This is a genomic window from Pseudoalteromonas sp. CR1 (assembly GCF_019392235.1).
In the GTDB taxonomy this organism is placed as follows: domain Bacteria; phylum Pseudomonadota; class Gammaproteobacteria; order Enterobacterales; family Alteromonadaceae; genus Pseudoalteromonas.
The window spans coordinates 57,672-115,342 of record NZ_JAHXRM010000012.1; the positions used below are offsets into that span (position 1 = coordinate 57,672).

Annotated in this window: 46 protein-coding genes (2 of these 46 cut by a window edge); 32 read left to right on the forward strand and 14 right to left on the reverse strand. The window is 40.1% G+C overall.

Annotated elements, in window-relative coordinates; genetic code table 11:
* From hslU to priA, 4 genes are all read right to left on the reverse strand, one after another.
* Positions 1 to 1,321 carry the 5' portion of an HslU--HslV peptidase ATPase subunit gene (gene hslU / locus KZZ04_RS11815; RefSeq protein WP_058403861.1) on the reverse strand. Its footprint begins 8 nt before the window's first position, so the window shows 1,321 of its 1,329 coding nt (coding positions 1-1,321); the start codon lies at positions 1,319 to 1,321; its stop codon lies off the left edge, out of view.
* An 11-nt stretch (positions 1,322 to 1,332) separates the two neighbouring features.
* Positions 1,333 to 1,851: an ATP-dependent protease subunit HslV gene (gene hslV, locus KZZ04_RS11820; protein ID WP_058403860.1), complete on the reverse strand. Its 519-nt coding sequence runs from the start codon at positions 1,849 to 1,851 to the stop codon at positions 1,333 to 1,335.
* A gap of 79 nt (positions 1,852 to 1,930) precedes the next feature.
* Entirely contained in the window at positions 1,931 to 2,458 is a 528-nt protein-coding gene (locus KZZ04_RS11825; RefSeq protein ID WP_058403859.1) for an SPOR domain-containing protein, read from the reverse strand.
* A gap of 20 nt (positions 2,459 to 2,478) precedes the next feature.
* Complete coding sequence (gene priA / locus KZZ04_RS11830) at positions 2,479 to 4,665, reverse strand: primosomal protein N' (protein ID WP_058403858.1); 2,187 nt, start codon at positions 4,663 to 4,665, stop codon at positions 2,479 to 2,481.
* A 231-nt stretch (positions 4,666 to 4,896) separates the two neighbouring features.
* Between priA and rpmE the strand changes: the two genes are divergently transcribed.
* Together rpmE and KZZ04_RS11840 are read left to right on the forward strand one after the other, a co-directional pair.
* Positions 4,897 to 5,112, forward strand: coding sequence for a 50S ribosomal protein L31 (gene rpmE, locus KZZ04_RS11835; RefSeq protein ID WP_006793092.1), 216 nt, complete (start codon positions 4,897 to 4,899; stop codon positions 5,110 to 5,112).
* Positions 5,113 to 5,731: 619 nt separating this feature from the next.
* Entirely contained in the window at positions 5,732 to 6,973 is a 1,242-nt protein-coding gene (locus KZZ04_RS11840) for a malic enzyme-like NAD(P)-binding protein (protein ID WP_058403857.1), read from the forward strand.
* A 70-nt stretch (positions 6,974 to 7,043) separates the two neighbouring features.
* Here the strand turns inward: KZZ04_RS11840 and metJ are convergent, their stop codons facing one another.
* Positions 7,044 to 7,364 (reverse strand): met regulon transcriptional regulator MetJ, encoded by a 321-nt coding sequence (gene metJ, locus KZZ04_RS11845; protein WP_006793094.1) that lies wholly within the window; start codon positions 7,362 to 7,364, stop codon positions 7,044 to 7,046.
* A gap of 199 nt (positions 7,365 to 7,563) precedes the next feature.
* On the opposite strand from metJ, the gene metB reads away from it, so the two are divergent.
* Positions 7,564 to 8,811, forward strand: coding sequence for a cystathionine gamma-synthase (gene metB / locus KZZ04_RS11850; RefSeq protein WP_058403856.1), 1,248 nt, complete (start codon positions 7,564 to 7,566; stop codon positions 8,809 to 8,811).
* A gap of 168 nt (positions 8,812 to 8,979) precedes the next feature.
* Positions 8,980 to 11,325, forward strand: a complete 2,346-nt coding sequence (metL, locus tag KZZ04_RS11855; RefSeq protein WP_058403855.1) for a bifunctional aspartate kinase/homoserine dehydrogenase II — start codon at positions 8,980 to 8,982, stop codon at positions 11,323 to 11,325.
* A 63-nt stretch (positions 11,326 to 11,388) separates the two neighbouring features.
* Here the strand turns inward: metL and KZZ04_RS11860 are convergent, their stop codons facing one another.
* On the reverse strand, positions 11,389 to 13,890 hold the full coding sequence (locus KZZ04_RS11860; protein ID WP_058550587.1) for a penicillin-binding protein 1A: 2,502 nt from the start codon (positions 13,888 to 13,890) through the stop codon (positions 11,389 to 11,391).
* Between the two features lie 131 nt (positions 13,891 to 14,021).
* Between KZZ04_RS11860 and KZZ04_RS11865 the strand changes: the two genes are divergently transcribed.
* The 9 genes from KZZ04_RS11865 to KZZ04_RS11905 all read left to right on the forward strand — a co-directional run bounded on the left by KZZ04_RS11865 (position 14,022) and on the right by KZZ04_RS11905 (position 22,961).
* The gene (locus tag KZZ04_RS11865) at positions 14,022 to 15,101 is read left to right on the forward strand and encodes a pilus assembly protein PilM (protein ID WP_058403854.1); all 1,080 of its coding nucleotides are present in this window, start codon (positions 14,022 to 14,024) and stop codon (positions 15,099 to 15,101) included.
* Positions 15,089 to 15,661, forward strand: coding sequence for a PilN domain-containing protein (locus KZZ04_RS11870; RefSeq protein WP_058403853.1), 573 nt, complete (start codon positions 15,089 to 15,091; stop codon positions 15,659 to 15,661). The genes KZZ04_RS11865 and KZZ04_RS11870 overlap by 13 nt, the downstream gene beginning before the upstream one ends.
* A complete protein-coding gene (locus KZZ04_RS11875; RefSeq protein ID WP_058403852.1) occupies positions 15,651 to 16,256 on the forward strand; it encodes a type 4a pilus biogenesis protein PilO in 606 nt (201 codons plus the stop codon). The genes KZZ04_RS11870 and KZZ04_RS11875 overlap by 11 nt, the downstream gene beginning before the upstream one ends.
* A complete protein-coding gene (locus KZZ04_RS11880; protein WP_058403851.1) occupies positions 16,253 to 16,792 on the forward strand; it encodes a pilus assembly protein PilP in 540 nt (179 codons plus the stop codon). The genes KZZ04_RS11875 and KZZ04_RS11880 overlap by 4 nt, the downstream gene beginning before the upstream one ends.
* Positions 16,779 to 18,872, forward strand: a complete 2,094-nt coding sequence (locus tag KZZ04_RS11885) for a type IV pilus secretin PilQ (RefSeq protein WP_058403850.1) — start codon at positions 16,779 to 16,781, stop codon at positions 18,870 to 18,872. Before KZZ04_RS11880 ends, KZZ04_RS11885 begins: the two co-directional genes overlap by 14 nt.
* A 184-nt stretch (positions 18,873 to 19,056) precedes the next feature.
* Positions 19,057 to 19,575, forward strand: coding sequence for a shikimate kinase AroK (gene aroK, locus KZZ04_RS11890; protein ID WP_006793103.1), 519 nt, complete (start codon positions 19,057 to 19,059; stop codon positions 19,573 to 19,575).
* 30 nt (positions 19,576 to 19,605) lie between these two features.
* Entirely contained in the window at positions 19,606 to 20,676 is a 1,071-nt protein-coding gene (aroB, locus tag KZZ04_RS11895) for a 3-dehydroquinate synthase (protein ID WP_219422821.1), read from the forward strand.
* On the forward strand, positions 20,677 to 22,038 hold the full coding sequence (locus tag KZZ04_RS11900) for an SPOR domain-containing protein (RefSeq protein ID WP_219422823.1): 1,362 nt from the start codon (positions 20,677 to 20,679) through the stop codon (positions 22,036 to 22,038).
* A gap of 53 nt (positions 22,039 to 22,091) precedes the next feature.
* On the forward strand, positions 22,092 to 22,961 hold the full coding sequence (locus tag KZZ04_RS11905) for a Dam family site-specific DNA-(adenine-N6)-methyltransferase (protein ID WP_219422824.1): 870 nt from the start codon (positions 22,092 to 22,094) through the stop codon (positions 22,959 to 22,961).
* Here the strand turns inward: KZZ04_RS11905 and KZZ04_RS11910 are convergent.
* Together KZZ04_RS11910 and KZZ04_RS11915 are read right to left on the reverse strand one after the other, a co-directional pair.
* Positions 22,906 to 23,091, reverse strand: a complete 186-nt coding sequence (locus tag KZZ04_RS11910; protein WP_058403846.1) for a DUF2970 domain-containing protein — start codon at positions 23,089 to 23,091, stop codon at positions 22,906 to 22,908. The two genes, KZZ04_RS11905 and KZZ04_RS11910, sit on opposite strands and share 56 nt — an antisense overlap.
* A gap of 3 nt (positions 23,092 to 23,094) precedes the next feature.
* A complete protein-coding gene (locus KZZ04_RS11915) occupies positions 23,095 to 23,391 on the reverse strand; it encodes a hypothetical protein (protein ID WP_058403845.1) in 297 nt (98 codons plus the stop codon).
* A 204-nt stretch (positions 23,392 to 23,595) separates the two neighbouring features.
* Between KZZ04_RS11915 and rpe the strand changes: the two genes are divergently transcribed.
* From rpe to trpS, 3 genes are read left to right on the forward strand one after another with little or no spacing between them, the layout of a single operon-like run.
* Positions 23,596 to 24,279 (forward strand): ribulose-phosphate 3-epimerase, encoded by a 684-nt coding sequence (gene rpe, locus KZZ04_RS11920; protein WP_138529511.1) that lies wholly within the window; start codon positions 23,596 to 23,598, stop codon positions 24,277 to 24,279.
* On the forward strand, positions 24,279 to 24,944 hold the full coding sequence (locus KZZ04_RS11925) for a phosphoglycolate phosphatase (RefSeq protein WP_219422825.1): 666 nt from the start codon (positions 24,279 to 24,281) through the stop codon (positions 24,942 to 24,944). Before rpe ends, KZZ04_RS11925 begins: the two co-directional genes overlap by 1 nt.
* 31 nt (positions 24,945 to 24,975) lie before the next feature.
* Entirely contained in the window at positions 24,976 to 25,980 is a 1,005-nt protein-coding gene (trpS, locus tag KZZ04_RS11930) for a tryptophan--tRNA ligase (RefSeq protein ID WP_006793110.1), read from the forward strand.
* Positions 25,981 to 26,096: 116 nt separating this feature from the next.
* Here trpS and KZZ04_RS11935 read toward each other — a convergent pair whose 3' ends face one another.
* Both KZZ04_RS11935 and KZZ04_RS11940 read right to left on the reverse strand, forming a co-directional pair.
* Entirely contained in the window at positions 26,097 to 27,014 is a 918-nt protein-coding gene (locus KZZ04_RS11935) for a TraB/GumN family protein (protein ID WP_058403842.1), read from the reverse strand.
* 36 nt (positions 27,015 to 27,050) lie between these two features.
* Complete coding sequence (locus tag KZZ04_RS11940) at positions 27,051 to 27,416, reverse strand: hypothetical protein (protein WP_219422826.1); 366 nt, start codon at positions 27,414 to 27,416, stop codon at positions 27,051 to 27,053.
* A gap of 281 nt (positions 27,417 to 27,697) precedes the next feature.
* Here KZZ04_RS11940 and KZZ04_RS11945 point away from each other — a divergent pair, with 281 nt between their 5' ends.
* Positions 27,698 to 29,842 (forward strand): helix-turn-helix domain-containing protein, encoded by a 2,145-nt coding sequence (locus KZZ04_RS11945; protein WP_219422827.1) that lies wholly within the window; start codon positions 27,698 to 27,700, stop codon positions 29,840 to 29,842.
* Positions 29,843 to 29,928: 86 nt separating this feature from the next.
* Here the strand turns inward: KZZ04_RS11945 and uvrA are convergent, their stop codons facing one another.
* Complete coding sequence (uvrA, locus tag KZZ04_RS11950; RefSeq protein WP_138529503.1) at positions 29,929 to 32,748, reverse strand: excinuclease ABC subunit UvrA; 2,820 nt, start codon at positions 32,746 to 32,748, stop codon at positions 29,929 to 29,931.
* A 161-nt stretch (positions 32,749 to 32,909) separates the two neighbouring features.
* Between uvrA and KZZ04_RS11955 the strand changes: the two genes are divergently transcribed.
* From KZZ04_RS11955 to KZZ04_RS11965, 3 genes are all read left to right on the forward strand, one after another.
* Complete coding sequence (locus KZZ04_RS11955) at positions 32,910 to 34,277, forward strand: MFS transporter (protein WP_058403838.1); 1,368 nt, start codon at positions 32,910 to 32,912, stop codon at positions 34,275 to 34,277.
* Between the two features lie 20 nt (positions 34,278 to 34,297).
* The gene (ssb, locus tag KZZ04_RS11960; RefSeq protein WP_219422828.1) at positions 34,298 to 35,002 is read left to right on the forward strand and encodes a single-stranded DNA-binding protein; all 705 of its coding nucleotides are present in this window, start codon (positions 34,298 to 34,300) and stop codon (positions 35,000 to 35,002) included.
* Positions 35,003 to 35,352: 350 nt separating this feature from the next.
* Complete coding sequence (locus tag KZZ04_RS11965; RefSeq protein ID WP_257903618.1) at positions 35,353 to 37,038, forward strand: EAL domain-containing protein; 1,686 nt, start codon at positions 35,353 to 35,355, stop codon at positions 37,036 to 37,038.
* Positions 37,039 to 37,096: 58 nt separating this feature from the next.
* Here KZZ04_RS11965 and KZZ04_RS11970 read toward each other — a convergent pair whose 3' ends face one another.
* Positions 37,097 to 38,005, reverse strand: coding sequence for a 1-aminocyclopropane-1-carboxylate deaminase/D-cysteine desulfhydrase (locus KZZ04_RS11970; protein ID WP_058404664.1), 909 nt, complete (start codon positions 38,003 to 38,005; stop codon positions 37,097 to 37,099).
* A 178-nt stretch (positions 38,006 to 38,183) separates the two neighbouring features.
* Between KZZ04_RS11970 and KZZ04_RS11975 the strand changes: the two genes are divergently transcribed.
* From KZZ04_RS11975 to tldD, 10 genes are all read left to right on the forward strand, one after another.
* Positions 38,184 to 38,705, forward strand: coding sequence for a type II secretion system protein (locus KZZ04_RS11975; protein WP_219422829.1), 522 nt, complete (start codon positions 38,184 to 38,186; stop codon positions 38,703 to 38,705).
* A gap of 374 nt (positions 38,706 to 39,079) precedes the next feature.
* Complete coding sequence (locus KZZ04_RS11980) at positions 39,080 to 41,128, forward strand: formylglycine-generating enzyme family protein (protein ID WP_219422830.1); 2,049 nt, start codon at positions 39,080 to 39,082, stop codon at positions 41,126 to 41,128.
* A 132-nt stretch (positions 41,129 to 41,260) separates the two neighbouring features.
* On the forward strand, positions 41,261 to 42,304 hold the full coding sequence (locus KZZ04_RS11985; RefSeq protein ID WP_002958401.1) for a rod shape-determining protein: 1,044 nt from the start codon (positions 41,261 to 41,263) through the stop codon (positions 42,302 to 42,304).
* Positions 42,304 to 43,146 carry a rod shape-determining protein MreC gene (gene mreC / locus KZZ04_RS11990; RefSeq protein ID WP_171034610.1) on the forward strand — a complete coding sequence of 281 codons (843 nt, stop codon included), beginning with the start codon at positions 42,304 to 42,306 and terminating at the stop codon, positions 43,144 to 43,146. The genes KZZ04_RS11985 and mreC overlap by 1 nt, the downstream gene beginning before the upstream one ends.
* A complete protein-coding gene (gene mreD / locus KZZ04_RS11995; RefSeq protein ID WP_010555554.1) occupies positions 43,139 to 43,618 on the forward strand; it encodes a rod shape-determining protein MreD in 480 nt (159 codons plus the stop codon). The genes mreC and mreD overlap by 8 nt, the downstream gene beginning before the upstream one ends.
* Positions 43,618 to 44,187, forward strand: a complete 570-nt coding sequence (locus KZZ04_RS12000; protein WP_058404661.1) for a nucleoside triphosphate pyrophosphatase — start codon at positions 43,618 to 43,620, stop codon at positions 44,185 to 44,187. Before mreD ends, KZZ04_RS12000 begins: the two co-directional genes overlap by 1 nt.
* A 1-nt stretch (position 44,188) precedes the next feature.
* Positions 44,189 to 45,661 (forward strand): ribonuclease G, encoded by a 1,473-nt coding sequence (gene rng, locus KZZ04_RS12005; RefSeq protein ID WP_138529495.1) that lies wholly within the window; start codon positions 44,189 to 44,191, stop codon positions 45,659 to 45,661.
* Positions 45,661 to 49,524 carry a YhdP family protein gene (locus tag KZZ04_RS12010; RefSeq protein WP_219422831.1) on the forward strand — a complete coding sequence of 1,288 codons (3,864 nt, stop codon included), beginning with the start codon at positions 45,661 to 45,663 and terminating at the stop codon, positions 49,522 to 49,524. Before rng ends, KZZ04_RS12010 begins: the two co-directional genes overlap by 1 nt.
* On the forward strand, positions 49,517 to 50,356 hold the full coding sequence (locus KZZ04_RS12015) for a carbon-nitrogen hydrolase family protein (protein WP_219422832.1): 840 nt from the start codon (positions 49,517 to 49,519) through the stop codon (positions 50,354 to 50,356). The genes KZZ04_RS12010 and KZZ04_RS12015 overlap by 8 nt, the downstream gene beginning before the upstream one ends.
* Positions 50,353 to 51,792: a metalloprotease TldD gene (gene tldD, locus KZZ04_RS12020; protein WP_219422833.1), complete on the forward strand. Its 1,440-nt coding sequence runs from the start codon at positions 50,353 to 50,355 to the stop codon at positions 51,790 to 51,792. The genes KZZ04_RS12015 and tldD overlap by 4 nt, the downstream gene beginning before the upstream one ends.
* Positions 51,793 to 51,841: 49 nt before the next feature.
* Here the strand turns inward: tldD and KZZ04_RS12025 are convergent, their stop codons facing one another.
* Both KZZ04_RS12025 and gorA read right to left on the reverse strand, forming a co-directional pair.
* On the reverse strand, positions 51,842 to 52,699 hold the full coding sequence (locus tag KZZ04_RS12025; RefSeq protein WP_058404656.1) for a mechanosensitive ion channel family protein: 858 nt from the start codon (positions 52,697 to 52,699) through the stop codon (positions 51,842 to 51,844).
* A 447-nt stretch (positions 52,700 to 53,146) separates the two neighbouring features.
* Entirely contained in the window at positions 53,147 to 54,508 is a 1,362-nt protein-coding gene (gorA, locus tag KZZ04_RS12030; RefSeq protein ID WP_219422834.1) for a glutathione-disulfide reductase, read from the reverse strand.
* A gap of 330 nt (positions 54,509 to 54,838) precedes the next feature.
* Here gorA and prlC point away from each other — a divergent pair, with 330 nt between their 5' ends.
* The gene (prlC, locus tag KZZ04_RS12035; RefSeq protein ID WP_219422835.1) at positions 54,839 to 56,878 is read left to right on the forward strand and encodes an oligopeptidase A; all 2,040 of its coding nucleotides are present in this window, start codon (positions 54,839 to 54,841) and stop codon (positions 56,876 to 56,878) included.
* A gap of 137 nt (positions 56,879 to 57,015) precedes the next feature.
* On the forward strand, positions 57,016 to 57,671 hold the 5' portion of the coding sequence (locus KZZ04_RS12040) for a PleD family two-component system response regulator (protein ID WP_219422836.1). It continues 523 nt past the right edge of the window; 656 of the gene's 1,179 nt are visible here — the first part of the coding sequence; its start codon is at positions 57,016 to 57,018; the stop codon falls past the right edge of the window.

Below are 57,671 nucleotides of genomic sequence, written 5' to 3' on the forward strand. Positions count from 1 at the left end.
TAAAGCGGCTTAAATCTTCATCTTCAACCAGTGCGCCTAAATGTTTTTCAACATAAGCCGCATCAATTACAACCGATGAGCCAGCTTGCTCAGATGCATCGTATGAAATTTCTTCCATTAGCTTCTCCATCACGGTATGAAGACGACGTGCACCGATGTTTTCGGTTTTCTCGTTAACTTGCCATGCCGCTTTTGCAATGCGCTCGATAGCATCATCACTGTATTGAACATCAACTTGCTCTGTTTTAAGTAGCTCGCGCTGTTGTTCTGTCAGTGAAGCATGAGGCTCTGTAAGTATGCGTTTAAAGTCATTTGCAGTGAGTGCTTCAAGCTCTACGCGAATAGGTAAACGGCCTTGTAGTTCAGGGATCATGTCTGATGGTTTAGCCATTTGGAATGCGCCAGAGGCGATAAATAGCATATGGTCAGTTTTAACCATACCGTGCTTAGTATTGACAGTCGAGCCTTCAATAAGCGGTAGCAAATCTCGTTGTACGCCTTCACGGCTAACATCTGGGCCTGATGAATCACCACGTTTACAAATTTTGTCTATTTCATCAATAAACACAATGCCATTTTGCTCTACAGCAAAAATAGCTTGCTCCTTTAGCTCTTCAGGGTTTACTAATTTACCAGCTTCTTCTTCAGTTAGTAGCTTAAAGGCTTCCTTAATTTTTAGCTTGCGCTTAGTTCGCTTATCGCCACCCATGTTCTGAAACATGCTTTGCAGCTGATTGGTCATATCTTCCATGCCAGGAGGCGCCATAATTTCTACGTTTGGCTGTACTTGTGCTAAATCGATTTCAATTTCTTTATCGTCTAGTTGGCCTTCACGTAGCTTTTTACGGAATGTTTGGCGTGTAGATGAGTTTTCATCACGCTGAGTTTCACCGTATTGATCTTTAACGGGTGGTAAAAGCGCATCTAAAATACGATCTTCGGCCGCTTCTTCTGCACGGTGCTTAAACTTTTTAGTTTGTTGTTCACGTGTCATTTTGATAGACACTTCAACTAAGTCACGAATAATGGTTTCAACTTCTTTACCAACATATCCAACTTCGGTGAACTTAGTTGCTTCTACTTTGATAAAAGGGGCATTAGCAAGCTTAGCTAGGCGACGTGCAATTTCTGTTTTGCCGACACCTGTAGGACCAATCATTAAAATATTTTTTGGTGTTACTTCTGCACGTAAATCATCGTTTAATTGCATGCGGCGCCAGCGATTACGAAGGGCAATAGCAACGGCTTTTTTTGCGTTAGCTTGGCCAATAATATGTTGGTCTAACTCGTGAACAATTTCTCTTGGGGTCATAGCAGACATAGCGGTTCCTATTATAATTCTTCGATAGTTTGGAAGTTGTTGGTAAATACGCAGATATCACCTGCAATAGTTAGGCTTTTTTCTACTATTTCACGAGCGCTTAAATCGGTGTTTTCTAATAACGCGGTTGCTGCCGATTGGGCAAAGTTACCACCACTGCCAATTGCGATTAAGTCATTTTCAGGTTGAACTACGTCACCGTTACCGGTAATGATTAAAGAGGCCGTTTCGTCGGCTACAGCTAAAAGGGCTTCTAACTTTCTCAGTGCACGGTCACTTCGCCAATCCTTTGCCATTTCAACGGCGGCTTTGGTGAGGTTACCTTGGTGCATTTCTAGTTTGCTTTCAAAACGTTCGAAAAGTGTGAAGGCATCAGCAGTACCGCCGGCAAAGCCTGCGATTACTTTGCCATTATAAAGACGTCGAACTTTACGGGCATTGCCCTTCATTACGGTATTACCCAATGAAACTTGGCCGTCGCCACCGATCACAACTTTGTCGTCGCGGCGTACACTTACAATAGTGGTCATGTTATTCCTCATCATCGAGTTGCAGGGGCAACTCGTTAAAAACGATTATGATGAGGTTATATGGGTGAATGGTTTATTTTCAAGTCCAGCCCCAAATTCCGCAGCCGACGACTTTTACACGCTTGAGTTTATTTTTATCACTTTCTGCTTGGCGCTTTGTTTTATAAGGCCCTAAACGTACTTTATACCAAATACCCGTTTCGCCTTTGGTTTCTCTTATTTCAGATATAAGCCCAGCAAACGCTATTTTCGCTTTTAACGATTCAGCTTGCTGATAAGTCCTGAACGAGCCACATTGCATGACGTAAGGGCCTTTTTGTTCAATTTCTTTTACTTCAACTTGTACTTCATGGTTTCTTATTTCTTTTATAAATTCAGGCGCACGAGGAACGACCACTTCTACTTTTTCTTTTGCGGCTGGGTTAGTTTGTTTTTCAACAAGCTTGGGGTCGGCGTTATTTTTAATAAACCATAATCCATAGGCAAAACCGCCTACGAGCAAAGCTGCAACAATTACCAAAAGATAAGGAAATGGCTTTTTAGCGGGTTCTTTTTTGGTGTTTTTTCTATTTTTGGGTTTTTTGTTAATGTAATCGTGCTGTGCCATAGCGTTATTTTGGCCTTAACCTAAATCATATCTATAGGGTCTACATCTAAACTCCAGCGAACTTTTTGTGCAAGTTTGCTCGTGCTTAAATAATCAACCATTTGCGCAAGATACTGATGTAATATGCGGCGATCTTGCGCTTGAATGTGCAATTGAAACCGATACATACCCGCTATTCTCTCTAAAGGGGCAGGGATCGGACCGAGCAATTGTATACCAGATACACCGTTAACTGGAACCAAATCTGTCAAAAAGTCGACGACTAGTTTAATACTAAGCCCTTGTGCACGGACTATGGCCATATGAGTAATAGGCGGTAAGTCAGCGTCATCACGCTCGCTTAACGCAAAGCGTGCAAAATCTTGGTAACCATTATTGACTAAATCTTGTAATAGTGGATGTTCAGGGAAATGTGTTTGCAATAACACTTGGCCTGGCTCTCCCGAGCGGCCAGCTCGCCCTGCCACTTGAGTTACCAACTGCGCCAAATGTTCAGTTGCTCTGAAGTCGCAGGAGTAGAGGCCGCTATCGACATCTAAAATAATCACTAAGCTTACATCGGCGAAGTGATGACCTTTAGCAAGCATTTGCGTGCCCACTAATATGCGCGCACCGCCTAAGTTAATTTCGTCGAGGGCTTTTTCTAAACTACCTTTACGGCGGGTGGAATCTCGATCAATACGGGTTACAGGCGTCTCAGGAAACTCGTTTGTTAAAAACTCTTCTATTTGTTCGGTACCTTTCCCATTAGGGAATATTTGTGTACTACCACAATCAGGGCATTGATGAGGTACCTGATGTTGGTCACCACAATGGTGGCAAATCATTTGACCAATCGCCTTGTGGAACGTGGCACTGGTACTGCAACGGTTACATTCACTCAACCAACCACATTCATGGCAAATAAGCGTAGGCGAAAAGCCGCGACGATTTAAAAACACCATAACCTGTTTGCCACGATTTAAGTGTTGGCGCATGGTAGCAAGGCTTGCGTGAGCTATACCGGCCTGATCGGGCTGGCCTTTCATGTCGAGTAATTTAAACTGGTTATCGGTTGAAGTTTGAGCGCGCTCTGTCAGGCTTAAAAGTTGGTACTTATTATTAATGGCTTTATGCAAGGTTTCGAGCGCAGGAGTTGCACTGCCCAGTATAAGTGGAATTTTATGCTGGAATGCACGATAAGCTGCTAAATCTCGTGCATGGTAACGAAGGGTGTCTTGTTGTTTAAATGATGAGTCGTGTTCTTCGTCAACGACAATCATACCGAGCTTTAAAAAAGGTAAGAAAATACTTGAGCGCGTACCTATTACAATCGCGCAACTCCCTTTTTCGCAAAAGCGCCAGGTTTGTAGGCGTTCGTTATCGGTAAGTGCAGAATGCCATAACATGATGGGAGTATCTGGAAAGCGCCGACGAAAACGGTTTACCGTTTGAGGGGTAAGGCCTATTTCGGGTACGAGTACTAAGGCTTGCTCACCTCGCTTTAACACTTCTTCAAGGCATTGAAGATAGACTTCGGTTTTACCACTACCGGTAACCCCTTCTAATAAAAATGTGTTAAAGCCATTACTTTGATTAATTGCAGTGCAAGCTACGGCTTGCTCTTTATTTAATGTAGGCTTGCTACCCACTGTTGGGGCTGTACTTTGCCACTGATTATCATGTTCTATGGTTTGTGTAATCAATGCTTTTGCAATAAGGCTATCGATAGTTTTTTTACTAAAGCCTAATGCTTTAAGCTCGGTTAATGATGATTTACCAGACTGCGCAAGTTGCTTTAATAAGTTAAGTTGAGTTTTTGCTTTGAGTGACGGAAGTTTTGCCCCTTTTTCTGTCAGCATAACCATGTTGATACTGGTTTTATCCGGTGATTCACCTTGGCGTAGCGCACTAGGTAGCGCTATATGAATTGTTTCGCCAAGTGGGTAACAGTAATAGCGGGATGTAAAACTCAAAAGCGCAATGTGCTCAGATGATAAAATAGGCGCATCATCGATGACTTCAATGATAGGTTTTACTTTGTTTTCGGGCACATCGGTCTTGCTTTTAATAGCTAAAATAACGGCTACTTTTTGTTGGTTACCAAAAGGCACCAACACACGCATTCCTGGTTCTAGTGGTGATGTCATACCATCAAGTTGCTTATCTACTTTGTAATCAAAGGTGCGCGGTAAGGGAACTTTTATAGCGACTTCAACAAAATGCATAGCAACTCAACTCATAAAATTAATGATGTAATGTACTAAAAATAACGTTAAAAACCTACTAGCAAATGTTGCTTGCTTGAGTGCCTGGCTACTTTTTTAGCAAAACAGTTAATAATAGCTTGTGTGTTTGATGGTAGTTGGATAAAATCCGCGACCAACAAATTTGTTTTAACGACGTATGGTGCCAGACTTCGGGTTTGGAGAGCGATGCGGCCTTAACTAGAGGTTTCTATGAAAGAAGGTATTCACCCTAAGTACGAAGTAATTTCTGCAACTTGTTCATGCGGCAATAAATTCGAAACAAGCTCTACTTTATGTAAAGACATTCACCTTGACGTATGTTCAGCGTGTCACCCTTTTTACACTGGTAAGCAAAAAGTTTTAGACACTGGCGGACGTGTTGATCGTTTCAACAAGCGTTTCGGTGCACTTGGTAGCAAGAAGTAATTTTTGCTGTCTCGTTAAATTAAGCACCTTAGGGTGCTTTTTTTATGCTTTTAATTTAGTTGTGGCAATTTGCGAGCGATACCGTCTCAATTTGAATAATTAAATTTTACGCGAGCTGCGTTAAAATTTTTTAATGTAGAACAACTAAGTAACAAATTTTTAGCTTATCACTCGATTTTCTTATTTCTCTGCAATGCATAACTATTTCCTGTTCTTATTCTGAATATGCATAAACCCTTACAGACAAATCGCAAATTATTCTCTATATTTTTAATTAGTTCATTTTTTAACTAAGTGGTTAAATGCAGCTAACGTGAAGTTATATGTTTTTAAAGTATTTGAATAAGTCTATTTTTGCTTATTTTAATAAGACTTTATTAAGATGTTTTATAAAAAATAATGAAAGAATAAATGTGCCTTTAAACCCCGTTATTGGATGAATTTTTATTTATAAAGTGTCGATATAATTTACTAAAGTTATTGAAAAACCTCTTAAAATTAATCGAACTAGCATATAACAGGATAGACCTGATATTGCTTGGAATTTAAAAATAATAAGGGTATCGTAGCCTAAACTTCACCTCTCACTTTTACTTTAATTGCAGGATACAATCGCGTTATGTCAGACTTTCGTGAACAAGCACTACACTATCATTCGCACCCCGTTCCAGGAAAAATTAGCATTGAGCTAACCAAGCCTGCTGAAACGGTTAAAGATCTCGCATTAGCATATAGCCCAGGAGTTGCAGAACCAGTACGCGAAATAGCTGCTGACCCTGCAAACGCTTATAAATACACCGGCAAAGGGAATATGGTTGCGGTTATCACTAATGGTACTGCAATTTTAGGCCTGGGCAATTTAGGCCCACTTGCTTCAAAACCTGTAATGGAAGGTAAGGCGTTACTGTTTAAGCGATTTGCTGGCCTTGATTCTATTGATATTGAAGTTAAACATCGCACCACGGAAGATTTTATTAATACAGTGGCTAATATTGCCGACACATTTGGCGGTATTAACCTCGAAGATATAAAGGCGCCAGAGTGCTTTGAAATAGAAAAAGCGTTGATTGAACGCTGCAGTATTCCTATATTTCATGATGATCAGCACGGTACAGCTATTGTAACCGCTGCGGGTATGTTGAACGCGCTTGAGGTGCAGGGCAAGTCTATCGAAAATGCCACTATTGTGTGTTTGGGGGCGGGTGCTGCTGCGGTTGCTTGTATGGAGCTTTTAATTAAGTGTGGCGCTTTGCGTGAGCACATATACATGCTTGACCGTAAAGGTGTTATTCATACTCGTCGTGATGACTTAAATGAATACAAAAAACTTTTTGCAAACAATACAGACAAGCGCACGTTGCAAGATGTGATTGAAGACGCAGATGTATTTGTTGGTGTATCGGGTCCTAATCTATTAGCCGCCGACGATTTAAAGTTAATGGCAGAAAAGCCAGTTGTGTTTGCCTGTTCTAACCCCGATCCTGAAATTGATCCTGCATTGGCCCACTCTGCTCGAAACGATCTAATTATGGCAACGGGTCGTTCAGATTACCCTAACCAAGTTAATAATGTACTGTGTTTTCCGTTTATATTCCGCGGTGCTCTTGATGTACGCGCCAGTGCAATTAATGATGAAATGAAAATAGCTGCCGTAGAAGCAATTAGAAGTATTGCTAAAGAGCCTGTACCTGCTGAAGTACTGACGGCTGCGGGTGTTGATAAGCTGGAGTTTGGTGATAAGTATATTATTCCAAAACCAATGGATCCTCGTTTACTACCACGCATTGCAAAAGCGGTTGCAATGGCTGCGGTAGAGTCAGGTGTTGCACAAATTGATTTACCTGAAAATTACATGGAATAAGTGTTAGGTTGTAATTTTAGACACAAAAAAACCTCAATTAATTGAGGTTTTTTTGTGTCTAAAATTACGTTTAGTCTTCGTTTAACACAGGCACTTCTAGCCCCATTTCTTGCATTATTTTTTTCACTTCTTCAGGGACTTTTTCGGCGTTATCCTTACGTAAGTCGTCATCGTTAGGCAAAGGTTGGCCGGTAAATGCATGTAAAAACGCTTCACAAAGTAGTTCACTGTTTGTTGCATGACGTAGGTTATTAATTTGACGACGCGTGCGCTCGTCCGTTAATACCTTTAATACATTTAGTGGGATCGAAACGGTAATTTTTTTTACTTGTTCTGATTTTTTCCCGTGTTCTGCGTATGGGTGAATATACTCACCATTCCATTTAGCCATAAGATGTATCGTCGCCTCAGATTAATAATTGCTCACATGCGCTACAATGCATATGAATATGCGTGAAATTCTATCGATTTAAAAAAGATAGTCAAATACTAGTTATTTAGCCATCTAGAGCTTTAAATGTTTTGACATCTTTAATGAGATAAATTACTCTTTTAGACGTCTAAACATCCAAATTGAGCAGGTGACGAATATGAGCGAAAAAAATAAAGCAACCATTGCAGTGAGAAGTGGTGTTGAAGCCGACAAACATCATGGCGCAGTTGTCGCACCTATTTATTTATCGACAACTTATTCGTTTGCCGACTTTGATACAAAACGCCAATATGATTACGGACGAAGTGGTAACCCTAATCGTGATATTTTAGCTGAAACGTTAGCCGAACTAGAGGGCGGAGCAAGGGGCATTATTACTGCTACGGGCATGTCTGCCGTTCATTTGGCTACGCAAATTTTGAATCATGATGATACGTTGGTGATCCCTCATGATTGTTACGGCGGCAGCTATCGTTTATTTACTTCACTGCAAAAGCGCGGTTTGCTTAAGCTGGAAGTCTTAGATTTAACTCAAGCACAAAGCTTGGACAAAATTTTAGCAATTAAACCTAAGCTAATTTGGATAGAAACACCCAGTAACCCATTACTACGCTTAACTGATATTAAAGCAATAACCGATATTGCTAAGCAGTGCGGTGCTTTAGTTGCTGCTGATAACACATTTTTATCACCGGCATTACAAAACCCCATTAAATTTGGTGTTGATATAGTGGTGCACTCGACCACCAAATACATCAACGGCCATTCAGATGTAGTAGGCGGTGCGGTGATTGCAGCTTCACAAGCGCTGGGCGATGAATTGGCATGGTGGGCAAATAATATAGGTATTACAGGTGCGCCATTTGATAGTTATTTAACATTGCGTGGCTTGCGAACACTCAATGTGCGTTTAAAGCAGCATCAAGAAAACGCATTATCGATTGCTAAATATTTAGATGAGTCTGAATTTGTTCGTCAAGTGTATTACCCAGGCCTTGAATCGCACCCACAGCATGAATTAGCTAAAGCTCAGCAACTGGGCTTTGGTGGCATGGTGAGTTTTGATATTAAAGGCGACATAAACGATGCTGCGGCGTTTTTAACAAGCTTACGTGATTTCAGCTTGGCAGAGTCTTTGGGCGGAGTTGAGAGCTTAATATGCCATCCTGCAACGATGACACACGCTGGAATGGAACCTAAAGCACGGCTTGAAGCAGGGGTTGGCGACACGCTTATTCGAGTTTCAGTCGGTATAGAAGATATAAACGACTTATTAGCTGATTTAGAGCGCGTGTTTCAGCTTGTAAAGCCTGGGCAAAATAAAAACATTGGCCGTGTTGGTAAAGGGGCTGGCTCGCCTGAAGGCAATGTGAAATTAAGTGCAGCCCGTCCAGCGCTTTGGTAAGTAATACCAATCCGCAATAATACCTAATCAATTTGAGGGATTAACCGGCGCTAACTTCGTTAAAAATTTTTCATATAGAACAAATAAATAACGAAATTTTTGCCTTGTTATCGACACGGTTTTCTTATCCTCAAAATAGACAATCTAATTAAGCGAATTGGTATAAATATGGTCAATTGTGTACATAAATTTGGTGGTTCAAGTTTAAGCTCTAGTGAGCGCTATCAAAGCGTAGCTAAAATAATTATTGGCCACTCACAACCGGGTGACTGTGTTGTGGTATCTGCTGCCGGTAAAACCACGGATACCCTTGTGTCGTTGTGGCAAAGTTATCAGCAGCAAGACACACAAGCTGTCGCTGATATTTTACTGCAGTTAAATAACCATCAAAGCGATTTAATTGAGCAATTATTACAAGCTGATTTAAAGCGCAGCGCACTTAAAACATTACTCGAAGAGCTAAATATAATTGCAAGCTTAGCGCAAAGTGAGCAACTCAAAGAAGCGCAGTTACTTGCTCATGGTGAGGTATGGTCTGCGCGATTATTAGCTGCATATTTACAACAGTTAAACGTACATGCCTGCGCACACGATGCTCGCCTACTTTTTACCTTAAATGATGGCGAATTACGCCATGCTCAAAATAAGCTGCAATGTAACAGTGTTATTGATGCCAATAAAGTGAATATAGTAACCGGGTTTATAGCGGCAAATACATTTGGCGATACCGTAACGCTTGGGCGTAATGGTAGCGATTACAGCGCAACACTACTTGCCAGCTATTGTGATGCTAAGCAAGTATGTATTTGGACTGACACGCAAGGTGTATTTAGTACCGATCCGCGTAAAGTAAAAAAGGCAATTAAGTACGCTAAAGTGTGCCGCACTCAGGCCAATTTACTAGCGCGATTAGGTAACCCCGTTCTGCATGCTAAAACGTTATCGCCTTTAAAAAATACCAATATAAAGCTAGCTGTACGCAGTAGTTTTGATGTTCAAGCAAGTCCAACTCATATTGTTAAAGAAGGTCTAGCTAAGAAAAAGCGTTTTATTACGACGCTACAAAGTGTTGATTTATTAACAGTAGAAGGCTTGAGTGAAGGTGAGGTTGCAAATGTTAGCCAGCTTATTCAGCATAGTCTTCATCACTTTAACCATAATGGCGAAGTGTATTTAGTCGTACCGGCTGCACAAACATACCAAGTTATTAATTACTTTGCTGGTAGAGCTAATATTAGTGAGTCGAATTTAAACGGCTGTGCAGTTGTTGCCCCAGAGCAAGACATCAGCACACTTAAACTGCAAGCTTTAGAAGTATTAGCTGAGCAAACTATAAAACCGCGTTTTGTGCATCAAGATAATGGTTATGTTTTATTACTAACTGATCAATTTATTGATAGCGATGTGCAAAGCACATTGCACGATAAGCTAGTCAACAAAGGTCAAGAAATTGCGATTATAGTTGCAGGGTTAGGTAATGTAGGTGAAGTGTTTATACACCAACTGGCGGATCAATTTGAGCGCCTAAGCGGTGACTTTAGTATTAAATTAGTTGCTTTGGTTCGCTCTCAAGAGATGCTGTTTAATCCAAGTGGAGTTAACCCTCAAACATGGCAAAAACAATGGCAGCTTGAGGCCAAAAAATACCAAAGTAGTGATTTATTAAATTCAATTAACGAGCTTGATTACGAGCATAAAGTAGTCATTGATATTACTGCTAGTGAGCAATTTAGCCAGCTTTATGCTGACTTTGTGCAAAGCGATTGCCATTTAATTAGTGCAAATAAATATGCCGGCACAGCGCCTACACATTGGTATCAAACACTTAGGCATAATTTGGCAGAGCGCAACTTACATTGGCGTTATAACACAAGTGTAGGAGCAGGCTTACCTATAAACTTTGCTTTAGCTGATTTACAAAATAGTGGCGATAAAATCACGCGAATAGAAGGTGTGTTTTCTGGCACGCTATCGTGGTTATGCAGTAAATATGATGGCAGTGTTGCGTTTTCAGAGTTGGTGCTTGAAGCGCAAAAAATGGGTTTTACAGAGCCAGATCCACGTGAAGACTTATCTGGGCGTGATATGCAGCGTAAGCTACTTATTTTAGCCCGAGAGCTAGGTGTAGAGCTTGAGCTTGGCGATATAAGTCTCTCGGCACTTATGCCAGTTGAACTTGCTCGGGGTAGCTGGGACGATTTTATAGATAAAAAAACGAAGCTTGATACGTTTATTGAAGAACACGCTGCAGCAGCGCAAGCTAAAAATGCAGTGCTTAGATACACAGGGTTGTTAGAAATTGCATGCGATAAAGTCGTTGCAAAAGTAGGCATTGCATACGTGCCAAACGGTGATGCGCTAGCAAACTTAACACCTGGCGATAATATTTTTGTGATAAACAGTAAATGGTACAGCGACAATGCATTAGTTATTCAAGGCCCAGGGGCGGGTAGTGAGGTAACTGCGGCGGGTGTTCATTCAGATTTATATTGGCTTGTGCAAAACTTGAAATAAGCTTGTATATTGATATAAAAACGGCGGCTTAAATTAAGCCGCCGTTTTTTGTTTATAAATGCTTTAAAATAGCTCTTCTTCTGTTTTTGTATCTTCTTCAAATATATCGTTAGGCTGAGATAGCACATATTTAGTAGGTGCGGTTCCTTTGTCAAAATACTCAAAGCGACTGGTGTAATCGTTTTTGTGACTCAATAAACCGGTTTCTAAATCAATCCTAATAGACACTAAGCCTTCAGGCGGCTCGATGGGGGCCTCAGGTTTACCTTCAAGCGCGACTTTCATAAACTCAACCCAAGCAGGTTGTGCTGTTTTAGCGCCAGATTCAGCCCCTGATATTTGACTGCTATCAAGGTTGTTATTGTAAGAAGTCCGGCCCAATGGGTTGCCTGGGTTATCAAACCCAACCCAAACTGAAGTCATCACATTTCGGTTAAAGCCACTAAACCATGTATCTACAGAATCATTAGTTGTACCTGTTTTTCCTGATAGATCACGACGGCCTAATGCTTGAGCGCGCCAACCTGTTCCTGACCAACCCGTTTTACGTGACCAGTTACCACCACCCCAAACAGCGCTATGCATTGCTTGAGCTATTAAAAATGCATTTTGTTTGGATATGACCTGTGGCGCACATTTTATCTCTGGCATGTCAGAGTTTTGTGACTGAAATAATTCGGAGTTTATTACTGGCGTTAGCGATTCCGCAGAGTTGTCTTCACATACTTTTGTCGGGTTAGCTTTAAATAAGCTATTGCCAAACGCGTCTTGAATTTCAGCGATAAAGTACGGCTCAATTAAATGCCCGCCATTGGCAAATGCGCTCATACCACGCGCAAGTTCAATAGGGGTAATTGAAGCACTACCCAGTGCCAATGATTCACTACGGTTTATGTCTGAATTTTTAAAGCCAAATTTTAATAAGTGATCTGCTGTTCGTTGTAAACCAACACCTCTGAGCAAACGAACTGAAATTACGTTTTTAGATTGCGCTAATGCGCGGCGAATTCTGATCGGGCCATTGTAAACAGCCGGACTATTTTTAGGCCGCCATGCTACACCTTGGCTTTTATCCCACTGATTAATTGGCGCATCATTTAAAATAGAGGCGAGCGTATAGCCGTTTTCAAGCGCGGCAGAATAAATAAACGGCTTTATGTTTGATCCCACTTGGCGTTTTGCTTGAATAGCTCGGTTGTATTGGCTTTGCTCAAAGCTATAGCCACCAACAATGGCTTTTATACGGCCATCTTGCGGGTCAAGTGAAACAATCGCACTTGAAGCTTCAGGTAGTTGGCTTAGTTCATACTCGTTTTTGCTGTTTTTACGCACCCAAATTTGCATTCCTGGGGTTAATATTTCAGTAGCGGTTGTTGGAGCAAAGCCTTGTCGGTAACGCGTTATGTATTTACGTGCCCATTTTAAATTGTCCCACGATAGGGTTATTTGCTCTGCATTTTTAAGCATTACCGTGGCATTGAGTTCATCCACATTTAAAACAGCCGCCGCTTTTAATGTACCTATTTCTTTAGCTTCATTAAGTTTGGTCAGTATTTTTTCTTCGCTAAGAGCTGGTTGCTGCTCAGGGTCCCATAAAATAGCGTTGGGTCCTCTAAAACCATGACGCATATCGTAGTCATGAAGATTATTAACTAACGCGGTTTGCGCCGCTTTTTGTACTTTAGACTCAACAGAGGTGAATATTTTAAAGCCTGAGTTGTATGCTTTGTCTATTCCGTAGCGTGCAACCATTTCTGCACGCACCATCTCAGAAATATACGGCGCGTATAAATCTATTTCGGCGCCATGAAAATACGCAGTAATAGGTTGGCTTGTTGCATCATCATATACTTCTTGAGTTATGTAGTTTTCAGTTAATAGGCGACCCAGTACAACATTACGGCGTGCTTTTGCACGGGTGGGGTTACGAATAGGGTTTAACGCAGAAGGAGCTTTAGGCAAGCCTGCAATCATCGCCATTTGAGCAAGCGTTAAGTCTTTTAACTCTTTTCCGTAATAAACTTGAGCTGCAGCCCCAATACCAAAGGCACGGTTACCTAGCTCTATTTTATTGAGATAAAGTTCTAATATTTCGTCTTTGGTAAGAACATTTTCAATATGCAGTGCAATGAATATCTCTTTTATTTTACGAATATACGCTTTTTCTCGGGTTAAGAAAAAATTACGCGCAAGCTGCATAGTAATGGTACTTGCCCCTTGCTTTTTTTCGCCGGTAGAAATAAGCACAATTGCAGAGCGAACTATACCAATAGGGTCTATACCTATATGATCATAAAAGCGATTATCTTCAGTTGCTAAAAATGCATCAATGAGTGGTTGTGGGATTTCGTTAATAGTAACCGGAATACGACGTTTTTCACCAAATTGATTGATTAAGAGGCCATCTTTGGTGAATACTTGCATAGGAGTTTGTAATTGCACGTCTTTTAAAACTTGCACACTGGGGATATCAGGTTTAACGTAGTAATAAAGACTGACCAAAGTTATCAGACCGATTAACGTACAAATGATAAAAAATTGTAAAGTTCGTTTTAATAAAATCACTTATATTTCCCTAAATGGACTCCCAATTGCGAGTTTGGACTGATAGTATATATTGATTAAAAAATGAATAATATTTTTTCAGAAAAAAATTATAACTTGTTTATTATTAAAACAAAGGCCAAGTTGCAAACATGCTAAGTCAACTATTTCAAAAGCCGTCACCGATGATGGTAGGAATTGATATCGGATCGCACTCGATTAAAGCGGTGCTTCTGAGAGAAATTGAAACTGGATTTCGATTAGAAGCGCTAGCAATTGAGCCAATGCCTAAAGGCGCTATGAGTGAACGAACGATTCAAGATATTGAAGCGATTGGTAATGTAATAACAAAATTAAAAAGAAAATTACCAAAATCACTTAAAAATGCAGCTGTGGCCGTCTCGGGGCAAACGGTTATAACTAAAGTGATTTTTATGGACGTGTCGTTAAGCGATGCAGAGCTTGAGTCTCAAATTGAAATTGAGGCCGACAGTTTAATACCTTACCCACTTGACGAAGTGAGCCTAGACTTCGAAAAGCTTTCAACCAATGAAGCTGATCCGAGCAAAATGAACGTGTTACTTTCTGCTGCGCGAACTGAAAGTGTAGAAGCGCGTGTTGGCGCACTAGAAGATGCAAACCTAGATACCAAAATTGTAGACGTAGAAAGTTATGCACTTAGTCGTGCTATGGATGTTTATTACCAACAGCTGCCAAGTGATGCCTTCAACAAATGTGTGGCGGTAGTTGATATAGGGGCTGTATTAATGCTTGTGAGTGTTGTGCAAGCCGGTGAAACTATTTATACCCGTGACCAGGTTTTCGGTGGCGATCAATATACAAACAGTATTGTTAACTACTACAACAAAGGGTTTGATGAGGCTGAAATAGGTAAAACATCTGGCGACTTACCTCCTAATTATACTTTTGAGGTGTTGGCGCCGTTTCAAACAGCGTTATTACAGCAAGTACGTAGAGCGGTACAAATGTTCTTAACCACCAGTGGTAAAGAGCAAATCGATTACATTGTACTGACAGGCGGCACATCTATGATCAAAGGAATAGATCGCTTGTTAATAGAGGAACTAGGTATCCATAGTGTTGTTGCAGAGCCTTTTGCAAATATGGAAATTTCGCCCAAAGTAGATCGTAATGTAATGCAACGCCATAGAACACAATTTGCGATTGCGACAGGCTTGGCATTAAGGAGTTTTTCATCATGCCACATATAAATCTACTGCCTTGGCGAGAGCGACAACGCGAAGAGTCTAAAAAGAAATTTGTAACCATATTGGTTGGAATTGTGCTGGCGTGTTTTTTAAGTATGTACTTGTTAAGTATGTTTTATGGCGCCTTAAAAGATGGGCAAAACCTAAAAAACAATTATTTAAGTTCAGAAATCAGTATGCTTGATCGAAAGATAAGTGATATCAGAGAGCTAGACAAACGAAAAGAAAACCTACAGCAACGTATGCGACTAATTGAAGAGCTGCAAAGTAGTCGTAACCTTGGCACGCAAATTATGGATGAAGTAACAAAAATAGTGCCTCAAGGTATTTATTTAACAAAGCTTGAGCGCAGAGGTAGCCAAATTTATGTGCTTGGGCGCAGTGAATCAAATAACCGTTTATCCACTATGATACGTCAAGTACAAGGTTCTTATTTATTAGAGCGCTTAACAATGCAAGATATTGTTGCAGGCGATCAGTCTTCGCGTTTACTCAGTGACTTTAGTATGGAGTTTTACGTAAAACCATTTGATGAGATTGGTGAGGTGCGTGATGAACCTTGATTTTAAAGCGCTTGGCGAAATAGATTGGAATGAAATTGAATTAGATAACATTGGTGATTGGCCTGCGGCTGTAAAAGTGATTTGTTGTGCATTTGTGGCTGGCCTTATTTTGTTTTTTAGTTATAGCTTATTGGTTTCTGACGAAATTGACAGTTACCACAATGCAGTTTCCAAAGAGGTTGATTTAAGAAGTACATACCGAACAAAGTATGCAGTGGCAAGTAAGTTGGATATTTATCGTCAGCAAATGATAGAAATGGAAGATAAGTTTTCTCAATTACTTAAACGTCTACCTACTTCAAATGAAATTCCGGGCTTACTTGATGATTTATCGTATGTTGGCACAACAAGTGGGCTCACCTTTTTAAAAATTGGCTGGTTACCTGAGGTTCAAAAAGAATTTTATACCGAACTGCCCATTAAAATCGAAGTCGTAGGCACGTATCACGAATTTGGTGAATTTGTTGGAAAAGTGGCTCAGTTGCCACGAATAGTTAGTTTACATGACTTTTCTATTACGTCTTCTGGTGAAAAACAGCTAACATTTAGTGTTGTAGCAAAAACTTACCGCTATGAAGAAGGAGCTAAAAAATGAGGCTCCTTCATTTAATCCCGGTTTTGGCTGTTGTTGCGTTAGTAGGTTGTAATGATGATACATCGGAACAAAAAGAGTTTATTGATCAGGTAAAAGCAAGCACTACGCCTAAAGTTGAGTCAATTCCTGAACTTACTCAATTTGAAATTTTTGAATATAGTGCAGGTGATTTGCGAAGCCCATTTGTGGCACCCCAACCTGAAATAATTCAGAACAAATTGACACAAATAAAAAACTGTTTACACCCAGATCCAGACAGACGCCGTGAGCCACTAGAAAAATACCCGTTAGATAATCTAGCAATGAAAGGTACAATTGGCTCAAGTGGTCAAGTTTGGGCACTTATAACCGCGGCAGATGAAACGTTACACCGTGTAACGATTGGTAATTATTTGGGTAGTTACGATGGCAAGGTAAAAGCTGTGAGTAATGATTTCATAGAGTTAGTTGAGTTAATCCCTGATGGGTCTGGTTGTTGGAAAGAGCGCCTGACTAAACTGGAAATGTTAGAGGCGGCAACTGATGGCGCAAATTAATAATAAAAAAGGTAAAAATAACATGCATAAGGATGTTCTTTGGTTTAATCGCATTGCGAAAAGTTTACTTGCAACAGCCGCTTTGGTTTGTGCTAGTAATGCTTTGGCAGGACCATTGCTTTACGATGTACGTTATAATCCATTACTTAAAGGTGAAACCGAACTACAGCTTGTTTTCGACGAAGAGATAACGCTAGAGCCGCAAATTCAAGTGTTTAACAGCCCAGCGCGTATTGAAATGTTTTTTGACACCGCAGAGTTAGAATTAGGGTTAAATGACGTTGAAGTTAATCAAGCAGGTATTAGTAGCGTCACTAATGTTTTATCTGAGCAAGGTTTAAAGGTAACGGTTAACCTAGACAGATTAAAAATGTATGAAACAGAAGTTAACAATAACCTAGTTTCAATACGTGTATCAGATAATCCATTAACCGGTTCAGTGACCGAAGATGAAGCTTTACTAACAGGTGATGTGAGTGGAAACTACATCAACCGAATTCAGTCGATTGATTTTAGACGTGGTGAAAAAGGTGAGGCGAAGGTGCTTGTATTTTTACAAGATACTCAAGCTGCAATAGAAGTGCATGAAAGTGGCGGCAAAATTTACGCAGATTTTCACCATACTGACATTCTTGACGATTTACTCTATGAGTTAGATGTTTTAGATTTTGGTACCATTGTTAGTACCATCGAAACATTCAAAGAAGAAGGGCGTAGCCGCGTTGTTATTGAACCAAATGCCGAATTTACGTTCACGTATCAGCAAATAGACAATATTCTTACTCTTACGGTTGAAAAAGATGAGACTCAAAATGCCTATTTAGATGGTGGTAAAGAGTATCAAGGTCGACCAATGACCTTAAACTTTCAAGATATTTCGGTCCGTGCCGCATTACAAATTATCGCAGGTTATAACGACTTTAACTTAGTAACGAGTGACTCTGTTACGGGAAATATTACGCTGCGTCTAGACGGTGTGCCTTGGGATCAGGCTCTTGATGTAGTATTACGCATCAAAGGGTTGGACAAGCGTATGGATGGCTCTATATTGATGGTAGCGCCAGCTGAAGAACTTGCCGCCCGTGAAGCTAAAGATTTAAAAGCAAAGCAACAAGTTGAAGATTTAGAGCCGCTTTACAGCGAATATATGCGTTTAAATTATGCCAAAGCTGAAGACTTTGCTGATTTATTAAAAACTGATATTAATAGCATCATTACTCCACGCGGAAGCGTGTCGGTTGATCAGCGTACTAATACGCTACTCGTTAAAGATACTGTTAAAAGTATAGAAAATATTAGACGCATGATTGAAACCTTAGACATACCGGTTCAACAGGTTGTCATTGAATCTCGTATGGTAACAGTGCGTGATAATGTAACTGAGGACCTGGGCGTGCGTTGGGGTTTTAGCGATCAGCAAGGTAGTGATGGCATATCAGGTTCTTTGGAAGGCGCTGAAACAATTTCAAACGGGGTAATACCTGACTTAACAGACAGATTAAACGTAAACCTACCTATTACAAACCCAGCGGCAAGTATTGGCCTGCACATAGCAAAGCTCGCCAACGGTACATTAATCGATTTAGAGTTAAGTGCACTTGAAGAAGAAAATAAGGGTGAGATTATTGCAAGCCCGCGTATTATTGCTGCTAACCAGCAAAAGGCGCGTATTGAGCAAGGTACTGAAATACCTTATACAGAATCAGCTTCTAGCGGTGCAACAACGGTTAGCTTTAAAAAAGCAGTACTGAGTCTAGAGGTTACGCCGCATATAACGCCTGATAACAAAGTAATATTAGACTTAATTATCACGCAAGATACACGCGGTGATACTGTACAAACGGGCACTGGTGAGGCTGTATCAATTGATACGCAAGAAATTCAAACACAAGTGCTAGTAGAAAATGGGCAAACTATTGTACTCGGTGGTATTTTCCAACAACAAATAATCAACACCACAAATAAAGTGCCGGTATTAGGTGATATTCCTTATGTTGGTAGGTTATTTAAAAGCACTAGTGAATTTAATGAAAAGCGCGAACTGCTTATATTTGTGACACCGAAAATACAAATAGATTAAAATAAGGTACTTTTTTGTTAATTGACGGGTGATTATTTAGTTTAATTGCTCGTTATGTGGCTTTTTATTCTAATTGACTTGAAATACCCCTGCAATTACTGAGATAATCCCCTCCTTAATTTTGGGGCCAGGTCGTTAGGCGGGGTTTTATTTCAAATTTTAGAGTTCGTTTGTACTAAAAGATATGGCTGAGAAACGTAATATATTTCTAATTGGCCCCATGGGGGCTGGAAAAAGCACAATTGGTCGTCACATTGCCGATCAGTTACACCTTGAATTTGTTGATTCTGATCAAGAAATCGAACGCCGCACGGGTGCAGATATTGCCTGGGTATTCGATCTTGAAGGTGAAGAAGGCTTTAGACTTCGTGAAGAATCTGTTATTGGCGACTTAACTGAAATGCAAGGTATTGTACTTGCTACAGGTGGTGGTTCAGTAATGAGTAAAGAAGTTCGAAACAAGCTTTCGGCTCGTGGTATCGTTGTATACCTAGAGACACCTATTGAAAAGCAAGTTGCACGCACACAACGCGACAAGCGTCGCCCGTTACTGCAAACCGAAGAAGCACCTCGTGATGTACTAGAGCGCTTAGCAGAAGAACGCGAACCGTTATATAAAGAAGTGGCTGATTTTGTTGTACGCACTGATGAGCAAAGCGCTAAAGTTGTTGCAAATCAAATCATTGAGAAACTAGATTTTTAAAACCAATAAATAATAAAGGATTAGCTGAGCATGCTTAAATTAACTGTTAATTTGGACGAGCGAAGTTATCCTATTTATATTGGGCAATCTGCACTTCAAGATAATGGCCGTCTAATTCATCATATTGGTGATTGTCGGCCTATCATCATTACTAATGACACAATTGAACCTTTATACTTACAAGGCTTGCTTGATTCATTAGCTGAATTAAACCCTCTTTCCTTTATCATACCTGATGGTGAGCAATACAAGTCGCTTGATTGGTTTGAGAAAATATCTGCATTTTTACTGCAAAATAACTGTGGTCGCGATACTTGCTTAATTGCACTAGGTGGCGGCGTAGTTGGCGATTTAACAGGATTTGTAGCTGCATGTTACCAGCGCGGTGTGCCGTTTATTCAAATACCGACAACACTTTTATCGCAAGTAGACTCATCTGTTGGTGGAAAAACAGCAGTGAACCATCCGTTAGGGAAAAACATGATTGGGGCGTTTTATCAGCCACAAGCTGTTTTTATTGATACTCAGTCTTTGCATACACTACCAAAAAGAGAGTTTGCGGCAGGAATGGCTGAAGTTATCAAGTATGGTTTAATATACGATACCGAGCTATTTGCTTATTTAGAACAAAATGTTGAAAACTTACAGCTGCTAAATGAAACATGCCTACAGCATATTATTTACAGGTGCTGTGAGATTAAAGCGTTAATTGTTGCTGAAGATGAAAAAGAGCAAGGCCTTAGAGCACTACTAAACTTGGGGCATACCTTCGGTCACGCAATTGAGGCCCAAATGGGCTATGGTAAGTGGCTCCATGGTGAAGCTGTTGCTACAGGTATGGTATTAGCTTCTCGGTTGGCTAGTATACGAGGTGACTTAACGCAGCAAAATGTAGAGCGTATAATAGCTGTTATTAAACAGTATAACCTGCCAACTGAAGTGCCTGCTGATATGACGAGCGAGCAATTTTTATTGCATATGCGTAAAGATAAAAAAAATAAAAAAGGGACTATCCGTTTTATTTTACCCACTCAATTTGGTCAATGTGCACTTGTAGATGATGTATCTGACGATCAAGTCCGAGCATTAATCGAGCACTAAATGCAGTCACAAATTTTACCAAGCCGTGCGGCTTTGGTGGATAGAATCGCACTGCAATTTGAATATGGCCAAAACCTCATTGTTTTACTGGGCACATCAGGCTTAGGTAAGAGCTATCTGCTTGAAACCTTTATTACCGATAAATACAACGACTTTAATAAGGCATTTGTACAATCAAGTGCAAAATTAACGGACGCTCAGTTAATGAGCGACCTATTAGAGCAGAGCTTTAACAACCCGTTAGTTGATCATAATTTGAGTTTGTCTGAAAATTTTTATCAGTTACTTAATCAACAACAACCGGGCTCATGTTTGTGGGTTATTGACGGTGGTAGGCACTTATCAGAAGAGTTTTTGATTGAGCTTGAGTTGCTAGCTAAAAATAGTCCAATCACTCTTTATATTATGATTGCCTCAGCTGCAAAACTGCCAGTTGAACATGCAGTTGAAATTCATCTTGAACGGCTCCCCATTCATGAAAGCAAGCAGTTAATGGGGTGGTATTTTGAAAAACTTCCTCATGATGAAGACCCTGTTTTCCAAGCTTTTTTAGCTGAAGCTAACGGTAACCCTAGTTTATTGCTTGCTTGGCAACAAGATGAGTATATTGCTGATATTAAAGTCAAAGATAAAGTATCATGGCGTGTACATTTACTGGTACTGATGTTGCTCATTATGCTTTTAATTATAGGCTTGTTGTATAAATCAGACATGAGTGACTGGTGGCAAAAACATTATGAACAAGGCACCATTGAGGTTGATAGCACTGCTATTCCAGTGAGTCAGGTCACAGCACCATCTAATTTTGAAGACAATACAGCAAGTATGACTGATGTATCAGCCGACACAGAAACAAGCACCAAGCAGAGTGAGCCACCAAAAGTTGAGCTGCAAAGTACAAACGATATACCTGCAATAATGCAAAGCTTAAGTGCTGGAAGTCAGGACAATAATTCAACTAAGTCAAATAGCCCTATAGAGGATGAGCCAGTTGAAGAGTTTCTAGAGGAGAGGCAAACAAGCACTGAAGCAGGTGAATCACCAATGCCGCAGCCTATTGACGGAGCCAGCGTGTGGTACTCTCAGCAAAATGATTCAAATACAGTTATTCAGTTACTTGCAGTCACACAAAAACAAGTTGTAGATGATTTTATAGAAGAATATGCACTTCAATTAACAGCGTACACCTATCAAACACAAAGAAACGGTAAAACATGGTGGGTGGTTACAACAGGCAGTTTTACAAGCATAAGTGATGCGCAGCAAGGTATGAAAAACTTACCTGCTAGTATCTTAAAAAATAAACCGTTTTATAAAAAAATTAGTAAAATAAAACAAGAAATTGCACTACTTGATCAGTAATATAAATCGCTTTAGTGTAAAATCGCGCAACACCAGATTGAAGTAAAGAACCAATGCAGCAAAAGAGTAGAGCCTTCCTTAAATGGGCTGGCGGAAAATACAGTCTCGTTGATGATATTAACGCGCGATTAAACCAAGCAAGTTCGCATGCTGATACCTTGGTTGAACCTTTTGTTGGTGCCGGTTCAGTTTTTTTAAATAGCAATTTTAAGCATTATGTTCTTAACGATATTAATGCTGATTTAATCAACTTGTATAAAGAATTAAGAAATTCACCCGATGAGTTTATTAGTGACGCAAAAAAACTATTCGTTGATTTAAATAACCACCCCGACGCTTACTACGAATACCGAGTTCAATTTAATCAAAGTCGCGATGTATACGAACGGTCAATGCTGTTTTTATACATGAATCGTTTTGGTTACAACGGATTATGCCGTTATAACTTAAAAGGTATTTTTAATGTACCATTTGGTAAATATAAAAAGCCTTATTTTCCTGAAAAAGAAATGTATTTTTTTGCTGAAAAAGCACAGCAAGCGACGTTTACGTGCTTAGGCTACGATGACGTATTTAAATTGGTTCCCAATAACGCGGTTATATACTGCGATCCCCCGTATGTCCCTTTGAGTAAAACGGCTTCGTTTACTTCTTATGCTAAGGGCGGGTTTAATTTAGATGATCAGGCAAATCTAGCTAACTTGGCAGAGAAAGCTGCGTTTGAAAATAACACGCCAGTGCTTATTTCAAATCACGATACTGTATGGACACGAAAAATATATAGCCAAGCGTCTCTTGATCAAATTCAAGTTAAGAGAACGATAAGCCCTAAGGGGGGAACTCGTAACAAAGTCGGTGAGTTAATGGCTATGTACTTACCACTAAAGCAACCACAGCGTAAATTGAAAGCGCAAAAGCGATAAAAAGTATTACCGCAATAGCAATAATTGATGAGATCGAGTGTTCTTGAAAATCGGCACGGCGTTTTTGTTCTGATTGAACACCAAAAAATGCGGCTAGCACACTTTGCAACGCGCTAATAAAGTGCCGCATTGTTTAGAATAAAGGCTTTAAAGAAGGTGTTTTCTTGCTGTCGTCTGAGCTTGTTAATAACTCTAATAAATCTAGGTAATGAAACTGAGCACTGCGGCTATCGCCTGTGATCCAAGAAAACCACGAAGAATCTTCTTCAAGTACATGTAAACAGGGTTTACTTGTCTCTATTTCGTGTGTTGCTTGCGAAGCAAAAGTATTAACCGAGCTTAATTCTTGCCCTGAACTTGGCGTAAAATTGACTACCCCAATCACTAATAATGCTGATGCAATTAATATCCCAATTTTAAAAGCGCGCATGGTTTAAACCTAATATTTTGTTACTTTTTTAAGCATAACAAAAACTGTTCAAATAACAAACTTGTTTCTAATAAAGACGATTAATTAAATTTAAAAATAGCCACTTAACCACTTTAAAAACAGCAGGTTTACGCCTTAGTTGCTTGGGTAACGTCATCAATTGAGTTACATTAACGTAATATTTGACTCATTGGTGAATCTGCTATGTTTAGCCCAGAACAAAAATACTTAATTGCCCCATCAATTCTTTCAGCTGATTTTGCAAAACTTGGTGAAGATGTTGATAACGTTTTAGCCGCCGGCGCAGATGTAGTTCATTTTGATGTAATGGATAATCACTATGTACCAAACTTAACAATTGGGCCGATGGTGTGTAAAGCACTTAGAGATTACGGTATCACCGCGCCAATTGACGTGCATTTAATGGTTAAGCCTGTCGATAGTATCATTCCACAATTTGCTGAGGCGGGGGCATCCATTATTACGTTTCATCCCGAAGCGAGCGAGCATATTGATCGCACTATTCAGTTAATAAAAGATCAGGGCTGTAAAGCGGGTTTAGTATTTAACCCAGCAACAAGTCTTAGTTATTTAGATCATGTGATTGATAAGCTAGATACCATTTTGCTTATGTCAGTAAACCCTGGGTTTGGTGGGCAAAGTTTTATTCCTCACACACTTGAAAAACTAGCGCAGGCAAAGCAGCGTATTGTTGAGTCAGGCCGAAATATTCGACTTGAAGTGGACGGTGGTATCAAGGTAGACAATATTGCTGCAGCAGCTCAAGCAGGTGCAGATATGTTTGTAGCAGGCTCAGCTATTTTCAATCAACCAGACTACAAAGTGGTTATTGATCAAATGCGTAAGCAACTTGAGAGTGTAAAATAATGCAGTATGATGCCGCATTTTTTGATTTAGATGGCACGTTAGTCGATAGTGTATACGACCTCTATATTTCGATTAATTTAACTTTGAGCGATTTAGCATTTCCTATTGTAAGCCAACGCTTGGTCGAAAGCTGGGTTGGTAATGGTATAGACATGCTGGTAAAGCGAGCACTGAGTGGTGATATGCAAGTTAGTGAGCATTTAGATGAATCGCTAACGAATAAAGCCATAGCGCAGTTTCATAAGCATTATGAAGAACAAGTAGGTCAATACAGCGTGCCATACCAACATGTTGAAACAGGACTTGCAGCTCTACGTGGTATGCAAAAAGCATTGATAACTAATAAGTCTCGAATTTTCACAGAAAAGTTACTCGATAAGCTAGCCCTTACCAATCATTTTGAGCTGATTATTTGTGGTGATGATATGGCAAAAAAACCGTCACCTGAGCCATTATTATTTGCGTGTAAAAAGTTAAATATTGAGCCTGCTAAAGCAATAATGATTGGCGATTCTAAAAGCGATATACTTGCTGCAAAAGCGGCGGGTATTGATGTAATAGCAGTAGGCTATGGTTATAATCAAGGTGAAAACCTTGCTGATTATAATCCACAGTACCTATGCGATAACTTCTTAGATATAATACCTGTTCTAACGCAGCGTTAAATATTAATAATTAAGTAAATAAAGGAAAATCATGAGTAAACCAGTAGTTTTAAGCGGCATTCAGCCAACCGGTGGTATGACAATAGGCAACTATGTTGGCGCTATTAACCAGTGGCTAAAGTTACAGGAAGATCACGAAAGTTTCTTTATGTTGGTTGACTTGCATGCTATCACCGTTCGCCAAGAGCCTGAATTATTACGCTCTCGTGTACTAGATGGTGTTGCGTTGTATGCTGCGTGCGGTATCGACCCTGAAAAGTCAGCGTTATTTGTTCAGTCTCAAGTGCCAGAGCATGCGCAGTTAGCGTGGGTGCTTAATTGTTATGCGCAAATGGGTGAACTTAACCGCATGACACAGTTTAAAGATAAGTCGTCAAAGCATGCTAACAATGTAAACGTGGGCTTATTTTCGTACCCAGTATTACAAGCAGCTGATATCTTACTTTATCAAGCCGATCAGGTGCCGGTAGGCGAAGATCAAAAACAACACTTAGAGCTAACGCGTGACATAGCGACGCGCTTTAATAACTTATACGGTGACGTTTTTAAGCTGCCTGAGCCATATATTCCAGAATTTGGCGCACGTGTAATGAGCTTGCAAGATCCACTCAAAAAAATGTCTAAGTCTGATGAAAATCCAAATGGCTACATTATGTTGTTAGATGAGCCTAAAAAGATTGAGAAAAAGCTTAAAAAAGCAGTAACCGATTCAGATGAGCAAGCACGTATTTACTTTGACCGAACTGAAAAGCCAGGCGTATCAAACTTACTTACTTTATTAAGCGTGGCGACTAAGCGCTCAATAGAAGACTTAGTACCAGAGTTTGAAGGTAAAATGTATGGTCACCTTAAAAAAGATACAGCCGATGCAGTAGTAAGCATGATTGAACCAATTCAAGCACGGTTTAAAGAAATTCGTGAAGATCAAAACTTACTTGATAACATAATGAAATCGGGTGCTGAAAAAGCAAGCGTACGTGCAGAGAAAACGCTAAAATCGGTATACGATGCGTTAGGGTTTATTCCACGCGGATAGGTTTATTGAAATAAAAATGCCGCTTATTAGCGGCATTTTTCATATGGCACATATCAACATGATAGACCCAAATAAAAACAGTAGTGATACTGCTAATTTGTCTGTTTTATCCATTATTAGGCTCCTTTTGCAGTAATTTCTTGTGCGTTATTAATGCTCACTAAAGAAACGTTGTAGCCTTTATTTTCAAGTAATGTAAGCAAGCTATCTTGGCCTACAAGGTGTCCAGCCCCAACTAGTACAAACTCACTGCTATCGTTATTAAACATTGCCTCTATTTTTGGTAACCAATTATTATTTCTATCTTTAAGTAGCTGCTTGTAGCTTTCTGGGTCATTTTTCTGAATATTTTCAACCGCTACCTTGTTTAGTGCGTCGGTATCACCTTCTCGCCATGCAGCTAATAACCCTTTAAACATATCATTAAAATTATTTAGGTCTGCTAGGTTACGCTTAATAAAGTCATTTTCGTTACCTTGACCCATTGTTTTAAATAACTCTAACTGAAACTCCATTGTTTCTAAGTAGTTTTTTGTTTTGTTGTCTTTAGTCGCTTTTTTCGTATAGTAAGCATCAACACCTTCACCCAGTAAGTTTTGTTTTTGCAGTTCCATCGACATTAAAACGATACCCACCATGGCTGGGCGAAAACCATCTAACTTATCGAGGTTAGCGCCAAACTCACTCAGTTTATTTTCAAGTGAAGCTTTAACCTCAGGCTCTAACTTTTCGCTTAACGTTTCATTATTTGTATATGAAAGCGCGCCAAGCATTTGCATTTGAGCATTAGTATCAGCTGGGTCTGGTACTGGCGCTTCAAAAACAATTGTATCGGCTTGTTCATAAGCATGATTAAACTCAACAGGTAATGGCATCTCAGCTTTAGGCAAAATATGTACAGTACCGCCAATAAATAACGAGTCATTCCCTTTGCTTACTTGCCATACAGAGCTTTGTGCATGTGCTGTATTTGCTACCAAGCTACAACCAAGTAAAACGCTGGCAGACACTAATTTTTTTGTAAAATTTTTCATGATGATTCCTTAATGTAATTTCTAAATTTATTGTTTTTAGTTAGATAAAATATTGCTGAAATAAGCAGTGATTGACGATGTTACTTTTGAAAGGTTTTTGTCAATTTCTGTGTTTATTTTGCTCATTGAAGAATCAAGTTCAGCTGCTATTTTTTCATCTATTGAAGAAAGCAGTGTTTGCGTATCGACATGAGTTTTTAAAGACTCAGTTGCATTTACTGTGTTAGTTTTTTGCTGCTTTTTGTTAGTTGGTTTGTTTGTTTCTGTATGTTCACCAATTACACACTGCTCAACGCTTTTTTTAAATATGTGTTGTTTAGTATCAACTGCGAAGGCTGATGTAGTATTAAAAGCAGTTACTAGTAGTAGAGTAGATAGACCTTTTTTCATTGTGCTGTTCATAATTAAACCTTTTATATTTTTAATTGCAGCTAATTTAGAATCGCAAATGATTTTTAGTAAGCTGCTTGTTGATGACGGTTTAAAGAATATCGCTGAATTTACTGAGAGTCGCTTATCTAGTTATGAGCAATTAATAGATAAGCTTTTATTGTAAATTAATCCTTTTAATTTAATTGGTTAGAGTTAAACCTTATATTGTTAATATAAGGTTTTAAATGCTTTTTATACAAAATAATGGATACATGTGATACGGTTTATAAAAATAAAAACATGTAAAGACTATGAATTATCAAATCGGACCTTGGCAATTTATTAGTAATCGCTGTGTGATTACTTCAAACAACTTAGAAAGGGAATTAGATCCACTCTTAGTAAAGTTATTACTGCACTTTATAAGTAAGCCTCAACAAATAGTTTCCCGCCAAGCGCTTATTGAAAGTGTATGGCAACAAACTTTCGTAGACGATAATGCGATTAACCGAGCTATCTCAGAGCTAAGAAAACAGCTTGCCCATCCAATTGAAAAAGCACCTCTTTTAAAAACGCACTATCGAAAAGGCTATAGCCTAACGATTATTCCAGAGCATTTATCGCAAGCTAATGACGCTGACAACTACGTACAAGTATTGAATGAGTCATCTGTTTTAAGTTCAAAAAATGTGGATGCTGCAGAAACAACCTCCACTCAACCTTTTAAAAAAAGTAGTTTAAAAAAGCCTATCTTTTATTCTTTATTAGCCATTGTCTGTTTATGTTTTTTTGCATGGTTGGTGTGGCTGTTTGTTAGCACTCCTTCTAAAGATGAAGTTAAACAGATCACGGTAAATAAGGTGGCGAGTACATGGAATATAGGGAGTGAGGTTCATCCTGAGCTATCTTCAGATAAGCAATATTTAGCTTATACCAATGTTGAACCTGAACAGGATTTTAATCGTGCATTTGTTAAACGTCTTTCTGATCAACGAGAAGTGGAAATTACATACCCTGGTTTTCAGGTATCTATTTTGTCGTGGCAGCTAAACCAACAGGCTGTGCTACTACAAGCTACAAACTTAAAGCAGCAGCAATGCGAAATGGTATTGGTTGATTTAAGCCAGTTTCCACTTGTTGGGAATGCTAAACGAATAAAAAAATGTGATCTAAGGTACACAGGTTATGCGCAATTAGATCAAAATGGTGAGTATATATATTATACCGAGTACAAAAATGAACAAGATGGCTCAGGTTTATATAAATTTGACTTAGATTTACAAAAAGAGTCGATTGTTATTCCTCCGCCAGGTGTAATGTATGGCGTAATAATGCCACGCTTATCTCATTCGGGTAATAAAATAGCGTACATATTGAGCCAAAAAGGCCAACCATTTTATGTATTTAGTTACGACTTTACTTCGCGTGAAACTAAGCGATTATTTAAAGCAAAGAGAAGAACAATTAGTTTCGCGTTCGATTGGCTTTCAAATGATAAAGGCGTCATTGTGTTTGAAGATTCAGACCTTTCAACCATTACGTTTGATAAAAATAATATAATTAAACATACACAGACGATTACCCCTGCAATTTCACCTTATTATATTACAGTTCAATCTGCTAATAGCCTGTTTTACTCAGCAAATAAAACACAAGCATTTTCATTAATTAAAGCAACAGATACCTTTGGCGATAATCCAGTTTATGAATCTTTGTATAAAAGTGATAATGATGACTACAGCATTGTTGAAGTAATAAATAAAGCAGGACCAGCGCATGTTTTTGTATCAGAGCGTTCTGGTAGTAGCCAATTATGGATTGCTCAAAATGGACTAACTAAGCAACTTAGTTTTTTTAATTACGATGACGTCTCATCTGCCTATAGGTTAAGAGGGTTAAAAGTATCTCCTAATAAGGAACGTATATTATTAATAAAAAATAAGCGCTTTTCACTTTATGACGTAAATACTCAAAAATTCTATCCGTTGGAAATGTTGAGTGGGCGTAAAATAGAGAGTTATATTTGGTCAAAAAACAACGAAAGTATTATTTATATTGAGCAGCTTGATTCAAAAAATAGAGTTGTTGAGCTGAACTTGCTAACCCGTGATACCCGCGTAATAGAAGACATTAAAGCTAATAAACTCATTTCAGATAGTGAAGGTAACCCCTACGCAATTAGCCTTGATCAGTTGATTCGTTTCGCGGATAAGCAAAGCTGGGCATTACCTAAAAATGCTAGAAAGGCGAATGTATATGGAATTAGTAAAGACTATTTCTATTATTCAGACTCTATTTCAAGAATCGCTAGGTTAAATTTAAAAGATGACAGCGTGCAAGATACTCACGTTGATTTTCGGCCTATCGCTTTTGAAGTAAGCTCAGATAACGAAATTTTATTTACGGGTGCAAAGTACAAAGATATGCAAATTATACAAATTAGTTGGGATGAATAGCGAAGTTTATAAAGGACTAACAGTCGGGCGCTAAATATAAAAAAGCACCAAACAGTTAAACTGCTTGGTGCTTTTTATAATCTATATTAAAGCAATGGCTTTAGGTAATGCCCGGTGTGCGAGCGCTCACATTCAGCTACGTCTTCAGGCGTACCTGCAATAAGTATTTCACCGCCGCCAGCGCCTCCCTCAGGACCTAAATCAACCACCCAGTCTGCGGTTTTAACCACATCTAAGTTATGCTCAATAACTACGATGGTATTACCATGATCGCGCAGGCGATGTAGTACAACAAGTAGCTGTTCAATATCGGCAAAGTGAAGGCCGGTTGTTGGCTCATCAAGTATGTACAGTGTTTTACCTGTATCGCGTTTAGAAAGCTCGCGGGCAAGTTTTACACGCTGAGCTTCACCACCTGAGAGTGTGGTAGCGGCTTGTCCTAAACGCACATACGATAAACCAACATCCATTAGCGTTTTAAGTTTACGTGCTATTGCAGGTATTTTATCAAAGTAGTCATGCGCGTCTTCAACAGTCATTTCTAGTACTTGGTGAATGTTTTTACCCTTGTATTGTACTTCTAGGGTTTCGCGGTTGTAGCGCTGCCCTTTACACACATCACATGGTACATATACATCAGGTAAAAAGTGCATTTCTACCTTAATTACGCCATCACCTTGGCAGGCTTCACAGCGTCCACCTTTAACGTTAAAGCTAAAGCGACCCACTTTGTACCCGCGAGAGCGTGACTCTTGTGTACCGGCAAATAGCTCACGAATGCCTGTAAAAATACCGGTGTACGTCGCAGGGTTTGAACGCGGCGTACGTCCAATTGGGCTTTGGTCAATATCAATTACTTTATCAAAATGATCAAGGCCACTAATTGATTTATACGGTGCTGCTTCTGCTGTAGTTGCGCCGTTTAATTCAGTATGCGCAAGTTTAAATAACGTATCGTTTATAAGTGTTGATTTACCAGAGCCCGATACACCGGTAATACACGTCATTAACCCAAATGGAATTTTCAAATCGACATTTTTAAGGTTGTTACCGGTCGCGCCAAATAGCTCAAGCCATTTATCGCCGGTTGGATTACGCTCTTTTGGTACTTCTATTTTGCGCACGCCAGATAAAAACTGGCCAGTTACCGAGTCTTTAGTGGCTAGAATATCGTCGCGTGTACCTTGTGCAATAATATGCCCACCGTGAACACCTGCACCTGGGCCAATATCAATAATATGATCGGCGGCACGAATAGCATCTTCATCATGTTCAACAACAATAACGGTGTTTCCTAGGTCGCGCAAATGCACTAATGTTTGCAGTAGGCGGTCGTTATCGCGTTGGTGTAAACCAATTGATGGTTCATCCAATACGTACATTACCCCTACAAGGCCTGCACCAATCTGACTGGCTAAACGAATACGCTGCGCTTCACCACCAGAAAGGGTATCGGCACTGCGCTCAAGCGATAAGTAATTAAGACCAACATTGATTAAAAACGATAAACGGTCGCGAATTTCTTTTAAGATTTTTTCTGCTATTTGGGCTCTTTGGCCACTTAACGATAGGCTTTCAAAAAAGTCCATCGCTTCGCCAATGCTCATAGTAGTAATAGCAGGCAGGTTTGTTTGACCTATAAATACGTGACGTGCTTCTTGGCGTAAACGCGAACCATGACAACTAGGGCACGCTTGGCTAGTTTGATATTTAGCGAGCTCTTCGCGTACAGAGTTTGACTCAGTTTCGCGATAGCGACGGTTCATGTTGTTTAACACGCCTTCAAACTCGTGGTTGCGTGTTATTAAATCGCCTCTGTCGTTACGGTAATTAAAAGCAATTTTAGTTTGCCCTGAGCCCTCTAAAATAATTTTCTGAGAGTCTATAGCTAGCTTTTCAAACGGTACATCTAAATCAAATTTATAATGCTCGGCGACCGCTTGAAGCATTTGAAAGTAGTAAAAACTGCGCTTATCCCATCCTTTTATAGCACCACCGGCCAAGCTTAGCTCAGGGTTATGTACTACGCGGTTAGGATCAAAATATTGACGTACGCCTAAACCGTCACAGCTTTGACACGCACCGGCAGGGTTATTAAACGAAAATAAACGAGGTTCTAATTCAGTCATTGCATAGCCACAGGTAGGGCAGGCAAAGTTGGCTGAAAACAGCATTTCCTCTATCGTGCTATCGTCCATGTAAGCTACATTTGCCACACCACCCGACATTTCGAGCGCTGTTTCAAATGACTCGGCTAAACGCTGTTGTTGGCCATCTTTTACTTTAAAGCGGTCAACTACTACTTCAATAGTGTGCTTTTTGTGAAGTTCAAGTGTTGGCGGATCTGATAGGTCGCATACTTCGCCATCTATTCGTGCTCGTATATAACCTTGACTTGCTAGTTGCTCAAGCAGCTTAACATGCTCACCTTTACGCTCTTTTACTACCGGTGCCAAAAGCATTAGCTTAGTGCCTTCAGGCAGTGCTAAAACGGTATCAACCATTTGGCTAATTGTTTGTGCGGCTAAAGGTAAATCATGTGTAGGACAACGAGGTTCGCCCACGCGAGCAAACATTAAACGTAAGTAATCGTATATTTCGGTAATGGTACCCACGGTAGAGCGTGGATTATGTGAGGTTGATTTTTGCTCAATAGAAATGGCAGGAGATAGGCCTTCAATATGATCAACATCGGGCTTTTCCATCAAGGATAAAAACTGTCTTGCATACGCAGAAAGTGATTCAACATACCGGCGTTGCCCTTCAGCGTACAAAGTATCAAATGCAAGTGATGACTTTCCCGAACCAGATAGGCCTGTGATAACAATTAATTTATCACGTGGGATGGTTAGGCTGATGTCTTTTAAATTGTGCGTACGGGCGCCTCGGACTTCAATGTTTTCCATGCTATCTCGTTAATTACCAAAATTATTTACTGAGTATCTCATAATACGCTGCAATATTAATCCTTGATCATGAAAAATCCTTAGCTTTAAGCGATTAATTATTGCCAAGCTTGTGATAGAATCCTTGCCTAATTTTTTCACATCGTAAGATTTTGCTGATAATGACTGCATCTTCACTTAATTCACGAGAAAAGCGCGCCGCTGTATCGCTAGCGAGTGTGTTTGCATTTAGAATGCTCGGCTTATTTATGCTGATGCCGGTATTAGCGATTTATGGCCAGTCGCTTGACGGCTTTTCACCGATTTGGATTGGTTTTGCTATTGGTGCGTATGGCTTAACACAGGCGGTATTGCAAATACCTATGGGTCGTTTGTCAGACAAAATAGGCCGTAAAAAAGTTATTATTGGTGGTTTAGTTGTGTTTGCTATCGGCTCAGTCATAGCCGCATTGGCTGAATCTATCCAAATGGTCACTGTAGGGCGTGCCTTACAAGGTATGGGCGCTATTGCTAGTGCATTACTGGCTTTTGCCAGCGACTTAAGTCGCGACGAACAACGCCCTAAAGTAATGGCTGTAATTGGTATGAGCATAGGCATGAGCTTTGCCTTTGCGATGTTATTAGGCCCAATTGTTGCCGCTTCGTGGGGTGTAGCTGGGGTATTTTGGTTAACAGCAATACTTGCCGTGCTCGGTATTGGTATTATTTTATTTTTAGTGCCAAACGCAGTAAATAAAGCGCCCAAAGGGGATACCTTGGCAAGCTTTAGCGATATTAAAAAACTGATTAAACATCCAGAGTTATCACGTTTAAATGCAGGCGTATTATTACTGCATTTAACATTAACCACTATTTTTGTGGTACTACCAAGCCAGCTGATAAAAGAAGGTTTGGCGGCAGAGCAACATTGGTATTTGTATATTCCGGTCTTGTTTTTGGCATTTTTATTAATGGTACCTATTATGATTGTGGCCATTAAAAAAGAAAAAGAAAAGCAAGCGTTTATCGGTTCTGTAGCGCTGTTAACAGTCAGTATGCTGGCCATGTCAGTATGGATTAATAGTGTGGTAGGTATTGCTATATGTATGTTGCTTTATTTTGTCGCATTTAACTTTTTAGAAGCCACAATGCCAGCGCTTGTATCGCGTATAGCCCCTGCTAACCAAAAAGGATCAGCCATGGGGGGATACTCGTCTAGCCAGTTTTTAGGTGCCTTTTTGGGCGGGGTGTTAGGTGGTTATATTGCTCAAACTACAACAACGCAAGCTGTGTTTGCGGCAGCAGCACTTGTTGGGTTAATATGGCTTGTTGTTGCGTGGAAAATGCAAGTACCACCCAAAAGTAAAGTTATTAGTTTAATGACCAAATTAAGTTCTGAGGAGCATGCCCAAACATTGGCTTCTCAGTTAGTTGCTTTACCAGGTGTAATAGAAGCAACAGTAGTGCGCGATGAAAGCCGTAGCTACTTAAAGATTAATGATAAAGAATTTGACCTAGATCAAGCACGTAAAGTAGCTGGTTTAATCTAACGTTTATAGGAGATGGTTCCATGGCACGCGGTGTGAACAAAGTAATTTTGGTTGGTAATTTAGGACAAGATCCTGAAGTTCGTTACATGCCTAATGGCAATGGTGTAGCAAATATTACCTTAGCAACGTCAGACAGCTATAAAGATAAAAACACTGGCCAAATGGTTGATAAAACTGAATGGCACCGTGTTGTGTTTTTTGGAAAGCTGGCTGAAATTGTTGGTGAGTATTGTCGTAAAGGCTCACAAATTTACGTTGAAGGTAAACTTCAAACACGTAAATGGACCGACCAACAAGGCCAAGAAAAATACACCACAGAAATTGTTGTTGATGGCTTCACGGGTCAAATGCAAATGCTAGGCGCTCGCGGTGGCGATCAGCAAGGTGGTGGTGGCTATCAAGGTAATCAAGGCGGCCAACAAGGTGGCGGTTACCAAAATAATCAGCAAGGCGGTGGCTATGGTCAAAACAATCAAGGTCAAAACAGCCAGCAAGGTGGATATGCACCACAACAGCAAGCTGCACCTGCTGCACAGCCTCAATCAGCACCGGCTCCACAGCAAAGTAATCAGTATCAGCCACAAAATGGCGGTTTTGCTCCACAGCAAAATAGTGCGCCACAGCAGCAAGGTGGTTTTGCACCTAAGCCGCAAAATGCACCACAGGGCGGCGCATCAAATCCAATGGAACCAACTATAGATTTTGATGACGACATTCCGTTCTAATTCAAGACAAAATTTAGAATGTTGAAAAACTATTGAAGACCGCTACTTAGCGGTCTTTTTGTTCTATAGGGTTATTATACCAATCCGCAATAATACCTAATCATTTTGTGTGGCTAAACATGTTGCTACTTGCGTTAAAAATTTGTTATTTAGAATAGCTAAATACCAAAATGCTTGTCTTGTTATCGACAATGTTTTACTGCCTATAAATAGAACACTCAAGTAAGCGAATTGGTTTAAAAGTAGCGATTAGCTTACTTACGATTTTATATTTAAAGTTGATTAGCTACCTTGTACTTATGGCTTTTTTGAACAACACTTCAGTTATTAATATAACGTTTGGGTGAGCTATGTTTAAGGGGCGCTATTGGTTATCAAATCATTTAAAACCTGTATGTTTGGCCTTGCTTATTATCTTGCTGATTGGTTTTAATTTTATATTAAGTAATGCATTACATTTAAAAATATATAGAGCTGGGCACCAGCTTGTAAAGCAAGTGTATGAATTGCAATTAAATGCGCCATTAGATCAAAAAACTTTAGCTGTTTTAGTTAAAAGCAATGGATTTACGCTTTCAGCGGAGCCGTCTTCTGGGCATTTTAAAAACCTTGTAAAGCCAGAGCTTAAAGTGTTTTCGTATAAAACGTTAAATTTAGGCCTTTATCACCCTCCTGTCTGGATAATGGAAAGCTACCTCTTCATTTTACTCAACCTTATTGTTTTAGGAGCTGCAAGCTCGCTTTATCGCTGGGGAAACGCAGTTAATTTAAAACAATTGAAACAACTCAATAGTCAGCCTAAGGAGTTAAAATTACCAAGTGACACGTGCGATAGGGTAGATATAGTTAAAACCGTTAAAAGCGATGAACTAGGGTCGCTCTATGCAGCGGCTGAGCAGTATCATAGTTTATTTATTTTAGTGAGTTGGGATTGCGAGTTTGATAAAAATACTGACTTAGAAACAAGCTTTAAAGTATTAATACTTAAAAGCGTTCCTGAAATAAAAAAAATTGCTGTGAAAGTCATTAATCCTGAACAACTAACCATTACACTCTACAATGTGCCTATCGCTGAGCTTGATCGTTATACTGAACGTCTATACAAAATTATTTTTAATGTGTGTCAAAGCCATCAGAAAAATACGACTCGTAAACATGTTAAGTTAGGTGCATGTAACTTTCGCTTAGGTGCCGATCAATCCAAGGTATTGCAAATAGCAAAAGCGGCTTTAACGCTTTCTCAAAATAGTATGTTATTGCACCGTCATCGATTAGCACTGAGCAAAAGCCAAGAAGTGTTATTTTGTAATGAGCAGGTTATTAACAATATTAAAAAGAATAAGTTTATGCTTTCTTTTCAGCCTGTGTTCGATTTGATTAGTGGCGATATTATTCAGCATGAGGCATTAATAAGAGTAAGGCACGACATGCATGGTTTGCTGGCGGCTCAGTATTTCATTAATCAAGTTGAGAGTAAAAATGACGCGCTAATACTCGATAAAGCGGTGTTATCGCAAATACTCACTCTGGTAATGGCTGAAAAGTCACCATTAAGCGTTAGCATTAATATGCACCCTAACAATTGGCTTAACGAAGAGTTTTGGAGCTGGTTAAGCACACAAATGGATAGGCTGAATTTAAGCTGCCAATTACAGTTTGAAATGAGTGAAGCTTTTTTTTGCAACAACAAAGATGCGTTAGCAAATACGTTAAATATAATAAAAAAACACAGATCTAATATTATTATTGATAATGTAAAAACGAGTGAAAACATTCCTCTGCTTATTCACTGTGAAGAGGTAATAGGCTTAAAGCTAAGTTACGATCTAGTGCACTTAGTCAATGAAAAATCGCATAATCAAAAATGCATCAAAAACATTGTTAATGCAGGAAAAATGTTAAACCTTCCTGTTTATGCGGTAGGAGTAGAAACTCAAAAAGAACTTATTATGCTTACACAACTAGGTGTCGCGGGCGCGCAAGGCTTTTATTTTTCGGAACCTTTACAAGAGCTAACTCAGGCTGTTTTTCATTGATGTACTTTAGCTTTTTAATTAAACCCTACGCATTGGGTGCTCGACTGAAAAAGTATGCTTAAATAAGTTTTCTGTACTTAAGCCCTTCTAATCCTTGTAAGCCGCCGGTATGAACTGCAATTATTTTACTGCCAAAAGGAAAGTAATCTTGCTCTATTAACTGCCACAGAGCGTACAGCATTTTACCACTATAAATAGGCTCTAGCGGTAGATTGTGTGTAGTGCTCATATGTTGGCAAAACGCCCATAACTCAGGAGTGAATTTACCATAGCCACCGCCATGAAAATCGCAAAGCAATTGCCAGTTAGTTTGTGACCTTGCTTTAGCGCTTAGCTTACGGACTTCCTCTATTAAATATTGTGCTTGCTTTAAAACTGCAATTCCTATTATTTGTGTTGTTACATTACTGCCCTCAATAAGGCCCGCAAGCGTTCCACCACTACCTGTAGGGCATACTAAGTAATCGTGTTTTGGTAAACTTTGTGCAAGCTCTGCGCAGCCTGGTATTGCATAGGTATTTGTGCCACCTTCAGCAAGAAAATACGCATTGGGGAATTTTGTTCTAAGGTCTGCGAGGTATTGCGCATCGTTTCGCAACTTATATTCAATACGGTTAACAACATGAAGCTGCATGCCACACTGCTGTGCAAATTGGATGGTTGGGTTGCTTTGATCTAAATTAGGCCCGCGAATAATCCCATGCGTTGTTAAACCAAACATTTTTCCCGCTGCAGCGCACGCATGTATATGATTTGAAAATGCGCCACCAAATGTAAGCAACTCGGTTTTATTCTGGGACTGCATTTGTATTAAATTATATTTTAGTTTTCGCCACTTATTCCCGTTTATTAAAGGGTGGAGCAGATCATCTCGCTTTACTAATAGCTCAATGCCTTTACCTTTTAACCACGGATCATCGATTTTTTGCGTAATAGTGGTTTCATTTATTTCGAAAGATGCAGGCATTTTTTCTCAATTAAAAGGATAAATAATAAAATACACGGCTAATTTTATAGCTTATAAATAGAAGGGGCTATACAAAATTACGATGGATTGTTTTGTGTAACAGTGCATTGATTAAATTTTGAGTAGCTAGATTGGTTAACATGTTTTAAAGTTAACCAATTGTAAAGGGAGTTTAGTTATGAAAAAACAATTTAAGAAAACAATACTTATAAAAAAACAGATTGGCTTTTCGTTACTGCAGCTAATAATTGTTATTGTCACTTTTGGGGCGTTAGCTGTTTATTTTGCCCCGCGCTTTTTAAACCTTCAAGGGGAAGCACACGCATCCATCCTTGAAACACTGCAAGTATCAATTCAAGCTGAAATAAGCGTTGTACATGGAAAAGCCATTATTAAAAACCTCCATAATAAAGCAAATGCCAGTATCGAGCTTGATTCAGGAAAAATGGTTGATATTGTTTATGGCTATCCTGCTGCAACTGAGGCCGCTTTTAGGGTGTTTTTAGATACTAAATTTGCAACTGAACACACTGGGGATTTTAATATTACGAATAGCCCACAAGCTGCTAAAGCTATTATTTACCCCAACAGTTATTCTGCAGTGGATAATTGCCGTATTGAATATGTTGAAGCTAAAAACAACACGAAACAAAATGTAATTACTGCGCCCGCTTTAAGCGTATTTATGTCTGAGTGTTAGTGCAAAAAATAAGTGTTTATAAGTTTGCTAGTTTATTTGATAACGTAATTTTTAATGGTTAACGATTAAATAACGCAAATACGCTAGGTTTAATACAAAGTGATACTCAACGGTGATGAATAACCTAAAATAAAATAGTTTCACTGTTAAGTATAAGTTTATGAATTTAAGTAAGATCTAAGCCGTGTTTTACAATTTATTGGCTTTAGAGTAAATGATCAGGTTATTTACTAGCGTGAAACGGGCGAATAGTTGTAAACTAAGATAATAATTGAACAAAGCTTGTGTTTTGCGCTGCAAGTACATAGCATAAGACTTTAATTATAAAAAAATAATAACGACCAAATAATTGCCGCTTTTTGGGACTGGAATATATGCGAATTACTCCTTTATCTCTGTTAATTACAGCTAGTTTGTTAGCAAGTAGTGCATTTGCACAAGACACAGCTACCGTAACTGGAATTGAGTCAGAGATTAGTGTTAAACAGACAGAATACGATAACTCGACAAGAATACTTGATAAACATTTAAAAGAAGAAAGTCAGTTACAAAATCAATTAGAGCTACTTCGTTCTCGTTCAACTGAGCTAGACAAAGAAAAAAACCAAGCGCTCGACGCGATGAACGAAATGTATCGCCGTTTAATTGATGATCCATCAATAAACATTACAAGCGCTCAATCTCGCTATCAACAGGCGGTAGTTGATCACAAGCAAAATAAAGATGATATCTCTATGCAGTTGGCGGCAATTGCATCCCACCGAAAAGATATTGAGCAAATTAGAGTTGCTAAGCACACTTTACTAAATACTTTAGAAAGCCTGAAAGAGCAGTTAACAACGGCTCGTGTAGAGCGCTTGCGTAACGAGTTTACGCGTGAAGGTACGCTTGAGGTTAACCATACAATAAATTGTAAGCGCACAGAAACACTTGCGGCGTGTGAGCAACGTGGTCAGCAAATGGGGTTACAAAAAGCAACCAAACGCTTTGTAGACCAAATTTTTGCAAACTTAACAGAAGAACGCATCGTTGAACCAAAACGCAATTTAGCTGGTGCGCAAGTACAAATTTTAAGTAGCCATGTAGTGAGTAGTGCATTTAGCGGCCAAGGTAATTATAACGTTAACTTAAGCGTTTCAATGCGCGGTGAAGTTAATAGCAGCCGTTTATGTAACTTATTAAGTATAGATAACCGCTATTGTTCAGAATACGGTTCACCCCTTAATACCGCTTACCAGCCAACTTATGGCACAACGTATACGGATAGTCAGTTAACATTCAGCAATAGCGCGGATAATAACAGTGCAGTTTCGGTATCGCGCTTAAACAATCAGCCTGTACGCGATTATTCTGTTAAGCAGCCAGTACAATCTAAACCTGATTACACGGTTGTTGAACAAAAAAAAGATCAGTCGGTAGAGCTAACACTTCGCTCTAACGTTTACGACGATGAAGTGTTTATTAATGGTGTGAGCTTTGGTTCTACACGCTTAATTACGCGTTTACCAAAAGGTGTGCACGAAATTGAAATTCGTAAGTTAGGCTACAAGCCTTACCAAGCACGTGTAAACCTAAATAAAGCGCAAACAATTAATGCTAACTTAGTAAAAAAGCCTAAGTCGATTGCTGCACCGACCTATACTCGCGAGCAACCAGAAACACAAACACGTAGAGTAAGCAAAAATGTTAACGTTTTAAACGCAAATGTAGAAACACCTGTTGTGGTAATTCCTGCTGGCAAATTTAAAATGGGTGATATTAATGGTAACGGATTGGCTAATGAGCGCCCAGTTATTGAAAAAGCCATTGCTAACTCATTTGCTATGCAAAGCAAGGAAGTAACAGTAGGCGACTATGAAAAGTTTGTTGCTAATACAGCGTATAAAACAGAAGCAGAAATAAATAAAGGCTGTGCATATTATTTAAATGGCGAGCCAGTATGGGAGGCTGCTTTAAATTGGCGCAATCCTGGTTTTGAACAAGGCAGTGATTTTCCGGCTGTATGTTTAACTTACAACGATGCAAAAGCATATGCTGAGTGGTTATCGGGCCAGACAGGTCAGCAGTTTCGTTTACCTAGCGAAGTTGAATGGGAATATGCAGCTCGTGCAGGTACAGAAACTGAGTACCCTTGGGGTAACGAAATTGGTAAAAACTTAGCTAACTGTGGTTGGTGTGGTAGTGAATGGTCAAATAAGCGTGCTGCACCCGTGGGGTCTTTTTCTCCAAACGCGTTTGGACTTTACGATACGGTAGGTAACGTATGGGAATGGACCAATAAAAAATCAGGTCAATCGGATGTTGCCGTAAGAGGTGGGGCATGGAACTTTGCACCAAGTCTTGCGCGTGTATCAACACGACTAATCTTAGCGCCTGATTTTAGATCAAACTACATTGGTTTTCGCTTAGTTCGCGAGAGATAAACTTTATAAGGAAGCATTGCTTCCTTTTTTAACAAATTCACAAAGGCACCACACTTTATATTGCTCATCAAAATAGGCATGTTAAAGTGAGGCAGCTAATATAAGAACGTATTTCAAAGGTCATCCAGCCTCATGTTTAAAAAACTCCGTGGTATTTTTTCTAACGATCTATCGATCGACTTGGGTACAGCCAATACCCTAATTTATGTAAAAGAAGAAGGTATTGTTCTAAACGAACCTTCAGTTGTTGCTATCCGCCAAGAGCGTGCTGGTGGCCCTAAAAGTGTTGCATCGGTAGGTACCGAAGCAAAACAAATGCTAGGTCGTACGCCGGGTAATATTAAAGCAATCCGCCCAATGAAAGACGGCGTAATTGCTGACTTTTATGTAACAGAAAAAATGTTACAACACTTTATCAAGCAAGTGCATAACAATAACTTTATGCGCCCAAGTCCGCGCGTGCTTATTTGTGTACCGTGCGGTGCAACGCAAGTAGAAAAACGTGCAATCCGCGAATCGGCAATGGGCGCTGGCGCCCGTGAAGTTTACTTAATTGAAGAACCAATGGCTGCGGCAATTGGTGCAGGTTTACCAGTATCAGAAGCAACAGGCTCCATGGTTGTTGATATTGGTGGTGGTACAACTGAAGTTGCCATTATTTCACTAAATGGTGTGGTTTACTCATCATCAGTACGTATTGGTGGCGATAAATTTGACGAAGCGATTATTAACTATGTGCGCCGTAATTTTGGTAGCTTAATTGGTGAAGCAACCGCTGAAAATATTAAGCACCAAATTGGGTCTGCGTTTAAAACAGACGAGCCAATTGAAATTGAAGTACGTGGCCGTAATCTAGCTGAAGGTGTTCCACGTTCATTTACGCTTAACTCACACGAAATTTTAGAAGCCCTTCAAGAGCCACTAATGGGAATTGTAAGCGCAGTGATGGTTGCCCTTGAACAGTCGCCACCAGAGCTTGCGTCAGATATTTCTGCACACGGTATGGTACTTACTGGCGGTGGTGCACTATTAAAAGATTTAGATCGTTTACTAATGGAAGAAACAGGTATCCCTGTTGTTGTAGCCGATGACCCACTAACGTGTGTAGCACGTGGCGGCGGTAAAGCATTAGAAATGATTGATGTTCACGGTGGTGACGTTTTTAGTTACGACTAATGAAATTAATGTTCGGGCGCACTGTCTCTTTGCAACTGCGACTTTTTGTCGCAGTGCTTTTGAGTATCGTACTCATAGCTGGAGACCGTTACACAGAAGGTGGAACCGTTGTGCGCACCAGTTTAAATACGTTGGTTAGCCCGCTTATTTATGTTGCCAACTTACCTTATGAGTTATTTAGCATTGGCGCTAAAAGCTTACACACTCGCGATCAACTTCTCACTGAAAATGAAGCACTGAAAAAAAAGCAAATGCTACAAAGTGAGCAGTTGCAACAGTATCAGTTTTTAGCCAGAGAAAACCAAAAGTTGCGCGCATTACTTGGCTCATCAGCAAAACAATCTAACCGTAAAATTATTGCGCAAGTACTTTCTGTTCACTCAAACCCCTACAGTCATCAAGTTGTTATTAACCGTGGCACCACCGACGGCCTTAGTGAAGGCCAAGCTGTAATAGATGAAATGGGAGTGGTAGGGCAGCTGACAAAAGTAGGCTCCACTACATCGCGCGTACTACTGATGACCGACACAACTCATGCAACACCGGTGCGTATACTTAGAAACGACGTGCGAACCGTCGTTGAAGGCATTGGTAAAATTAATGTAGTTAAGCTTTCGCATGTGCCTCATAGTTTAGATGTACGTATTGGTGATGTATTGGTGACTTCTGGGTTAGGTGGCACATTTCCTGAGGGGTATCCGGTGGCGATAGTCACAGAAATTAACCGCGATGAAGGCCGCCCATTTGCACAAGTATTTGCAGAGCCAATCGCGCTGCTCGACCGAATTCGCTTGCTGGTTATTTTATGGCGCAACCAACAGGAGCAAATAAACGATGATTAACCGTTATTCATTGTTAATTGCGCTGAGCATATTTTTTGCCTTAATAATGGCGCTAATGCCGCTGCCATTCTCGTTTGAACCATTCAGACCGGATTGGGTCTTATTAGTACTTATGTATTGGTCATTAGCCGTGCCACATCGGTTAAATATTGGTACTGCTTGGGTTGTAGGTTTACTCATTGATTTAGCGTCAGGCTCACCTTTAGGTGTTAACTCGCTGACATTTTCGGTTTGTATATTTATTACCGCAAGCAACTTTCAAAAAATTCGTAACTTCTCGCTTTGGCAGCAAAGTTTGTTAATTGGTTTGTTTTTAACGCTTTATCATTTAATGCAGTTTTGGCTAAACCATTTTTTGCTTGGTGTTTACTTTAACCCACAATATTTATGGCCAGTATTTACTGGCATGGTAAGTTGGTTTTGGGTGTTTTTATTACTTCGTAAGTACCGCAGACATTTTAGGATCAGATAATGAATACTGCCGTATATCTGGCATCAGCTTCTCCTCGTCGAAAAGAGCTACTTGCCCAATTGGGTATTGAATTTTCTCAATTTAGCGTTGATGCAGACGAAAGTCAGCTTCCCAATGAACTCCCTCATGATTACGTAGAGCGTTTAGCACGCCTTAAAGCGCGTTCAGGTGTTGAACTTGGTTACACAGACCGGCCAGTGCTTGGTAGTGATACGGTTGTTGTTATTGGTAATGAATCATTATGTAAGCCATGCGATGAAGCCGATTTTACTCATACACTAAAGCGCTTGTCTGGAAATACACATCAGGTACTAACTGCGATTGCTTTTGCAACCAAAGATAAAGTACTTAGCCAAGTTGTCAGTACCGACGTCACATTTAAAAAACTGAGCGATGAAGAGATCAAAGCCTATTGGCAAAGTGGTGAGCCACAAGATAAAGCGGGTGGTTATGGCATTCAGGGGTTAGGTGGTCGCTTTGTTACACATATTTCAGGTAGCTATTTTAGTGTTGTCGGCTTACCTTTATATGAGACTGAACAATTATTACACGCATTTTTGAGAGGGTAGCATGAGTACAGAATTACTGATCAACGTAACGCCGAGTGAAAGCCGTGTTGCCCTAATCGAAAACGGTGTGCTTCAAGAGATTCAATTAGAGCGCATTGGTAACCTAGGTATTGTTGGCAATATTTACTTAGGTAAAATAAGCCGTGTTCTACCGGGAATGCAGGCAGCATTTGTTGATATTGGCTTAGAGAAAGCCGCATTTTTACATGCATCAGACATAGTAAACAGTGCCTCCATTGTTGAAGGCGTAGACGATGTACCAATAAAAAAAGTGCAAGACATACGCGAACTGGTTCGCCAAGGCCAATATATTATGGTGCAAGTGGTGAAAGATCCATTAGGCACAAAAGGTGCAAGGCTAACGACCGACATCACTATTCCTTCTCGTTACTTAGTATTTATGCCTGACGCAACGCATGTTGGTGTGAGCCAGAGAATAGAAACAGAAGAAGAGCGTTCTCGCCTTAAAAAAATTGTTGCAGAATATGGCGATGAAAATGGCAGCTTTATAGTTCGCACAGCGGCCGAAGGCGCAAGCGAAGAAGAGTTAAGACACGATGCTGGTTTTTTAAGGAAGCTGTGGGAAAAAATAACCGCACGTCGTAAAAAAACTAACAAAGCAACCATATTGCATGAAGACCTAACACTTGCCTTTAGAACACTGCGTGATTACGTGGGTGAAGACATGGAGCGTATTCGTGTTGACTCAAAGCTTACCTATCAAGAGCTAAAAATATTTACCGAAGAATTTGTACCGCAACTTTCACAAGTACTCGAGTACTATCCGGGTGAGCGCCCTATATTCGACTTATTCGATGTAGAAAACGAAGTGCAAAAAGCGCTGCATCGTAAAGTAACGTTAAAGTCCGGCGGATACATTATTATTGATCAAACAGAAGCTATGACTACGGTTGATGTAAACACAGGTGCGTTTGTAGGGCATCGTAATTTAGAAGAGACTATTTTTAATACTAATGTTGAGGCAACGTCTGCCATTGCGCGCCAGTTAAGGCTTCGTAATTTAGGTGGAATAATTATTATCGACTTTATCGATATGGTCAGTGAAGAGCATAAAAGCCGTGTATTACACTCGCTTGAATCGGCGCTTGCTAAAGATCGCACTAAAACAAATATTAATGGTTTGTCAGCGCTTGGGTTAGTTGAAATGACCCGAAAACGTACCCGAGAGAGCTTAGAGCATATTTTATGTGATGTATGTCCTGCCTGTTCAGGACGTGGCTCACAAAAAACAGTCGAAACGGTATGCTACGAAATTTTGCGTGAAATTGTACGCGTAAACCGCGCCTACGCAGCCGATAAGTTTATGGTTTATGCAGCACCAGCTGTAAGTGAAGCCTTACTTAATGATGAGTACCACAATTTGGCAGAGCTTGAATTATTTATAGGTAAGCAAGTACACATACAAACAGAAAGCTTATACAGCCAAGAGCAGTTTGATGTGGTAATGATGTAATGAAAGCAAAAGCGGTCTGTTTTTTTTGTTTTAGAAAGTTATGGCAAACCTGCGCCATAATTTTGGTATTACTGGCCGTTATTGTTTCAATATTAAAATACACACTCCCTTACGCAAACGATTATAAAGGTGACATAGAAACCTACCTAGATGAAAAATTTGCTATTAGTTTATCTATTGGTGCTATTTCAGCAAGTTGGCAGGGAAATGGTCCTGCTCTTGTGCTTGAAGACTTGTCGTTTAAAGATAATGAAACTGCACCTATTTCGCTAACCATTGCAAAAACTAGCCTAGAGCTTAACTTATGGGAAAGCATAAAAACACTGCAATTAAAGTCTAATTACTTTGTTATAAATGGCTTTCATACCACAGTAAATGTGACAGACTTGTTTGAGAGTAGTACTCAAGATGATGTTTCGTTTGAGCAAAAAGAGCTTATAGAAGGGCTGTTTTTAGGTAATACAGGTCATTTTGCAATAGAAAACTCCAGTATTAATTTTGTTTTAGACGACAACAAAGAGCGTAAACTCCTGCTTGAAAATATCATTTGGCAAAATGAAGAGTCACAACATTTAGGCAGTGGAACATTAGCTTTACCTGGTATTTCGGTTGGCACCTTTGACGCGCGTATTGCTCTGAAAGGGGAAAGCTTAGAAGAAGTTGCGGGCAACATGTATGTCCAAGCCAATAAGGTAGATGTGTCTAATTGGTTGGCGCAATATATAAATACTGAAAAACAAAAGTTAACTAGCGATATCAATTTACAGGCTTGGTTAAAAATTGAAAAAGGCCTGATTGACGATATAAAAATGCAGTGGCTGCCAAGCTCCGTTACTTGGTTTAATGAAGCGCAAAGCCAACAAGTTAGTTTAAGTGAAGGTGGCTTTCACCTTTATCCTGAGCAAGGTAATTGGCATTTAAAAAGCACCGGTTTAGCGTTTAATAACAACAATACGACATGGCCAAGCTTAGAGTTTGAGGCTCAACTAGGTGAAAATAATCAAATTTGGTTAAATCAAGTAGATATAGCGCTGCTGGCTAACTTGGCAGCATTGACTAATTTTGACTCTCTCGATGCTTTTTTAAAGCGTAAACCAAGTGGGCAAATACAGCAGGCATACGCTAATTATGAAAGTAACCAGCAGTGGCAAGTATGGTTTAACGCCAATAACATTGGCTGGCAAGAGCTTAACTCAGTACCTGCAGCGCAAGGTTTGCGCGTAAACGGGTTAGTAAACCAAAATAAAGGTCGTATCAGCCTATTTGGCGAAAACGGCACCTTAATAACTGGCGACAGCTTTAGTGACAACATTAAGTATAACCAGCTAAACATAGAATTAGATCTCGCAAAGCAAAATAATAATTGGCGTATTAGCAGTGACAATATTTGGTTTGATAACAATGAGGTCACACTCGCTGCTGAGATGCAGCTTAGCTTTGGTGATTCACCGCGCCTTGATTTATACGCAGAGGCGTTTGCAGAGGATGCCAGTATTGCGGGTCATTATTTCCCGTTAAAAGCAATGAGCCCAGAACTCGTTAGTTATCTTAACGGGGCTATTAAAGGCGGTGAAATATCAAAAGCTCAAGTTTTATTTGCCGGGCCATTATCTGGGTTTCCGTTTAAAGATGGCTCAGGGCAATTTGATGTACTTGCCCAAATTGATGACGCCACGTACCAGTTTGATCCGCAGTGGCCAGCTGTAACAGATGCAAAGGTAAAACTACATTTTGCTAATGAGCGCATGGATATTTACAGCCAACAAGGCACCTTGGTTAATTTAAATGTGGGTAATAGCGTTAAAGTTAGCATTAATGATTTAATGAATGCCGATGAGCTTGTGGTGCAAATAGATAAAAAAGCGCCGATGGAAAACCTGCACACCTTTTTTAAAGCTACGCCTATTGCGAGCCCGCTAGCTGATATTTTTGAGGTCATACAAGGCCAAGGTGAAGCCGATGCCAGCATTGAGTTACTGGTAGGTTCAAAGTTTGAAGGTGGTGCAAGTGTTAGTGGTACCGTCAAGCTAGATGATTTGCCTGTATTTATTGCCACACCCGGTATTGCATTAAATAACTTAACCGGCGTGCTTAACTTTAAAAACGATAATATCGAACTTAAAAATGCGAGCGCTACATGGCTTGGGATGCCGCTGGCAATTAATTATACTAGTCAAAGTGAAGCGAGTGACTACAAAGCAAACATAAATATTAATGCACAACTTGATGCCAATACCCTAATTGATAGCGGGCAAGGTATTTTAAAAGGCTCACTAGAAGGGCAAAGTGCGGTTGATATAGGGCTTGTGCTTAACTTTACCGAGCAAGGGTTTAATTACCGTGCTCAGGTTAACTCTGACCTTATTGGGTTAACAAGTAAATTACCAGCACCATATAATAAAATCGACACACAACCGTGGGTTCTTAATGCGGTTGTTCAAGGCGATGACATTTCAAACCTTATAACAACACAGGTAAATAAGCAGTTTTATTTTAATGCAATATTAGAAAATGGAAAATCGCAATTTAGCAATGCGCATTTTATTATAGGTAAGCAAGACTTAGGCCTTAACTCACAAGACTTAAGCGTTACGATAAACCTAGAGCAAACAGAGCTTGTTCCTTGGGTTGATCTTATTGATCAAATTATTAGTGCAGCCCAAAACGATGACGATCCTCAATCTCAAGGCATTATGCCACCACTGAATGAAGTAGTCGCCAATATTGGCATGCTCGATATTAGCAGTATGGTATTTAACGACTTTGAAATGCGCTTAGCCCCTGAGCAAAGCAATGTGTATTTAAAGTTAAACGCCAAAGAACTGCGTGCAGGTGTATTTATTCCTACCTCGCAGCGCAGCCAGCCTATTAGAGTTAACGCAGATTATTTACGCGTTAATTTTGCAGAGCAAATTGAAGCCCCCATTACTGAAGCTGCAAAAGCAGAACCCGAAACCGATTTAACGTGGCTGACGAACTTACCTGCTATAGAGTTTGAATGTGCAGATTGTAAAATTACCAACTACCAACTAGATAAAGTAAGCGCATCGTTACTTGGCGATGGTAAGCGATTGGTTATTTCTGAACTCGTTGTTGATAAAGGCGACCATATTTTACGTACTAAAGGGCAATGGCAAAATGGGCTTACCCAGCTAAGTGGCGAAGTTAAAAGCGATGATATAGGGGCCTTGTTTAATGAGTTTGATATTACCACTGCAATTAAGGGCTCTAAAGCGACTATAAACTACAACCTTGCATGGCAAGCTGCACCTTACTCATTTGATGTTCCGAGCCTCAGTGGAGAAATTGATTGGGACTTAGGAGAAGGGCACCTAACCGAAATTAGCGACGGTGGCGCCCGAGTCTTTTCGTTGTTGAGCTTAGATTCGTTGGTGCGTAAATTAAAACTTGATTTTAGAGATGTATTTTCCAAAGGGTTCTTTTACAACAGCATGCAAGGTTCTATGCAATTAGAGAACGGTATCGCTTATACAAAAGACACTAAAATGGATGGTGTTCCGGCTGATTTAACTATCAAAGGGTATGCAAATTTAAATACGCTTGATATTAACTACGATCTTGCTGTTGCGCCGCAGGTTACCTCAAGTATTCCGGTTATTGTGGCATGGATGGTAAACCCTGTAACAGGGCTAGCAGCACTGGCACTAGATAAAGTAATACACTCTGCGCGCGTTATTTCTGAAATTAATTTTAAAGTGACTGGCACTATGAGCGAGCCTGTTGTTCAGGAGCTAGATAGGAAAAGCCGTGAAGTTACCTTACCACAAGCGGCGCAAAACCAGCCCCAAGCATCAGTCGATTTAAAACTTAAAGATGCTGAAGTAACCGCAACTAATGACTAATTTAGCGACGCCTAAAAACCACAATATATTTGCTTTGCAAATGTGCTCTGGCTTAAATGCCGACGACAATATTGCAGAGTTAAAAAAAGCGTTAAGCACACTCCCTGCTAAGCGGCCACTGCTTGTATGCCTACCTGAGGCCTTTTTGGTGTTTAGCAAAAGTGGTCACGATACGCTGTTAATAGCTAAACATATTGAGCAATATAAACGTCAAATAAGCCAGTTGTGTAAACACCATAATATTTGGTTAAACGCAGGGACAATTCCTGAGCCTTACAACAATACTAAATATTATGCCGCCTCACATTTATATAATAATCAGGGTGAGTGCGTTGCAACGTATAATAAAATACACCTATTTGATGTAAACGTAGATGATAAAACGGGGAGTTACCGCGAATCCGATTTTACCCAAGCTGGTAGCGATGTGGTTGTGGTTGAATCTCCCTTTGGTAAACTAGGTCTAACAGTATGTTATGATCTGCGTTTTAGTGGCTTATTTACTGCGCTTGTGCGTAAAGGCGCAGAGGTTATTTTAGTGCCAAGTGCATTTACAATGGTGACAGGCCAAGTACATTGGCAGGCATTATTAGCGGCGCGAGCAATCGAAACCCAATGTTATGTCGTTGCTGCAGCCCAATATGGCACACATGAAAATGGCCGACAAACGTATGGTCACAGTATTATTATTTCACCCTGGGGTAACATTTTAAGTAATTTACCCAGCGGTACAGGTTTTATTAGCGCTAACGCTGATTTAGAGCAGTTAAAAAAAATTAGACGAGATATGCCTGTGCAGTCTCATCAACGATTTAGAGAGCATTTATTATGAATTCGGTTGAACAGCATTTATTACACGACAGCCAGCTAAATAGAGAAGAGCTCGAAAAAACGCTCGCTTACATACATCAGCACAAAGTAGATTACGCCGATTTATACTTTCAATCGAGTCATCACGAGTCGTGGGTACTTGAAGATGGCCTAGTAAAAGAAGGCTCTTACAATGTAGAGCGCGGAGTTGGCGTACGTGCAGTAAGCGGCGAAAAAACGGGCTTTTCATATTCAGATGCTATCAACTTAGAAGCGCTTAACAAAGCGGCTACAGCAGCTCGCAGCATTGCCGATGCAGGCGAAGATAAAGCCATTAAAGTATTTAGTGATGTATCAGCAAAAGTGCAATTTGCACCGCATCAGCCAATTTCAAGTATGAACGATAGCGATAAAGTGAGTTTATTACGCGAGCTTGAAAACTACATTCGAGAACTCGCCCCCGATGCAGAGCAAGTAATTAGCTCTATGTCAGCAGTATACGAAGAAGTATTAATTGCAGCCAGTGACGGTACATTTGCTACCGATATTCGCCCGCTTATTCGTTTAAACTGTTCAGTATTGCTTGAAAAAAATGGCCGTCGTGAGCGCGGTGGCGCAGGCGGTGGAGCACGTTTAGATTACGGCTATTTTAAAGAGCTGGTAAACGGTAAACCACGTTGGATGGAGTTTGCACAAGAGGCTGTTCGCCAAGCTAAAGTCAACCTAGAAGCCATTGACGCGCCAGCTGGCACTATGGAAGTGGTATTAGGAAATGGTTGGCCAGGTGTGCTTTTACACGAAGCGGTAGGCCATGGCCTTGAAGGCGATTTTAATCGTAAAGGCGCATCAGCGTTTAGCGGTAAAGTAGGCCAAAAAGTAGCTTCTGAGTTATGTACCGTCGTTGACGATGGCACCATGGCCGATCGTCGCGGCTCGCTAAACGTAGATGATGAAGGCACTCCTGCTGCATATAACGTGCTTATCGAAAACGGTATTTTAAAAGGCTACATGCAAGATAAGCTAAACGCACGTTTAATGGGGGTTAACCCAACAGGAAATGCGCGTCGTGAGTCGTATGCGCACTTACCTATGCCACGCATGACAAATACCTATATGTTAGGTGGCGAGCATAGCCAAGCCGATATTATCAGTAGCGTTAAAAAAGGCGTGTTTGCACCTAACTTTGGTGGCGGGCAGGTTGATATTACCTCGGGTAAGTTTGTATTTAGTGCATCAGAAGCGTACTTAATTGAAAACGGTAAAATTACACAGCCAATCAAAGGCGCGACCCTCATTGGTAATGGCCCTGAAGTCATGCAGCACATTTCAATGGTAGGTAACGACTTAGCACTTGATAAGGGCGTTGGCGTGTGTGGTAAAGATGGCCAAAGTGTTCCGGTTGGCGTAGGGCAACCTAGCCTTAAAATTGATCAGCTAACGGTAGGTGGAACAGCTTAAAAGCCTAACCGATAAAGTTTAGGCGCGAAACCCTTCGCGCCTAGTCGCTCTATGAGCTAGTTGCTTGGTTATTTACTTCGCTTAACGCAATTTTATGCTTCATTTCTTCTTCATACCATAGCGCCATAAAACACTCAGTGAGTTTATGCTCTATGTCCAGTGCCTGCTCGGTTGGGCAAAATAGCGTAAAGCGCGCTCTAAACTCACCCAATTCAGTTGTTCCAAAATGTATTTCTGGTGCAGGGCCCGATATTTTTGCATCTAGTTTTCGCTCAATAATCGAGTTATAACGAGTGGCGAGCTCTTCAAACTCTTCGCAATACATTTTAGCTTTCACCGAGAGCGTGTCGTAAATTGGGTAAGGGTTAAAGCTCTCTTTTCGAACAATAGAAAAGCTATGTGTTGCAAAGCGTTTTACATAATTTAGATTTTTAATTGGGCTGGTAATGAGTTTATTATTAGGTATGTAAATCGTTTTTCTTGAAAACTGATAAGTGTGCATGTCTATTTCATGCATGGTTGTTTTTATCCAGTCTGTTTCTGCTACTTCACCGTAATATTCACCGACTTGCACCCAGTCGCCTACTCTAAATGGCCGTGTGGTGACTAAGTAAAAAAAGCCAATAACACATTGAATAAATTCGCGAGTGGCTAAAACAATGGCAACCGCAAAGGCCGCAATAGATAACGCAAAATTTTGAATTTCAGTCGACCAAACAAACAACAGCGACAGCACCAACACAAAATTAATAAAATGTTTAATGTTATGTGCAATGTAGCGAATATCTTTGTCTTTTTTTTCTGCGCGGTTTCTCGCTAATTTATCAACAAGTACTTTTAATCCAAGTGCAAAACTAAGCATAACAATTGAAACAAGAAACGGGTGTAGCAATATATCAGTAATCATAATATCCAGTTGTAGGTATGTTGATAAACACACGCTAGTATATTGAGTTATTTAGCTAATAAGCAAATTTTACCCTAATAAAAAGGCCCCTTAACACATAACTGTAAGGGGCCTAGGGCGTGTTGATCTTTGATTGTTGAATTTGCAGCAGCATGTTTGGTTTTTAGGCAAGGCAGAACCTATGTAGTGTGGTTATTCCCCATAAATAGGCGATAACGCAGCATAAATGCCAAACATGCGCTGCCCTTCGGGTTCTGCCTAGGAGCGATAAACTCTTTGTTACTCGGTTTTTACTTAGCCCACTAGGTTACAAACCTCGCGCCGCGATTTAATCGCCCCTAGATTGAACAAACTTTAATCCGCAAAGATCAACACACCCTAGTTAAGTTAGTAAATAACTTGAACTCTGGTTAAGAGATTTATTATCCAGAGTTTAGGTTAAATAGCTTAGCGCATGGTAACAAACTCTTCAGAGCCCGTTGGATGTAGTGCAACAACAGCATCAAAGTCAGCTTTAGTTGCGCCCATTTTCATCGCTACGGCAAAGCCCTGAATCATTTCATCAACGGCAAAACCAAGCCCGTGTAAGCCAACCACTTTTTCCTCTTCCCCTGCGCAAACTAGCATCATGTTGCATGCTTGGCGGTGCTGAGTTACCGCGGTGTACATAGCAGCAAAGCTTGATTTATACACTTTCACGTTTTCGCCACCGTATTGAGAAATCGCTTCTTGCTCGGTTAAACCAATGGTACCAATAGGCGGATGACTAAATACCACGGTAGGTACTAGGCTATAATCCATTTTTAAGTCGTCTGGGAGATCTTTATTAAATAAGCGCTCAGATAGGGTACGGCCCGCTTTAACTGCAACAGGCGTAAGCTCAATACCGCCTTCGATAATATCACCCACGGCATAAACATTTTCAGCCGTCGTATTTTGGTATTCATCTACTTTTACATAACCACCTTCGTTTACTTCTACCCCCGCTGCTGCAAGGTTTATTTTGTCTGTTGTAGGTGTACGGCCAATGGCCCAAATAACCTGATCAACATTTTGGCTGTAACCGTTTTCAAAATGAATAGTTAAACTGCCGTCACTTTCTTTGATTACTTCTTTAGGGGAGCATTCAGTATGAAGAGTCGGACCTTCTTTAGCCATAATATCGACGAGCGTGTCGATTATGTAGGGGTCAAATGTACGCAGTGGCTTACTCTTACGCACGAATAAATGTGTTTCTGTGCCTAAGCTATGTAATACACCCGCAATTTCTACGGCAATGTAACCCGCACCAATAACAGCTACGCGTTTAGGTTGTTCGTTAAGCTCAAAAAAGCCATTTGAGTCAATACCATGCTCAGCGCCCGGAATGTTTGGAATAGTAGGGCGCCCACCTACGGCCACTAAAATATGATCGGCGGTGTAGTGTTCACCATTTACTTCAACAGTTTTGCTATCAATAAATGTAGCAAAGCCTTTAATGACGGTAACGCCATTGCTGGCTAGTCCGTTATCGTAACCTTTATGAATTCGGCCAATGTAGGCTTCACGACTTTCTACTAACTTGCTCCAGTTGAAATCTTTTACTTCAACGTTAAAACCGTAATCTGGCGCATATAAATTGATTGCTTCAGCTACTTGGGCACCATGCCACATAACTTTTTTAGGCACACAGCCTACGTTTACACAGGTACCGCCCATGTGTTTTGCTTCAATAAGTGCGACTTTAGCGCCACGCATAGCAGCTCGGTTTGCAGAGGCAATACCCCCACTACCACCGCCAATTGCTATGTAATCAAAGTGTTGTGTCATTTTAAGTCCTTAGGCGTTGAGTTTTATGCGCATTAGCATAACATTAAGTTTTAAAAATAAAGAGTATTTAGGTGACCTATGTTTAGTAAAAAAACATTCGAATTTACAGCCTTATCGATATAAACCGATACGCTAAGTCAGTACCAAACAGAATATCTGCAGTACGTAACCGGACTCGCTTTAGATTGCATTACCTGTAGGCATTCGTTATTACCGAGTCTAAAAGTGGTTTTTAATGGCTTTCGAATAGCCAGATTAATAAAAGTAAGTTGTTTTTTAACTTTTAGACCCAATCTAAAAATGAAATGCATTAACGCAAAGAGAGTATTTATGAGCAACCCACTAATTGGCCTTGAGGGCTTACCACCATTTTCTAAAATTAAGCCTGAATTTGTAGTACCGGCACTTAAAGACGGTATAGCAAATTGCCGAAAAGCTATCGATGACGTACTTGCAAAAAAGTCATACACGTGGGATGACTTAGTGTTACCACTTGAAGAAGCCGACGATAAACTATCGCGACTATTTTCGCCTGTTTCTCATTTAAATTCAGTAATGAACAATGACGAACTACGCGAAGCGTATGAGCAATGTTTACCCCTTATTTCTGAGTACTCAACCTTTGTAGGCCAACATCAAGGTTTATACGAAGCGTATAATGCCTTGTACAACAGTGACGAATTTAAAACACTGACCACAGCACAGCAAAAATCAATTACCAATGCGCTGCGCGATTTTAAATTGTCGGGCATTGCATTAGCGAGCGATCAGCAAAAGCGCTATGGTGAAATTAGTGCGCGCTTATCTGAGCTTTCATCTAAATTTGGTAATAATGTAATGGATGCGACGCTGGCGTGGCATAAACACATTACTGATGAAGCCGATTTAGCCGGGTTACCCGAGTCTGCACGTGCACTTGCTGCTGATACCGCAAAAAGTAAAGAGCTAGAAGGTTGGGTATTTACGCTTGATTTTCCATCTTACTTGCCAATTATGACGTATGCTGATAACCGTGAGCTTCGCAAAGAAACCTACACGGCATTTAGTACACGTGCATCGGATCAAGGTCCAAATGCGGGTGAGTTTGATAACTCAGACATTATGAAAGAAGCGCTTGCACTTCGCCATGAGCTTGCTCAGTTATTAGGGTTTAACAGCTACGCTGAGAAATCACTAGCGACAAAAATGGCTGAAACACCAGAGCAAGTATTTTCGTTTTTAGAAGATTTAGCCGCTAAATCTAAGCCGCAAGCAGAGCAAGAAGTGGCAGAACTAAAAGCGTATGCTGCACAAAAACACGGAATTACAGAGTTAGAAGCGTGGGACTTTGGCTACTACGGCGAAAAATTAAAACAAGAAAAATATGCAATTTCTGATGAAGTACTGCGCCCATACTTCCCTGCTGATAAAGTGTTAAGTGGCTTATTTGAAACGGTTAACCGTTTATTTGGCATTAGTGTTAATGAAGTAACCGATTTTGATACGTACCATAAAGACGTACGCTTTTTTGAAATTGTCGATAGCAATGACACGCTACGAGGTCGTTTTTACTTAGATCTATACGCACGCGACCGCAAACGCGGTGGTGCATGGATGGACGATTGTATGGGTCGTAAGGTACGCGCTAATGGCGAGTTACAAACGCCTGTCGCTTATTTGGTATGTAACTTTAACAAAGCGGTTGGCGATAAACCGGCTTTATTTACCCATAACGAGGTAACCACCTTATTCCATGAATTTGGCCACGGTATTCACCACATGCTAACTCAAATTGATGCTGCACCTGTAGCAGGTATCAATGGCGTAGCATGGGATGCCGTAGAGCTACCAAGTCAGTTTTTAGAAAACTGGTGTTACGAGGAAGAAGCGTTGCGCTTTATTTCGGGTCACTTTGAAACCGGCGAGCCACTACCCAAAGAACTACTTGATAAGTTATTAGCTGCTAAAAACTACAACTCAGGCATGCAAATGCTGCGTCAAATTGAGTTCTCGTTATTTGATTTCAAAATTCATAACGATTATGTCGCAGGCGAGCCGTGTCAAATTCAGGCGGTATTGAATGATGTTCGCAGCCGTACCTCGGTTGTTCAAGCTCCTGAGTTTAACCGTTTTCAGCATGGGTTTAGCCATATTTTTGCGGGTGGTTATAGCGCCGGATATTATTCTTACAAATGGGCTGAAGTATTATCGGCTGATGCGTATGCTAAGTTTGAGGAAGAAGGTATTTTTAATCCCCAAACAGGGCAAGCCTTTATGCAACATATTTTAGAAAAGGGCGGTAGTGAAGAGCCTATGGAGTTATTCAAAAACTTCCGAGGCCGCGAGCCACGTGTTGATGCGCTACTTCGCCATAGTGGCATAGCAGCTTAAAAATATGCCATTTATTAAATGTAACAAAAGCGCCTAAACGGCGCTTTTTTATTGTGTGTAGATAATAGGCTATAAACGTTAGTAATTTCAGCACGCCGTACTATGCTCTAAGCATACTCAGCTGAACGGATTTGTGTATGACAAAGTTAGTACTTACCATTGATGACGATAAATTAACCCACCTTATTATTGAAGAGTCTTTAACTGGGTTTTGCAAACTTCTTCATGCTAAAGAAGGCGCTGAAGGGCTTAGATTAATAAACGAACATAAACCCGATATTATTCTTCTTGATATAGAAATGCCGGGCAAGTCGGGTTATCAAGTCTGCCAAGAAATAAAACAAAATGCCGATACAAAAGATATTCCGGTTATGTTTTTGTCCTCAAAAGAAGCGCTAATCGACCGAGTAAAAGGCTACAGTGTTGGTGCGTCTGACTACATAATGAAACCGTTTAACGCAGAAGAGCTAATGGCACGTATAAAAATACTGTATGCGTATCGCCAACAATGCGTCAAACTCGAAAGCGATATAAATAAAGCCAACAAAACTGCCGCAATGGCGATGACCGAGTCGGGAGATATGGGGCGAATTATGCGCTATGTTGGCCAAAGTTATCATGCCAACAGTTTAGACATTTTGAGCGAGTACTTTTTGGGGTTTTTTACCCCCTTCAATTTGGATGTGGTGGTTGTATTTTGGTACCAACATAAAAGTGAATTTTACAGCTTGCAAGGCGGCGTATGCCCACTAGAGCAGGAGTTATTGGCGCAACACAAAGACGCACAGCGGTT

What these genes read in the sequence shown, in the direction of transcription:
- hslV (WP_058403860.1), bottom strand. Translation starts at nt 1,851, where the DNA reads ATGACCACTATTGTAAGTGTACGCCGCGACGACAAAGTTGTGATCGGT.
- KZZ04_RS11825 (WP_058403859.1), bottom strand. Translation starts at nt 2,458, where the DNA reads ATGGCACAGCACGATTACATTAACAAAAAACCCAAAAATAGAAAAAAC.
- priA (WP_058403858.1), bottom strand. Translation starts at nt 4,665, where the DNA reads ATGCATTTTGTTGAAGTCGCTATAAAAGTTCCCTTACCGCGCACCTTT.
- rpmE (WP_006793092.1), top strand. Translation starts at nt 4,897, where the DNA reads ATGAAAGAAGGTATTCACCCTAAGTACGAAGTAATTTCTGCAACTTGT.
- KZZ04_RS11840 (WP_058403857.1), top strand. Translation starts at nt 5,732, where the DNA reads ATGTCAGACTTTCGTGAACAAGCACTACACTATCATTCGCACCCCGTT.
- metJ (WP_006793094.1), bottom strand. Translation starts at nt 7,364, where the DNA reads ATGGCTAAATGGAATGGTGAGTATATTCACCCATACGCAGAACACGGG.
- metB (WP_058403856.1), top strand. Translation starts at nt 7,564, where the DNA reads ATGAGCGAAAAAAATAAAGCAACCATTGCAGTGAGAAGTGGTGTTGAA.
- metL (WP_058403855.1), top strand. Translation starts at nt 8,980, where the DNA reads ATGGTCAATTGTGTACATAAATTTGGTGGTTCAAGTTTAAGCTCTAGT.
- KZZ04_RS11865 (WP_058403854.1), top strand. Translation starts at nt 14,022, where the DNA reads ATGCTAAGTCAACTATTTCAAAAGCCGTCACCGATGATGGTAGGAATT.
- KZZ04_RS11870 (WP_058403853.1), top strand. Translation starts at nt 15,089, where the DNA reads ATGCCACATATAAATCTACTGCCTTGGCGAGAGCGACAACGCGAAGAG.
- KZZ04_RS11875 (WP_058403852.1), top strand. Translation starts at nt 15,651, where the DNA reads ATGAACCTTGATTTTAAAGCGCTTGGCGAAATAGATTGGAATGAAATT.
- KZZ04_RS11880 (WP_058403851.1), top strand. Translation starts at nt 16,253, where the DNA reads ATGAGGCTCCTTCATTTAATCCCGGTTTTGGCTGTTGTTGCGTTAGTA.
- KZZ04_RS11885 (WP_058403850.1), top strand. Translation starts at nt 16,779, where the DNA reads ATGGCGCAAATTAATAATAAAAAAGGTAAAAATAACATGCATAAGGAT.
- aroK (WP_006793103.1), top strand. Translation starts at nt 19,057, where the DNA reads ATGGCTGAGAAACGTAATATATTTCTAATTGGCCCCATGGGGGCTGGA.
- aroB (WP_219422821.1), top strand. Translation starts at nt 19,606, where the DNA reads ATGCTTAAATTAACTGTTAATTTGGACGAGCGAAGTTATCCTATTTAT.
- KZZ04_RS11900 (WP_219422823.1), top strand. Translation starts at nt 20,677, where the DNA reads ATGCAGTCACAAATTTTACCAAGCCGTGCGGCTTTGGTGGATAGAATC.
- KZZ04_RS11905 (WP_219422824.1), top strand. Translation starts at nt 22,092, where the DNA reads ATGCAGCAAAAGAGTAGAGCCTTCCTTAAATGGGCTGGCGGAAAATAC.
- KZZ04_RS11910 (WP_058403846.1), bottom strand. Translation starts at nt 23,091, where the DNA reads ATGCGGCACTTTATTAGCGCGTTGCAAAGTGTGCTAGCCGCATTTTTT.
- KZZ04_RS11915 (WP_058403845.1), bottom strand. Translation starts at nt 23,391, where the DNA reads ATGCGCGCTTTTAAAATTGGGATATTAATTGCATCAGCATTATTAGTG.
- rpe (WP_138529511.1), top strand. Translation starts at nt 23,596, where the DNA reads ATGTTTAGCCCAGAACAAAAATACTTAATTGCCCCATCAATTCTTTCA.
- KZZ04_RS11925 (WP_219422825.1), top strand. Translation starts at nt 24,279, where the DNA reads ATGCAGTATGATGCCGCATTTTTTGATTTAGATGGCACGTTAGTCGAT.
- trpS (WP_006793110.1), top strand. Translation starts at nt 24,976, where the DNA reads ATGAGTAAACCAGTAGTTTTAAGCGGCATTCAGCCAACCGGTGGTATG.
- KZZ04_RS11935 (WP_058403842.1), bottom strand. Translation starts at nt 27,014, where the DNA reads ATGAAAAATTTTACAAAAAAATTAGTGTCTGCCAGCGTTTTACTTGGT.
- KZZ04_RS11940 (WP_219422826.1), bottom strand. Translation starts at nt 27,416, where the DNA reads ATGAACAGCACAATGAAAAAAGGTCTATCTACTCTACTACTAGTAACT.
- KZZ04_RS11945 (WP_219422827.1), top strand. Translation starts at nt 27,698, where the DNA reads ATGAATTATCAAATCGGACCTTGGCAATTTATTAGTAATCGCTGTGTG.
- uvrA (WP_138529503.1), bottom strand. Translation starts at nt 32,748, where the DNA reads ATGGAAAACATTGAAGTCCGAGGCGCCCGTACGCACAATTTAAAAGAC.
- KZZ04_RS11955 (WP_058403838.1), top strand. Translation starts at nt 32,910, where the DNA reads ATGACTGCATCTTCACTTAATTCACGAGAAAAGCGCGCCGCTGTATCG.
- ssb (WP_219422828.1), top strand. Translation starts at nt 34,298, where the DNA reads ATGGCACGCGGTGTGAACAAAGTAATTTTGGTTGGTAATTTAGGACAA.
- KZZ04_RS11965 (WP_257903618.1), top strand. Translation starts at nt 35,353, where the DNA reads ATGTTTAAGGGGCGCTATTGGTTATCAAATCATTTAAAACCTGTATGT.
- KZZ04_RS11970 (WP_058404664.1), bottom strand. Translation starts at nt 38,005, where the DNA reads ATGCCTGCATCTTTCGAAATAAATGAAACCACTATTACGCAAAAAATC.
- KZZ04_RS11975 (WP_219422829.1), top strand. Translation starts at nt 38,184, where the DNA reads ATGAAAAAACAATTTAAGAAAACAATACTTATAAAAAAACAGATTGGC.
- KZZ04_RS11980 (WP_219422830.1), top strand. Translation starts at nt 39,080, where the DNA reads ATGCGAATTACTCCTTTATCTCTGTTAATTACAGCTAGTTTGTTAGCA.
- KZZ04_RS11985 (WP_002958401.1), top strand. Translation starts at nt 41,261, where the DNA reads ATGTTTAAAAAACTCCGTGGTATTTTTTCTAACGATCTATCGATCGAC.
- mreC (WP_171034610.1), top strand. Translation starts at nt 42,304, where the DNA reads ATGAAATTAATGTTCGGGCGCACTGTCTCTTTGCAACTGCGACTTTTT.
- mreD (WP_010555554.1), top strand. Translation starts at nt 43,139, where the DNA reads ATGATTAACCGTTATTCATTGTTAATTGCGCTGAGCATATTTTTTGCC.
- KZZ04_RS12000 (WP_058404661.1), top strand. Translation starts at nt 43,618, where the DNA reads ATGAATACTGCCGTATATCTGGCATCAGCTTCTCCTCGTCGAAAAGAG.
- rng (WP_138529495.1), top strand. Translation starts at nt 44,189, where the DNA reads ATGAGTACAGAATTACTGATCAACGTAACGCCGAGTGAAAGCCGTGTT.
- KZZ04_RS12010 (WP_219422831.1), top strand. Translation starts at nt 45,661, where the DNA reads ATGAAAGCAAAAGCGGTCTGTTTTTTTTGTTTTAGAAAGTTATGGCAA.
- KZZ04_RS12015 (WP_219422832.1), top strand. Translation starts at nt 49,517, where the DNA reads ATGACTAATTTAGCGACGCCTAAAAACCACAATATATTTGCTTTGCAA.
- tldD (WP_219422833.1), top strand. Translation starts at nt 50,353, where the DNA reads ATGAATTCGGTTGAACAGCATTTATTACACGACAGCCAGCTAAATAGA.
- KZZ04_RS12025 (WP_058404656.1), bottom strand. Translation starts at nt 52,699, where the DNA reads ATGATTACTGATATATTGCTACACCCGTTTCTTGTTTCAATTGTTATG.
- gorA (WP_219422834.1), bottom strand. Translation starts at nt 54,508, where the DNA reads ATGACACAACACTTTGATTACATAGCAATTGGCGGTGGTAGTGGGGGT.
- prlC (WP_219422835.1), top strand. Translation starts at nt 54,839, where the DNA reads ATGAGCAACCCACTAATTGGCCTTGAGGGCTTACCACCATTTTCTAAA.